This window comes from Blastococcus sp. TML/C7B, assembly GCF_016612845.1.
Classification (GTDB): Bacteria; Actinomycetota; Actinomycetes; order Mycobacteriales; family Geodermatophilaceae; genus Blastococcus.
In genome coordinates this window covers 795,936-851,675 of sequence record NZ_JAEOAA010000002.1, presented here as the reverse complement: position 1 = coordinate 851,675, position 55,740 = coordinate 795,936, and the positions used below count along the sequence as shown (strand labels likewise).

The window sequence follows — 55,740 nt, the reverse complement described above, 5'->3', positions numbered from 1 at the left end:
CGCGCAGCGAGAACGCGGCCAGCGCCGCCTTCTCCCGCAGCGAGCCGATCGGGGCGGTCGCCGTCGCCGGCAGGGCCGCGGGCCGGCTACGCGGGTCGACGACGGCGTGCGCCCGGCCGTCGACCCACACCCGCGCGCCGGTGAGGAACCAGCCGAGGTCCAGCGACGGCAGGTCGAGGTCGGCCACCCGCGGGTAGCCGGTGTTGAGCACCTGGAAGCCGCGGTCGACGACGAACCCGTCGATCCGCTCGGTCGTCAGCCGGCCGCCGGCGTGCTCCGCGGCCTCGACGACGTGCACGTCGCACCCGGCCGCGGCCAGCCGGGTGGCCGCGGCGAGCCCGGCCAACCCGGCACCGACGACCACGACCTCCGCACGCGCCGGCACCGTCACCGCCCCAACCTAGCCAGCGGAGCGCCCGTCCACCTGTGGACGACGGGAACGGCGAGGGCGCCGGAACGCCTACGGTCCCTGGGCATGCCCGCACCCGTCCCCGCGCCACCCGTGGTCCCCGGCTACACCTGCGAGGAGCTGCTGGGCCGCGGCAGCACCGGCGAGGTGTGGCGCGCCGCGCCCCGCCGCGGCGGACCGTCGGTGGCGGTCAAGGTGCTGGTCGAGGGCGATCCGCAGCGGCAGGCGCGCGAGGCCGCGCTGCTGGGCGAGCTGGACCACCCGCACCTGGTGCGGCTGGTCGAGGTGGTGCACCAGCCGCGGCGAGGGGGCGCGCCCCGGGTCGCCCTGGTCCTCGACCTGCTCGAGGGGGGCAGCCTCGCCGACCTGCTGGCCGCGCGCGGCCGGCTCGACGCGGGGGAGGTGGTGACGGTGTGCGCGCCGGTCGCCGCCGCGCTGGCGCACGTGCACTCCCACGGCGTCGTCCACGGCGACCTGTCGCCGGGCAACGTCGTCTTCACCGCGGAGGGCCGGCCGGTCCTCACCGACCTGGGTGTCGCGCGCATCCTCGGCGAGACGGCGGCCGCGGCGGTCACCCCCGCCTACGTCGACCCGGCGGTGGCCCGCGGCGCGGCACCCGGCCCGGCGTCGGACGTGTTCGGCGTGGCGGCCGCCGCGTTCCACGCCCTCACCGGCATCGCGCCGTGGAACGCGGCCACCCCCGGCGACACGCTGGCCGTCGCCGCGCACGGGCAGCTGCCCGACCTCGCCGAGCTGGCACCCGAGGCCCCGCCCGCGCTCCTGGAGGTGGTCCGCCGGGGGCTGGCGGCCGATCCCCACGAGCGGGGCTCGGCCGCCGCGTTCGCCCTCGACCTCCGGCACGCCTGCCGGCCGCAACCGGTGGCGCTCACGGCGGCCGCTGCGGCGCGGCGCGATGCGGCGCCGCAGGCCGAGCTCACGCACGTCGTGCCGGGCCGGACGCCCCGCCCGGCGCCGGTCGTCGTCCCGCCGGCCGGCCGGTTCGCGCGGTGGCGCGCACTGCTCGGTGACCTCTGGCCGGCCCGGCCGCGGCGGGCTGCTGCCGGTGCCGCGGTGCTCGTCCTCGCCGTCGCGCTCACCGGCTGGCTGGTCGTCCGCTGGGGGAGCGGGGAAGCCGGGCCGGGGACGGCGGTGGCGGCCGCCACCGCACCGGCCGGGCCGGCACCTGAGGCGTCGGTCCCTGCCCAGTCGCCGCCGGCCGAGCCCGAGCCCGCGCCCGAGCCCGCGCCCGCCGAGCCGCTTCCCGCCGACCCGGTCACCGCCGCGGACTGGGCGGCGCTGGTCGAGCGCCTGTACGCGGTGCGGGCGGAGGCGTTCACCTCGGCCGAGGTGGAGCCGCTGGCCGGCGTCTGGGTCGACGGCAGCCCGCAGGCCGCCGCCGACGCCGAGCACGCCCGGGCGCTGGACGCGGCGGGGGAGCGGCTGCGCGGCTTCGCGCCGACGGTCGCCGACGTCGTGGTCGGGACGCTGACGCCCGACCGGGCGGAGCTGCGGCTCACCGACGGCTGGCCCGGCTACGAGGTGGTCGCGGCGGAGCGCCCCGACGGGCCGGCGTTGCGCACCGCACCGGCGCGGCCGCCGGCACCGGCACGCGTCGTGCTGGTCCGGACCGCTGACGGCTGGCGGATCGAGCGCGCCGAGCGGCTGGGCTGAGCGATGCGGCTCAGCCCTTCCCGAGCGCCGTGCGGAGGGTCTTGTCCAGGTCGGTGTCGGCGAACACGTAGCCGGACTCGAGCAGCCTCGCGGGCACCGCCCGCTGCCCGCCGATGACGCTGGCGCGGCCGAATTCCCCGAGCCCCGTGGACACGGCGAAGGCGGGCACCGGCAGCGGGGTGGGCCGGGAGAGCACCCGGCCCATCACCTCGGTGAACTCGGCGTTGGTCACCGGCGCGGGCGCGGCGAGGTTGACCGGCCCGGAGACGTCGGCGGTGAGCAGGTGCCGGATCGCGCCGATCTCGTCGTCCAGGCTGATCCACGGCCAGTACTGCTTCCCGGAGCCCATCCGGCCGCCCAGCCCGAGCCGGAACACCAGCCCGAGGACCTTGATGAGCATGGCGTCGGGACCGAGCACCAGACCGGTCCGCAGCAGCACGACCCGCACGCCGGCGTCGGCGGCCGCGGCGGTGGCGGCCTCCCACCGGACGCACAGCTGGGCGAGGAAGTCCGACCCGGGCGGCGCGTCCTCGCGGATCTCCGCCGGCCCGGTGTCGCCGTAGTAGCCGATGCCCGAGGCGTTGAGCAGCACCCGCGGGCGGGAGGGGTCCTCGGCCACGGCGTCGGCCAGCGCCTGGCTGATGGTGGCCGTGGCGTCCAGCCGGCTGTTCACCAGCTCGTGCCGGTAGCCACGGGTCCAGGGACGCGGCCGGATCGGGGCCCCGGCGAGGTTGATCACCGCGTTCACGTCGCGCAGCAACGCGGGGTCGATGCGCCGGTGCTGGGGGTCCCAGCGGTGCTCCTCGGCCGTGCGCGGGGTGCGGCGGACCAGCTGCACCACCTCGTGACCGTCGGCGCGCAGGGCGGGCACCAGGGCGCCACCGATCAGGCCGGAGGCCCCGGCCACGGCGATCTTCACGAGCTACCTCCTTCGGTCCCCCCGGACGCGATCAGGGCCCCGGCTGCTGCCGGGACCCTGATCGAGGTGCTGTCAGGCGAGACCGAGCTCGCCCTGGAACTGCCCGGATTCCAGCCGTTCCTTCACCGTGGTGAGGAAGCGGGCGGCGTCGGCGCCGTCGACGATGCGGTGGTCGTAGGTCAGGGCCAGGTAGACCATCGACCGGACGGCGATGACCTCCCCGAGCTCCGGGTCCTCCAGGACGACCGGCCGCTTGACCACCGAGCCGACGCCGAGGATGGCGACCTGGGGCTGGTTGATGATCGGGGTGTCGAACAGGGCCCCGCGGCTGCCGGTGTTGGTCAGCGTGAAGGTGCCGCCGCCCAGCTCGTCGGGGGTGACCTTGTTCGACCGGGTGCGCTCGGCCAGGTCGGCGATCTTGCGCGCGATCCCGCCCAGGCTCAGGTCGCCGGCGTCGTGGATGACCGGCACCAGCAGCCCGCGCTCGGTGTCCACCGCGATGCCGAGGTTCTCGGCGTCGTGGTAGGTGACCGTGCCGGCCTCCTGGTCGATCGAGGAGTTCACCGACGGGTGCGCCTTGAGCGCCTCGACGGCGGCCTTGGCGAAGAACGGCAGGAACGACAGCTTGACCCCCTCGCGGGCCTCGAAGTCGGCCTTGGCCTGCTGGCGCAGGTGGGCGATCCGGGTGACGTCGGCCTCGAGGACCGTCGTCAGCTGGGCGCTGACTTGCAGCGACTCGACCATCCGCTTGGCGATGACCGTGCGCAGGCGGGACATCTTCTCCGTGCGTCCGCGCAGCGAGGTGTCGGGCGTGGCGGCCGGCGACGGGGTCCGCGTGCCACCGGCGGCCGGAGCGGCGGGAGCCGGCGCGGACGCCTTCTCCGCCGCGGCGAGGACGTCCTGCTTGCGGATCCGCCCGCCGACACCGCTGCCGGTGACCGAGCCGAGGTCGACGCCGCGCTCGGCGGCGAGCCGGCGCACCAGCGGGGTCACGTAGCTGCCGCCGTCCCCGCCCGCGGACTGCCCGGCCGGCGCCTGCGGCGCGACCTGCGGGGCGGGCTGCGAGGTGGGGGAGGCGGCCGGCTGGGCGCCGCTGGCGCCGTAGTCGCCACCGGGCTGGGTGGTTGTGGTCGCCGCGGGCTTGGCCTCGGGGGCGGCCTGCGGCTTCTCCTCGGCGGGCGCCTGCTGCGGCGCCTCCTGGGCCGGCGCTTCCTGCTGGGGGGCCTCCTGCTGCTGGGGGGCTTCCTGCGCGGGCGCGGCCGGGGCCGGCGCGGACCCGCCGGCCGAGCCGGTGCCGATGACGGCCAGCTGCGCGCCGACGTCGACGGTCTCGTCCTCGTTCACCGTGATCTCGAGCAGCGTGCCGCTGACCGGCGCCGGGATCTCGGTGTCGACCTTGTCGGTGGACACCTCGAGCAGCGGCTCGTCGGCGGTGATCTCGTCGCCCACGGCCTTGAGCCAGCGGGTGACGGTGCCCTCGGTGACGCTCTCGCCGAGCGCCGGCATGGTCACCGGGGTGCCCTCGCCGCCACCGCCACCGCCGGCCGGGGATGCCGGGGGCTCCTCCTGCTGCTGCTGCGGGGCGGGCTGCTCGGCGGCCGGCTCGGGAGCGGCGTCCTCGACCTGCTGGTCGGGGGTCTGCGGCGTCTCGGCGTCCTCGGCCGACGCGGAGGCGGCGTCGCCACCCCCGGCCTGCCCGCCGCCGTCGCCGTCCCCACCGATGACGGCGAGCTCCGCGCCGACGTCGACGGTCTCGTCCTCGGCGACGAGGATCTTGGTCAGGATGCCCGCTGCGGGCGAGGGGATCTCGGTGTCGACCTTGTCGGTCGACACCTCGAGGAGGGGCTCGTCGACCTCGACCTGGTCACCCTCCTGCTTGAGCCATCGGGTGACCGTGCCCTCGGTGACGCTCTCGCCCAGGGCGGGCATGGTGACGGACGTCGGCATCGGGGCAGGACTCCTTCGTGGCGCGGGGCAGGTGGGGTGTGCGGGTCAGCCGTGGACGTGCAGCGGCTTGCCGGCGAGGGCCAGGTGGGCCTCGCCCAGCGCCTCGCTCTGGGTCGGGTGCGGGTGGATGAGGCTGGCGACGTCGTCGGCCTCGGCCTCCCAGTTGTAGATGAGCTGGGCCTCGGCGATGAGCTCGCCGACCCGGCTGCCGACCATGTGGATGCCGACGACGGGGCCGTCCGGCGCCTGGATGAGCTTCACGGCCCCGGTGGTCTTGAGGATCTGGCTGCGGCCGTTGCCGGCGAGGTCGTAGGTGAGGGTCTTCACCTCGCCGTAGCGCTCCTTGGCCTGCGCCTCGGTGAGCCCGACGGAGGCGACCTCGGGGTCGGAGTAGGTGATCCGCGGGACGCCGGCGTAGTCGATGGGGGCGGGGTTCAGCCCGGCGACCTTCTCGGCGACGAGGATGCCCTCGCCGAAGCCGACGTGGGCCAGCTGCAGCGTCGGGATGAGGTCGCCGACGGCGGAGACGGTCGGCACGTTGGTCGAGCAGTACTCGTCGACGAGGACGTAGCCGCGGTCCATCTGGACGCCGGCCTCCTCGTAGCCGAGGCCCTGGCTGACCGGCCCGCGACCGACGGCGACGAGCAGCAGCTCGGCCTCGATCTCCTTGCCGTTCTCCAGGGAGACCTTGACGCCGTTCTCGGTGTGCTGGACGCCGGAGAAGCGGCTGCCGAGCTCGTAGCCGATCTTGCGACGGCGGAACGCGCGCTCGAGCAGCTTCGAGGAGGACTCGTCCTCGAGCGGGACCAGGTGGGGGAGCGCCTCGACGATGGTGACGTCGACGCCGAAGGACTTCCAGGCGCTGGCGAACTCGCAGCCGATGACGCCGCCGCCGAGGATGATCGCCGAGGCCGGGACCCGGTCCAGGTTGAGGGCGTGGTCGCTGGTGATGACCTTGGTGCCGTCGATCTCCAGGCCGGGCAGGCTGCGGGCGTAGGAGCCGGTGGCCAGCAGGATGTGCTTGCCCTCGTAGCTCTGGCCGTTCACCTCGACGGTGGTCGGGGAGGTGAGCCGCCCCTCGCCCTCGACGTAGGTGATCTTGCGGGCCTTCACCAGGCCCTGCAGCCCCTTGTAGAGCTTGGCGATGACGCCGTCCTTGTAGCTGTTGACGCCGTCCATGTCGATGCCGGCCAGCGACGTCTTGACGCCGAACTGCTCGCCCTCGCGGGCCAGGTCGGCGACCTCGCCGGCGTGCAGCAGGGCCTTGGTCGGGATGCAGCCGCGGTGCAGGCAGGTGCCGCCGACCTTGTCCTTCTCGATGAGGACGACGTTCAGGCCGAGCTCGGAGGCCCGGAACGCCGCGGCGTAACCACCCGAGCCACCGCCGAGGATGACCAGGTCGGCGGGGGACGTCGGTGCGCTCACGTGTTCTGCTCCTCAAGTGCGGTGTCTGGTCCCGCTCGAGCGGGCGGGGCCTCGTGCCCATCCTGCCACTCCGGGAACGACCCGGCCGGGAGCGCCGTTGCCCTGCCGAGCGTGCCGGTGATCACCGGGGTCGACGAGCGCGCCTCCGACGACGGGAGAAGTGCCATGGGGCTGTTCGACCGGCTGCGCGGCCGGGGGCGTCGCGGCCCCTCCCGGCCCGGCGGCGACGGGCGGCGGAGCACCCTCGACCGCGGCTCGCACCGCACCGACCTGGCCCACCTGGAGCAGTTCGTCGCCTCGCGTCGCGGCGTCGAGGGCTACGTCGAGCCGCGGACGGCGGTCACCGAGACGACGATCGTGCTGGTGGCGGCCGACGGCGAGTGGACGCGCCGGCGCATCGACGGCCCCGACGTCGCCCGCAAGCTCTCCCGCGACCTCGCGATCCCGGTCTACGACGCCCAGGTCACCGGGTACCCCCAGCGCATGCGCGACTGGAGCGCCCGCCAGAAGGGGCTGTGACCGCCGTCCTCCCTCACCGTGGAGCGTCCTCCCTCGTGGTGCACGGTGAGGGAGGACGCTCGACGATCAGGTCACCTGATCCCAGCGCGGGGATCAGTCGGCGATGAGGGCCTCGATCGTCGCCAGCAGGGTGCGGACCGGGACGCCGGTGCCGCCCTTGGGCGTGTAGCCCCACGGGCCGCCGGTGTTGTAGCTGGGGCCGGCGATGTCGATGTGCGCCCAGGGCAGGTCGGCGGGCACGAACTCCTTGAGGAAGTGGCCGCCCACCAGCATCCCGCCGAGGCGGTCGGTGTTGGCGTTGGTGAAGTCGGCCACCGGGGAGTCCAGCCCGCGGCGCAGCTCGGCCGGCAGCGGCATCGGCCACATCGACTCGCCGGCGCGGCGCGAGGCCTCGACGACGGTGTCGCGCAGGTCGTCGCTGCCCATGACGCCGGAGGTCCGCGAGCCGAGCGCGACCATCTGGGCGCCGGTGAGCGTGGAGGTCTCCAGCAGTGCGTCGGGCCGGTCCTCGGCCGCGCGGGCGATCGCGTCGGCGAGGACCACGCGGCCCTCGGCGTCGGTGTTGGTGATCTCCGCCTTCTTGCCGTTGCGGAAGGTCACGACGTCGGCCGGGCGGTAGGCGGTGCCGCTGGGCAGGTTCTCGGCCATCGGCACGGTCGCGGTGACCTCGACGGGCAGCCCGAGCTCGGCGACCAGGCAGACGGTGGCGATCACGGCCGCGGCGCCGGCCATGTCGCTCTTCATGTCCTCCATCTTGGCGGCGGGCTTGATCGAGATGCCGCCGCTGTCGAAGGTGATGCCCTTGCCGACCAGCGCGATCTTCGTGCGCGCGCCCTTGCCCCGGTAGGTCAGCCGGAGCAGCCGCGGCTTGCGGGTGGAGCCCGAGCCGACGGCGAGGATGCCGCCGTAGCCGCCCGCGGCCAGCTCGTCCTCGTCCAGGATCTCCGAGCTCAGCCCGTGCTTCTTCCCGGCGGCGGCGCCGCGGGCGGCCAGCTCGGCGGGGTAGAGGTCGTTGGGCGGGGTGTTCACCAGGTCGCGGACGAGCGCGACGGCGTCGGCGACGGCGCGGGACCGGCGCAGCGCCTTCTCGGCGTCGGAGGCGCCCGGGACGACGACGGTGATCTCCTGCGGCGGCAGCGGCCGGTTCGCGGGCAGGTCGGACTTGTAGGCGGTGAACTCGTAGGCACCCAGCAGCGACCCCTCGCCGACGGCGTGCAGCCGCTCGGCGTCGGGTGCACCGCCCACGGCGGCCAGCAGGCTGACGACCGACCGGCGCCCGGCGAGCGCTCGGCTGGCCGCACCCGCGGCGCGGCGCACCGACTCGGCGGAGTAGCTGCCGGACGCGTCGGGCGCGCCGAGGCCGGTGACGGCGACCACGGGGAAGGGGCCCTGGCCGAACGAGGGCAGGCGGGTGACCTCGTCCTCGCCACCGCGGGCGCCGAGGTCGGCCAGCGCGGCGAACAGCCGGCCGCCGAGCAGCCGGTCCACCGCCTCCGCGCCGGGCGTGGGCAGCGGCCCGTCGGGGCCCTTGCCGACCGCGACGACGACCGCGTCGGCGGAGAGCTTCTCGAGGGGCTGGTCGGTGGCGGAGATCGTCGGCGGCACGTCCGCATCCTAGGAGCGCGCACTACGTTGGGCCGCGTGAGCCCGCTGACCTCGCCCCTGCACGACCGCCACGTCGCCGCCGGCGCCAAGCTCGCCGACTTCGGCGGCTGGTCGATGCCGATCGAGTACGCCGGCGGGGGAGTCCTCGCCGAGCACGCCGCGGTGCGGGAGGGCGTCGGGCTCTTCGACGTCTCCCACCTGGGCACCGGGACGGTGCGCGGCCCGGGCGCGGCGGCGTTCGTCGACTCCTGCCTGACCAACGACCTGGGCCGCATCGGGCCGGGGCAGGCGCAGTACACGCTGTGCTGCCTGCCCGACGGCGATCCGCGCGCCGGCGGCGTCGTCGACGACCTGATCGTCTACCTGCACGGCCCCGACGACGTGCTGCTGGTGCCCAACGCCGCGAACGCCGCCGACGTCCTGGCCCGGCTGGCCGCGGAGGCCCCCGCCGGCGTGGTGGTCGAGAACCGGCACGAGCAGGTCGCCGTCCTCGCCGTCCAGGGCCCGCGCTCGCTGCAGGTGCTCGAGCTGCTCGGTCTCCCGGGCGAGCTCTCCTACATGTCGTTCGTGACCGGGACCGGCGCCGGCGGGGCCGAGGTGACCGTCTGCCGCACCGGGTACACCGGCGAGCACGGCTACGAGGTGCTGGTCGAGGCGGACCGGGCCGGTGAGCTGTGGGACGCGCTGCTGGAGGCCGGCCAGGACCTCGGCATCCGGCCCTGCGGCCTCGGCGCCCGCGACACGCTGCGCACAGAGATGGGCTACCCCCTGCACGGGCACGAGCTCTCGCCCGACATCACCCCGGTGCAGGCGCGGGCCGGCTGGGCCGTGGGCTGGAAGAAGCCCGCGTTCTGGGGCCGGGAGGCGCTGCTCGCCGAGCGGGAGGCCGGGCCCGCCCGGCAGCTGTGGGGGCTGCGGGCCACCGGTCGCGGCATCCCGCGGGCCGGGATGGCGGTGCTCGACACCGCCGGCGCGCGGGTCGGCGAGACCACCAGCGGCACCTTCTCGCCGACGCTGAAGACCGGCATCGCCCTGGCGCTCCTCGACACCGCGGCCGGGATCGCCGAGGGCGCCGAGCTCGCCGTCGACGTCCGCGGCCGGCCGCAGCCGGTGCAGGTCGTCAAGCCGCCGTTCGTGCCCTCGCACGTGCGCTGAGCACGGGCGCCGCCGATCAGGGGGCGGCGTTCTTGCGGGTCGGGTCGCTGTCGCCCTTCTCCGGCTCCGGCTTGTCGGGCAGCGTGTCGGCGACGACGGCGCCCCGGACACCCATGGGTTCCGGGTCGCCGCCGGTGGTGTCGACGGCGGTCTGGTGCTCGGTCTCGGCGTTGATCTCCGCGCCGAGCAGGACCAGGTAGCAGGTCAGGTACAGCCACAGCATCAGGACGATGACGCCGGCGATCGCGCCGTAGGTCTTGTCGTAGGACCCGAAGTTGTTCACGTACAGGGTGAACCCGAGGCTCACCAGCGCCCAGACGACGGTGACCACGATCGAGCCGAGGCTCACCCAGCGGAAGCGCGGCGCGTCCCGGTCCGGTGCGACCCGGTAGAGGATGGCGAGCGAGCCCGCGACGACGGCGAGCAGCCCCACCCAGCGGGCGACCTCGGCGAGGACGGTGCCCAGCCCGCCGAGGGGGAGCGCGTCGAGCACGATCGGCACGACGGCGACCAGGCCGATGGTGAGGACGACGAAGACGACGGCGCCGAGGGTGAGCGCGACCGACAGCGCCCGCAGCTTCACGAAGTTGCGGGTCTCCACCTCGTCGTAGGCGATGTTGACCGCCTTGACCAGGTTGTTCACCCCGCCCGAGGCGCTCCAGAGCGCGGCGACGATGGAGATGATCAGGCTGAGCGTGAGCGCTCCGCCGGCGTTCTCCGTCACCGCCGTCACCTGGTCGCTGATCAGGCTCTGCGCCTCGGTCGGCAGCCCCGCGGTGAGCTCCTCCACCTGTTCCGCGGCCTGCTCGGGGGAGGCGACCAGCCCGTAGATGGAGATCAGCGCGATGAGCGCCGGGAAGATCGCCAGGAATCCGAAGAACGCCACGCCACCGGCGATGATCGGCATGTTGTCGGCATTGTTCTCCGCCCAGGCGCGCTTGACGATCTGCTTCCACCCGCGCAGCGGGATCCCGGTCGGCGACGCCGCGTCGATTCCGGGCATGCGGTCCGGCGCCGGCGTGTCGGGGGGCAGCCGGTCCGGCTCATCCGCTGGCGGCGCCGCCGCCGCCGCCTTCGCCGCCGCGGCCCGGCGGGCGGCCTTCTCCTCGACCCGCTGACGGATCCGGTCGACGGAGCTCTCGCGCGCCCCTGTGCCGGTCATCTGCCGCCCCTCAGTCGCCGGGCCAGCTGCCGGTCAGCTTCGTGAAGCCCTGGGCGCCGGCGCGGTCGATGGCGGCCTTCGTCGCGGCGAAGATCGCGCCCTGGATGGCCGCGGCGATCACGACCTCCTTCATCGGGTACTCGCTCTGCAGCGCGCTGGGGGCGTCGTCCTCGTTCGCGATCGCCTTCCACAGCTGCTTGAAGACGATCCCGCTCAGGGTTCCGGCCAGGATGCCGCCGATCAGGCCGATGGGCCGGTAGGCGAGCTTCGCTCCCTTGCTCAACGCTTCCTCCTCGCTCCGCTGCGCCGGCGGCGCAGGACGATCAGTCCGACCACGAGCCCGACCAGGGCGACGCCGGCGCCGATGACGGCCGGCGGGCTCTCCCGGTAGGTCTCGACGGCAGTGTCCCTGGTGCGGGCGGCCCGCTCGCGGGCGCGTGCCGGGACGTCCAGCCGGTTGCTGAGCGCGTCGACCGTGCGGCCCAGCTCCGCTCGGGTCGCGTCGATCTCGGCCCGCAGCGCGGCGACGTCGCCGGTCCCGTTCGGCGAGCTCACCGCGACAGCCCCTGCTTGACCGCGGCGATGTCGGCCTGGACGCCGGCGATGGCCTGCGTCGGCACCGGCGGGCCGGCCTTCTCGACGTCCTTCTTGCCGATCAGCGCGAGCACGCCGGCGACGGCGAGCAGCACGACGGCGACGACGAGCGCGGCCAGCCAGGCCGGGAGCACCAGGTCCAGCGCCAGGACGGCGGTGGCCACGAGCACCGCCAGGCCCAGGACGGCGAACAGCCCCGCCCCGCCGAACAGCCCGGCGCCGACGCCGAGCCGCTTGGCCTTCTGGGTGACCTCGGCCTGCGCCAGCCGGGCCTCGTCGCGGACGAGCCGGCTCACCTGCTCGGTGAGCTGGCTGATCAGCTGACCGGTCGAGGCCGTGGCCGGATCGGCCGGTGGGGGAGCTGCGGTCATGGGTCCTCCGCTCGGGTGCAGTCGGTGGACTGCCATGCCCGGGCGGCGACCCCGGTAACCCGGGGGAAGATCACGTTCCCGCGTCGGCGCACTAGCCTGCGGGGATGAGCTGGCACTGGCGCCTGGAGGACCCCTCGGGGGCGACCGTCGACCCGTCGTCCCTCGGCGTGGAGGTCCCCGCTTCCGAGAACCAGGGCGACGCCGAGTCCTGGCTGGGCGAGACCTGGCGGGACCTCCTCGACCGGGGGGTGGCCACGGTGACCCTCTTCGAGGACGACCGGAAGGTCTACGGCCCGATGGGCCTGGCGGCCCCGTAGGCCGCCAGGCCCGTCCGCGTGCGAGGCGTCAGCCGCGCGAGACCTTGCCCGGGTCGCGCTCGACGACGTCGCCGAGCGCGGCGTCGATGCGGGCCAGGACGTCGGCGTCCAGCGTCACGCCGGCGGCCTTGACGTTGTCCCGCACCTGCTCCGGGCGGCTCGCGCCGATGATCGCCGCGGCCACGTTGGGGTTCTGCAGCACCCAGGCCACGGCCAGCTGGGCCATCGACAGGCCGAGGTCGGCCGCGATCGGCACGAGGTCCTGCACGCGGGTGAGCAGCTCCTCGTTGCGGAGGAAGCGCCGCATCGACCCGCCGGCCTCCGCGTGGCCGCCCCGGGAGTCCGGCGGCGGCTGCTGACCGGGCAGGTACTTGCCGGTGAGGATGCCCTGGGCCAGCGGCGACCAGACGATCTGGGAGAGGCCGTGCTTCTCCGACGTCGGCACGACCTCGTCCTCGATGACCCGCCACAGCATCGAGTACTGCGGCTGGTTGGAGATCAGCTGGATGCCCAGCTCCCGGGCGAGCTCGGCGCCCGCGGCGATCTCATCGGCGTTCCACTCGGAGACGCCGATGTAGAGGACCTTGCCCTGCCGCACCAGGTCGGCGAAGGCGGTCATCGTCTCCTCGAGCGGGACCGAGGAGTCGTAGCGGTGCGCCTGGTACAGGTCGACGTAGTCGGTCTGCAGCCGCCGCAGCGAGGCGGTGCAGCTCTCCATGATGTGCTTGCGGGACAGCCCGCGGTCGTTCTGCCCGGGACCGGTCGGCCAGTAGACCTTGGTGAAGATCTCCAGGCCCTCGCGGCGCTGACCGGACAGCGCCCGGCCGAGCACGGACTCGGCCTTGGTGCCGGCGTAGACGTCCGCGGTGTCGAAGGTCGTGATGCCTTCCTCGAGGGCGGCCTGCACGCAGGCGTGCGCGGCGTCCTCCTCGACCTGGCTGCCGTGGGTGAGCCAGTTGCCGTAGGCGATCTCGGAGATGGTCAGGCCGGAGCGGCCGAGGCGTCGGAATTCCATGATCGCCGACGGTAGGCCTCCGCCCGCAGTTCCGCGCCGTCGGGCAGCAGGCGGGCTCCGTGCCGGGCCAGCCGGGCGGCCAGCTCCGGGGCGGGCGGGTTGTGGTGCCCCAGGTGGACGGCGACGACGTCGGTGCCCGCGGTGACCGCCCCGACGGCGCGCAGCCGGTCCAGCTGCGCCGGGAACGAGGCGAGGTCCAGGTGCCGGGTGCCGTGGTCGAGCCGGTCGCCGAAGGTCTGCTCGAGCAGGACGACGTCGAACGCGGCGTCGGTGAGGTCGGTGACGGCGGCGTCGGGCAGGGGGCCGGTGTCGGTGGCGTAGAGCAGCCGCCCGCCGTCCGGTGCGGTGACGTCGTAGAGCACCGTCGGCACCTCGTGGTCGGCCGGCAGCACGCGGACGGCGTACCCGCGGCGGCGCAGCGTCGCGCCGGGGGCGACCTCGACCAGCTCCACCGGCGCGTCCGGCGCGAGCCACGGGCGGCAGGTCTCGAGGACCTCCGGGGGGCCGACGACGGCGAGCGGCTCGTCGGGAAGCGCCCAGTGCCGCCACAGCAGGGCGAAGGGCGCGCAGTGGTCGGGGTGCGCGTGGGTCACCAGGACGGTGTGCACGCCGGCCAGCGAGACGCCGTCGGGCGGTAGCGCGGGGGAGAGGTCGAGCAGCACACCGCCGTCCACGAGGACCGAGGTCTGCCGACGGGACTCACCGCGCGAGCGGGCGTCCGCGCACGAGGCGCAGGAGCACCAGGGGTTCGGCCAGCCGTCGGCCGCGCCGGTGCCCAGCAGCCGGACGTGCACGGAGCCCGGCGGTCAGACGTCGGCGCCGAGCGGGACCTCGGGCTTGGGGAACCGCCAGCGGCGGATCATCGTCGCGCGGCTGATGCCGTACCAGGAGGCGCCGCGGGTCTTGGTCCCCGCCGGGAAGCGCTCGGCCAGCGCGCGCTTGATCTTCCGGTTCAGCACGACCGAGTCGACGATCAGCAGCAGGAAGAAGCCGAACAGCAGGAAGCTGGCGTAGCCGCGCACCGCGGCGCTGGGCACGAAGGTGCCGATCAGGGCGACGCCGGCGATGGCGAGGAACCAGCTGCCGACGTTGCGCCGGGAGTCGACGAGGTCGCGCACCAGCTTGCGGACCGGGCCGCGGTCGCGGGCGGGCAGGTAGGCGTCGTCACCGCGGGCGGCGGCCTGGCGGACGTCCGCGCGCTTGGCGGCCTGCTGCTCGCGCATCCGGCGGTAGGCCTCCTTGCGCGTGGTCGGCGGAGGCGGCGGCGGGCCGGGACGGCGGCCCTGCGCCTCGCTGCGGCGCGGGGTGGGGCGGCCCTTGCCCGCGGCCTTCACCAGGTGCGCGGTGTGCTCGCTCGAGTCGGCCGAGGTGGCGGTGGCGGTCGTCTCGGCGGCGGTGCGGCGGCCGGGCAGGCGGAGCTTCACGGGTCAGGAGTCTACGTGGACCCCTGCGACGGCTCGGGAAACGTCGGCGAGCGCCGTACAGTGGAAGAAGCTCCGCCACGGCGGCGTTGGTCCGCCGCAGATGGTGCGCAGCGGACACCTCGGATGGAGGAGGACACGGATATGACGGTGCAGGACACCACGACCCTCGACGGTGGTGCGGCCGGATCCACGGGCGTGCTGCTCAGCGACCCGGCGGCCGCCAAGGTCAAGGCACTGCTGGACCAGGAGGGCCGCGACGACCTGCGTCTGCGCATCGCCGTCCAGCCCGGTGGGTGCTCGGGCCTGCGGTACCAGCTGTTCTTCGACGAGCGGTACCTCGACGGCGACCAGACCTACGAGTTCGGTGGCGTCGAGGTCATCGTCGACCGCATGAGCGGCCCCTACCTCGGTGGCGCCACGATCGACTTCGTCGACTCGATCGAGAAGCAGGGCTTCACGATCGACAACCCCAACGCCGGCAGCTCCTGCGCCTGCGGGGACAGCTTCAGCTGATCCACCAGCGTTGAACCAGTGAGGCCCGGAACCGATGCGGTTCCGGGCCTCACTGGTTCATGCGGTCACAGCCGGACGGGGTAGACCGTCTGCGGGATCTCGGGGCGGATGCGGGCCCTCGACGAAGATGCCGTGCCAGATCATGAAGACCAGCAGCGTCCAGAGCTTGCGGGAGTGGTCGACGGCCGAGCCGTTGCGCTGGTTCACCCGGTGCGCGGCCAGCATCGCCAGGACCTGCTTCTTGTCCAGCCACTCGTCGGTGTGGCTCGCCTCGATCACCGAGCGCGCCCAGTCGTGCAGGTCCTCGGCCAGCCAGTGCCGGGTGGGCACGGGGAAGCCGAGCTTGCGGCGGTTCAGCACGTGCGCGGGGACGATCTGCTCCAGCGCCCGGCGCAGCGCGTACTTCGTCGTCTCCTTGGTCACCCGCTGGTCGACCGGGAGGGTGCTGGCGACCCTGAAGACCTCGGGGTCGAGGAACGGGACGCGCAGCTCCAGCGAGTTGGCCATCGTCATCTTGTCGGCCTTGACCAGGATGTCGCCGCGCAGCCAGGTGAACAGGTCGACGTACTGCATGGCGGTGACGTCGTCGTAGCCGGCCGCGCGGGTGCGCTGGTACAGCTCGCGGGTCACGGTGACGTGCGACTGGTCCCGGTCGTGGGTGCGCAGGAAGCCCAGCTCGTCGTCCCGGAAGAGCCGGGCGTTGCCGTAGTAGCGCTCCTCGAGCGGGATCGACCCACGGCGCAGCAGGTCCTTGCCGCGCATGCCGTCGGGCAGGCGGGTCGACAGCGCACCGAGCGCGCGGAGGATGCCGCGGGGCAGCTTCTCGAACGCCGCCAGAGACAGTGGCTCGCGGTAGATGTTGTAGCCGCCGAACAGCTCGTCGGCGCCCTCGCCGGAGAGCACCACCTTCACGTGCTTCCGCGCCTCGCGGGCGATGAAGTACAGCGGGACGAGCGCCGGGTCGGCGACCGGGTCGTCGAGGTACCAGACCACCAGCGGGATGGCGTCGGCGAACTCCTCGGGGGTGACCACCTTGGTGATGTGCTCGACGCCGATCGCGGCCGCCGACTCGGCGGCGACGTCGATCTCGGAGAACCCCTGCCGCTCGAACCCGGTGGTGAAGGTGAGCAGCTTGGGGTTGTAGCGCTTCGCGAGCGCGGCGATGGCGGTGGAGTCGATGCCCCCGGAGAGGAACGACCCCACCGTGACGTCGGCGCGCATGTGCACCCGCACGGAGTCGTCGAGGACGTCGGCGATGCGGTCGTACAGGGCCTGCTGCTCGTCCCTCGCGACCGGCCGGATCGGGAAGGTCGGGTGGAAGTAGCGCGCCGTCGTCAGCTCGCCGTCGGCGACGGTGAAGCGGGTGCCGCTCTCGATCCGCCGGATCCCGCGGTGCAGGGTCGCGGGCTCGGGGACGTACTGCAGGGTCAGGTAGTGCTGGAGGGAGGCGGGGTCGACGCCGCCGGACGCCTCGCTGCCCCCGAGCAGCTCCAGCAGCGCCTTCTTCTCGGAGGAGAAGGCGACGGCGCCGTCGGCGAGGCGGGTCACGAACAGCGGCTTGATGCCGAAGGGGTCCCGGGCGCCGAACACCGTCTTCTCCTGGGTGTCCCAGATGAGGAAGGCGAACATGCCGCGCAGCCGGTGGACGACGTCCTCGCCCCACACGTGGTAGCCGGCGACGATCGCCTCGGTGTCGCCCTCGGTGGCGAACGTGGCCCCGGCCGCCGCGAGCTCCTCGCGGAGCTCGACGTAGTTGTAGATCTCGCCGTTGAAGACGATCCGGTAGCGGCCGTCGGCGTAGGCCATCGGCTGGTGGCTGTGCTCGATGTCGATGAACGACAGCCGGTTGAAGCCGAACACCGCCGAGCCGTCCCACCACTGCTCGGTCTCGTCGGGGCCCCGGTGGCGCAGGCAGTGCTGGGCCGAGCGCACCGCCGCGACCGTGCCGTCGTCGACGCGGTCGGCGTCGGTGGAGAAGTAGGCGAGCAGGCCGCACATCAGGCGCAGGTCTCCCGGGGGATCGCAGGGGGAAGGGCGGGCCGGTGGGTCAGACCTGCTGGCCGGCGCGCATCCTCGCCGTCGCGCGGCGCTCGGCGACGAAGGAGAGGACCGGAACCGTGCCGGCGATGACTGTGAGCAGGAAACCCTTGAGGGTCCACTTCGCGCGCAGCGCGAGGTCGACCGCCGACAGGAAGAACAGGCCGTAGAGCCAGCCGTGGGCGGTGCCCAGGACGGTGGACGGCCCGGGGACGTCGGCCAGGTGGTTGAGCGGCACCGCGACGAAGATCAGCGCGATGAGCAGGACGCCGACCACGGTGGCCATGACCCGGTAGCGCAGCAGGGCTTGGGCGATGGCCTCGGCCGAGGTGCGGGAGGAGGCTGTGCGCTCACTGGCCATGACTGGCCCGCTGCCCGAGGGCCTTCTCGTTGAGCTCGGCGAGGTGGGCGTTGTAGGCGGCCAGCTCCGGGTCGCCGGTGGTGTCGATCCGCGGCCGCTGGTAGAGGACCACGGCGTTGCCGGGGACGTCGTCGTCCGGGTCGCGGTGCAGCTCCTCGCGCGCCATGCGGACGTAGAACCACAGCCCCATCACGCCGTAGAGCGGCCATTGCAGCGCGTAGCTCCAGTTGACCGCGCCACCGCCGTCCTCGGCCTTGGAGAGCTGCCAGTACCCGAGGAACCAGGTGGCGACGAAGAGCGCGGCCACCAACAGGTGGAGGAGCACCCACTTGGGGGTCAGCAGGCGGTACCACACGCCACGACTCTAACCACCCGCCCGATCCGGCGGCCGCGGCGCGGGCGCGTGATGGGCCACAGCAGTCGCGACCCGCCGGGCCGGGGTCTCCGGTGGCCGGCCGCCGAGCGCCGTCGGCTAGTCTCGGCACACACTGAGATCGGCGTGGACGCCGCCTGCCGAGACCGGCCGGCGGACCCGCTGGGAGGACCGTCCGGGCGCTCCGGACGGAGGACGAGGAGGCAACGAGCAGTGGCTCGAGGCAGCAGGCTCGCGCGGCTGGCCGCGCTCGGTCTCCTGGGGGTGTTGACCCTCACCGGGTGCGACATGCCCAACAACGAGTTCTGGCGGTTCGGCTGGCCCGAGGGCGTCACCGACGAAGCCGAGTCGATGCGCGAGCTGTGGACCGGCTCGGTCATCGCGGCGCTGATCGTCGGCTTCCTGGTCTGGGGGCTGATCCTCTACTCGGTCGTCGCCCACCGGAAGCGCAGTGACGAGCTCCCGCGGCAGACGGCCTACAACCTGCCGCTGGAGATCGCCTACACGATCGCGCCGTTCTTGATCATCGCGGCGCTGTTCTTCTTCACCGTGGTGACGCAGAACGAGGTGAAGGAGCGCAGCGACAACCCGGACGAGACGATCGCGGTCAACGCCTTCAAGTGGAACTGGCAGTTCGTCTATCCGGAGACCACGGGCACCGACGGCGAACCGGTCAACACCATCGGCACCAGCGAGGAGATCCCGATCCTGGTCCTGCCGACCGATCGGACGATCCGCTTCGAGGTCGCCTCCGCCGACGTCATCCACTCGTTCTGGGTGCCGGAGTTCCTGTTCAAGCTCGACGTCATCCCGGGCAACGAGAACGGCCGGGACAACGTCTTCGAGGTGACCGTCCGAGAGGAGGGCGCCTACGTGGGCCGCTGTGCCGAGCTGTGCGGGACCTACCACGCATACATGAACTTCGAGGTGCGCGCCGTCTCCGGTGACGACTACGACGCCTACCTCGCCGCGCGCGAGGAGGGCCTGGACACCTTCGAGGCCCTCGAGGAGATCGGCCAGCCGGGGTCCTCGTCGACCACCACGCCCCTGGAGCTCTTCCAGGCCAAGAACGACAACCAGCAGCAGTCGAGCAATGGCTGACCGCTGCACGGCCGGCACCGGCACGACGCCTGAGGAGGCACGACCGTGAAGGTCGAGGCGCTGATCTTCAACATCATCGCGATCTTCTGCATCGGTGCAGGAATCGTCTACGGGGTGTGGGCGAGGGAGCCGATCGGCACTACCGCGCTGATCCTCTCCGCCGGCCTGACCGGCATGGTCGGCATGTTCTTCTGGTTCGTGTCGCGGCGCATCGACGCCCGCCCCGAGGACCGCAAGGACGCCGAGATGGCCGACGGCGCCGGCGAGCTGGGCTTCTTCAGCCCGGCCAGCTACTGGCCGCTCGCCGTCGCCCTGTCGGTCGGTCTGGCCGCCCTGGGCCTGGCGTTCTGGTACTACTGGCTGATGGCGATGGGTGCCGCCGCGATCCTCATCGCGGTCGGCGGCCTGCTCTTCGAGTACTACGTGGGGCAGAACGCCACGCAGAGCTGAGCACCACCCGAGCCCGAGGGCCCCTTCCGCTGCGGCGGGAGGGGCCCTCGGCCGTTGGAGGCCCGACCCTGTGCCCGCGCGGGGCGCACGCTGTCCCTGAGGCGGCCATCCGGCGGGGTGATCTGGCCGCCGGGGGGACGACGTACCGGCGGTCGCGAACGGGCCTGCGCTGAGGGACGCCCACTCTGCGCGCGGGATGCCGACGACGCGCCCTCGATCGCGCCCGCACCGTCCGGGAGTCACGCGCAACGTGACCGCGGTGCAGAGCACGATCGGGTGGATGGCAGGCAGCGTCAGCCGGCCGACACAGCTCCCAGCCCCCTCCTGCGCCGACGTGACTCCTGCCCCTGGTCGCCCTCTCGCGTGGCGCTGGTCGGCTCCGGAGCCGGAGCGTGGGCCTGGACCAGGCCGCGCGCTGGGCCCATGCACCGCGGGTCTCCTCAGCCAGGATCGCCAGCAGGTTGGCGTTCGCCTCGGAGTAGCGGACCGCGCGGTGTACACCTGGCTTCGGCTGCCTCGCGCTCATCGGTGAGCTCGTGGTGCTTCTCGGATGGTGGCGGAGCACTCGCGGGTCGAACCGACCCTGGGGTGGCCAGCCGCCCGTGGTGCGCCCGTGAGGGTCAGCGCGCACTCGGATCCGACAGCGGCCTGCGGACGCCAGGACGGTCGCCGGGCCACGCCCACCGAGGCGGAGCGGCTGATGCGGGTGCGGTGGAGGGGCGCCCACTCCGCGCGCCGGGTACCGACGATGCGGGCGCGATCGCGTCGGCAACGTCCGGACGTCGCCCGCACTCCGGTCCCCGGAGCAGCTGCAACGGCGAGGTCCCATGGGCGTGGCAGGTGCCTCCACGAGCCGTCGGGGGGCGAGCCCACTCTGCGCGCGGGCGATCGAGGCAGCTGGCGACGCCGTCCCTGAGACGGCCATTCGGCAAGCGGTTCTGGCCGCCTGAGGGACGACGTACGCGTGGCGGGGGAGGGGCCCACCCGCCCCCGACATGCAGCAGGGCCCCGGTGGAGATCCACCGGGGCCCTGCTGGACGGGCTGTGCGAGGTCAGTCGCGCGGCTCCTGCGGGCGGCCACCCTCGGAGGGCCGTCCGGAGGACGTCAGCTCGCGGGCCTCGTCGGCAGCGGCGAGACCGCGGCCCTCGCGACCCTGCTCGAGCTCCACCTGCGACGGCTCCTCGATCGGCTTGAAGAAGCCCCGGACCGCGCGGCGGGCGCCACCGATCTGGTTCATCTTCTTCGGCACCGGAGCACCGCCGTAGGCGAGCACGCCGTGGCCGTGGTCGTCGACCGGGCCGAGCGGCTGGTGCACCTCGATGAACTCACCGTGGGGCAGCCGGCGGATGACACCGGTCTCGATGCCGTGCTCGAGCACCTCGCGGTCGTGCATCTGGAGACCCAGGCAGATCCGGTAGGTGATCGCGTAGACGATCGGCGGGAGGACGACGACGCCCAGCCGGCCGAACCACGTCATGGCGTTCAGGCTCACGTCGAACTTGTCCGCGAAGACGTCGTTGCCACCGGAGAGCATGAGCACGCCGTAGAACGTCAGCCCCATCATGCCGAGCGAGGTGCGCACGGGAACGTCGCGCGGACGCTGCAGCAGGTGGTGCGACGCCGTGTCGCCGGACAGCTTCCGCTCGATCACCGGGTACAGCGCCAGCACGGTGAACATCGCACCGGCCACCACGACCGTCGGCCAGAACAGCGCCGGGATCGTGTAGTCGCCCGGCAGGTTGATGTCCCATGCCGGGAAGATCCGGGTCGAGCCGTCCAGGAAGAGGATGTACCAGTCCGGCTGCGACGCGGCCGAGACCTGGGCCGGGTTGTACGGGCCCCACAGCCAGAACGGGTTGATCTGCACCAGCCCACCGAGCGCGGCGACCACGCCGAACACGATGAACAGCAGGCCGGTCGCCTTCGCCGCGAACGTCGGGAAGAGCCGGTTGCCGACCACGTTGTGCTCGGTGCGGCCCGGTCCGGGGAACTGCGCGTGCTTCTGCTTGACGAGCAGCAGCAGGTGCACCGCGATCAGGGCCAGCAAGATCGCCGGGATGATCAGGACGTGCGCGATGTAGAAGCGCCCGATGATCAGCTCGCCGACGAAGTCACCGCCGAACACCGCCCAGTGCGCCCACGTCCCGATGACCGGGACGGACAGGATGATCGCGCTGATGATGCGGAGCCCGGTGCCCGAGAGCAGGTCGTCGGGGAGGGTGTAGCCGGTGACGCCCATGAGCAGCGCGAGCACCAGCATGACCACGCCGATGATCCAGTTCGTCTCCCGGGGACGGCGGAAGGCGCCGGTGAAGAAGACGCGGAGCAGGTGCACGACGATCGACGCCACGAACAGCAGCGCGGCCCAGTGGTGGACCTGGCGCATGAACAGGCCGCCGCGGACGTCGAAGGACAGGTTCAGCGCCGAGTCGTACGCCGCCGACATCTCCACGCCGCGCAGGGGCGCGTAGGACCCGTCGTAGACGACCTCACGCATGGATGCGTCGAAGAAGAACGTCAGATACGTGCCCGAGATCAGCGCGATGATGAACGAGTAGAGCGCGATCTCGCCCAGCAGGAACGACCAGTGGTCGGGGAACACCTTGTTCAGGGTGCGACGGAGCGGGCCGGCGACGATCAGCCGGTCGTCGATCTCCGTCGCGGTCTTGCCCAGCCGGGTGGTCGGAGCCCCCGGGGCCGTGGCCGTAGCTGCCATCAGATGCGCTCCCGATTCCAGTACGTGGGGCCGACTGCCTCAGGGTAGTCGCCGCGGGCGACGAAGTAGCCCTCCTCGTCGACCGTGATGGGCAGCTGCGGCAGGGATCGCGTGGCCGGCCCGAAGATGGGCTTGGCCCCCTGGGTGACGTCGAACTGCGACTGGTGGCACGGGCAGAGGATCCGGCTGGTCTCCTGCTCGTACAGCGACACCGGGCAGCCGGCGTGCGTGCAGATCTTGGAGTACGCGACGTAGTCGCCGTAGCCGAAGTCGTCCTGTCCCTCGCGCGGCGCGTTCTGCTCGAGCTGGGCCGGGCGCAGGCGGATGAGCATGGTGGCCGCGTCGGACTGCCGGTTGCCGCCGGGGACGGCCGGGAAGACCGTCTCCAGGGAGCCGGGCTCCTGGTCGCCGGGACGGATCGGGCTGCCGTCGTCGCGGACGAGGCGGACGCCCTCGGCCCACGAGGTGCGGCCGAGCGGGTTGCCGGTGTTCGGGTTCTTGATCAGCCCGCCCAGCGGCATCAGCAGCATGAGACCCAGACCGCCGCCCATGAAGCCCAGCGACCGGGTGATCAGCTTGCGGCGGGCGAGGCCGCTGTTGTGCAGGCCGCCGACCAGCGTGGCGCCGGTGGTGACGCGGTCGAAGTGCGAGCCGTCGTGCTTGTCCTGCACGGCGGTCTCGTGCGGGAGCAGCTTCTTGCTGAACAGCACCAGGCCGACGCCGACCAGCGAGAACGCCAGGCCCATCGTGGCGCCGAGCAGCGGGGTGAACAGCGCGCTCCAGCCCGTGTCGCCGCTGACCCACTGCCAGTCGGGGAAGAACCAGCCCGAACCCACGTAGACCACGACGAAGGCGAAAGCGGCCACGCCGGCCAGCGCGAAGGTCAGGCCGACCTGGCGGACGGCGCGACGCTCCATCGGGGACCCGGGCTCGGGGCCGGGGTCGACGTGCAGGACCTGCACGCCGTCGTAGCGGGCGCCCAGGCGGTCCAGCTCCTCCCGCGGCATCGCCGCGAGCTGCTCCGGGGTGTACTCGTCGTCCGGGCCGCCGTGCAGCGGGCCGGGCGTGTCCGCGCCACCGGTCGAACCGGGGCGGGTGTCGTGCGTGGTCACGCCTTGCTCCCCATCCAGAAGATGCCGAACATCAGGACGCCGATCCCGACGACCCAGATGACCAGGCCTTCGGCGACGGGGCCGACGCGACCGATGCCGGCGCCGCCCGGGTCGGCCTGCTCGCCGATCGTCTGCACGTAGTTGACGATGGCGCGCTTCTCCTCGGGCGTCAGCTGGTTGTCGCCGAAGACCGGCATGTTCTCCGGTCCGGTCAGCATCGCCGTGTAGATCTCGAGGTCGTTCGAGTCGGTGAGGCTCGGCGCCGCCTTGCCGGAGGAGAGCGCACCGCCCTCGCCGACGAAGTTGTGGCAGGAGGCGCAGTTCAGCCGGAACAGCTCGCCGCCCTCGGCGACGTCGCCGTCGCGGAGGTCGCCCGAGGGGAGGGTCGGGCCGCCGCCGTTGGCCTGGACGTAGGCCATCAGCTGGTCGATCTCCTCGTCGGAGAAGACCGCGGGCTTGTCGGCGGCGTCGGCCTCCTGGCGCACGAGCGGCATGCGCCCGGTGTGCACCTGGAAGTAGACGGACGCCTCGCCGACGCCGATGAGCGAGGGCCCGCGGTTGGGCACGCCCTCCAGGTTGGCGCCGTGGCAGCTGATGCAGCTGCGGTCGTACAGCTCGCGGCCGGCCGCCTCGGCGGCGCTCTCGGTGCCCTCGGCCGGCGCCGCCTGGGCGGGGCTGAAGACCGAGTACAGCGCGCCGGTGAGAACCAGGCCGGCCATCAGGCCGGCGACGTTGGCGACGCGACGGCGGTGCTTGCTGCGCCGCCGCGCGCGGGCGCGGGCGACGGGCGTGGTCGCGGTGTCGACGACGGCCGAGGCGGCGTCGGACTGCGGGTTCGTGGTGGACACCGTTCCCCTAGCGGATCAGGTAGATCGTGGCGAAGAGCCCGACCCACACGACGTCGACGAAGTGCCAGTAGTAGGAGACCACGATGGCCGCGGTCGCCTGCGCCGGCGTGAAGCGGCCCATGGTGGACCGGATGAGGAGGTAGACGAACGCGACGAGACCACCGATGACGTGCAGCGCGTGGAACCCGGTGGTGATGTAGAACACCGAGCCGTACGTGGACGACGAGATGGACGTGCCGTGCTCGGTCACCAGGACGCGGTACTCGTTCATCTGGGCCACGACGAAGATCAGGCCCATCACGAAGGTGATCGTGAACCAGCGCCGGAGTCCGTAGACGTTGCCGCTCTCGGCCGCGAAGACGCCGAACTGGCAGGTGAACGAGGACGCGACGAGGATCAGGGTGAAGAACGTCGCGTACGGCAGGTTCAGCTCTGTCGGCTCGGGCGGCCAGCCTTCGGCGCCGGCCCGGGAACGGGCGGTGAAGTACATGGCGAACAGGCCGGCGAAGAACATCAGCTCGCTGGAGAGCCAGATGATCGTGCCGACGCTGACCATGTTCGGTCGGGTCAGGGAGTGCACCCGCGAGGTGTCGAAGGTGCTGCTCGCCACGGGGGCCGTTGTCACCCGGCCATCATGGCATCGGCCCCCTCCGGTGACGACCTCGGGTCGTCCCGGCGTGGCGCACCGGCTGCTCGCCCCGCGTCGGGCGGGCGCCGTCCTTCCCTGCGGACGACGGCCGAACCACTAGGCTCGCCCGCGTGAGCCCAGCCGGAACCCCCGACGCACCGGCCACCGTGCTGGTCTACAGCTCCCGCCCCGAGATCCGCGAGGCCGTGCGCACCGCGGTCGGGCGGCGTCCCGCCCCGGACGTCGGCCCGCTCTCCTGGGTCGAGTGCGCCACCGGCGACGAGGTCGTCGCCGCCGTGGACGGCGGGGGCGTCTCGCTGTGCATCCTCGACGGCGAGGCGCAGCCGACCGGTGGCCTGGCCCTGGCCCGCCAGCTGGAGCAGGAGGTGCCCGACCGCCCGGCCGTGTGCGTCCTGATCGCCCGTCAACCCGACCGCTGGCTCGCGCACTGGTCCCGGGCCGAGGGCACGCTCCCGCTGCAGGTCGACCCGCTCACCGCTCCGGGGCTCGTCGCGGACCTGCTGCGCAGCGCCGCACGCCGTCCCGCGGTCCGGTGACCGGGCGGTGACCGCCGCTCCCGCGGCCCGGCCGTCCTGGCCGGGCCTGCTCAACCGCCTGCTCGCGCACCAGGACCTCACGGCCGACGACACGGCCTGGGCCATGCGCGAGGTGATGACCGGTGAGGCGACGCCGGCGCAGGTCGCAGGCTTCGCCGTGGCGCTGCGCGCCAAGGGCGCCTCGGCGCAGGAGGTCTCCGGCCTCGCCGCGGAGATGCTCGCCCAGGCGACGCCGGTCGCGCTGCCGCTGGACTGCGTCGACATCGTCGGCACCGGCGGCGACGGCGCGCACACGGTGAACATCTCGTCGATGGCCTCGGTGGTCGTCGCCGCGGCAGGGGCGCCGGTCGCGAAGCACGGCGGGCGCGCCGCGTCGTCGTCGTCCGGGGCGGCCGACGTGCTCGAGGAGCTCGGTGTCGTCATCGACCTGACCGGCAGCCGGGGTCGCCCGCTGCGTGCAGGAGGCCGGCATCGGGTTCTTCTTCGCGCCGGTCTTCCACCCCGGGATGCGGCACGCGGGGGCGCCACGGCGCGAGCTCGGCATCGCCACCGTCTTCAACTTCCTCGGCCCGCTCACCAACCCCGCCCGCCCGGTCGCGGCCGCCATCGGCTGCGCCGACCGGGCCATGGCGCCCGTGCTCGCCGAGGTGCTGGCCGCCCGGGGGGCCCGGGCGGTGGTGTTCCGCGGGGACGACGGGCTCGACGAGCTGACGACGGCGACGACGTCCTCGGCCTGGGTGGTGCGGGACGGCGCCGTCGTCCCCGACCGGGTCGATCCCACGGCGCTGGGGATCCCGGCCTCCGGGCCCGATGCGCTGCGTGGTGGGTCGCCGGCCTTCAACGCCGACGTGTTCCGCCGGGTCATGGAGGGCGAGCGCGGGCCGGTGCGCGACGCGGTGCTGCTCAACGCCGCGGCGGCGCTGGCTGCCTTCGACGAGCACGCGACCGGGCTGCAGGAGTCGCTGGCCGCAGGGCTGGAGCGCGCCGCCGCGGCAGTCGACGACGGCCGGGCGGCCGACCAGCTGGCGCGCTGGGTCGCGGTCAGCCGGTCGGTGCGGGACGGCCGCTGACGCGGTGCGGCGGGGTCAGTCCGCGGACTCGAACCCGATCGCGAAGGCGGCCTCGAGGTCGTGCCGCGAGTAGGCGCGGAAGGCGATGTGCGTCTCGGTCTCGAGCACGCCGGGCACCTTGTTGATCCGCCCGGCGATCACCTCGGCGACCTGCTCGAACTCCCGGACGCGGACGAGGGCGATGAGGTCGACCTCGCCGGCGGTCGAGTAGACCTCGCTGACCCCGTCGAGGTCGGCGATCGCGGCGGCCACCTCGGGGATCGAGTCGGTGGCGGCGTCGATCATCACGATGGCGGTGATCACGCCGGCGATGCTAGCCGGGGCCGGCCGGCTGCGCCCACGCCCGCGGTGATCCGGTCCGGGCGCGCCCGCGTGCCGAGCGAGCGGCCGTCGGCGAACGGGTCGCGCCCGGCGCTGCTGCCGTCGGCCAGCGCGAGGAACCGGCTGAACGCGCCCGTGCCCGGGGCCGGGCAGGCGAGGGTGCCGTCGAGCTCGACCAGCCGCGTGCCGGGCTTCTCCATCCAGCGGAGCACCAGCTCGGTCTCGTCGACCGACGCCGCGATCTCCCCGTCGGGACCCAGCAGCGTCTCGGCGGTGCTCAGCAGGCCGGCCAGCGTGCCGCGGACCGAGCTGCCCCGCGGCGCCACCCCGGCCGAGACCAGCCGGCCGCGGCGGACGACGGACAGCTCCCAGCCACCCGCGCCGTCCGGGCGGGCCAGCACCAGCTCCGGGACGGCGGCGAGGGACTCCAGCCGCTGGCGCCGCCGCACCGCGCGCAGCAGCACGGCGACGCGGTCGCGCAGGACGGCGGCGTCCTCGTAGCGCTCCTCGGCGGCGAGCCGCTCGACGCGGTCGAGCAGCGGCGCGACGAGCGCACCGGGGTCGCAGGCCACCGCGGCCCGCAGGACCGCGGCGATGTCGGCGTAGGCGGCGACGGACTGCGCGCCGGTGCACGGGGCGCCGCAGCGGCCCATGTCGAACAGCGCGCAGGCCGACCCCGCCGGGGCCCGCGCGGAGATGCGGGGGGTGCACTGCCGCAGCGGCAGCGACTCGTGCACCGCCGTGACCGCGGCGTCGGCGGCCCGCCGGTCGGGGAAGGGGCCGAGGAACACCCCGGCGCCGGGGCGCACCCGGCGCACCACCGAGAGCCGGGGGAAGGGCTCGTCGGTCAGCCGCACCCACAGCGCGCGCTCCGGGAACCGCGAGCGCCGGTTGTAGCGCGGTTTGTGCTCGGCGATCAGCCGCAGCTCCCGGACCGCGGCCTCCAGGGCGTGCGCGCAGGGGATGGCATCCACCCGCGTGGCCAGGGCGACCATCTCGGTGATCCGGCTGCGTTGCTCGCCGGAGGTGAAGTAGCTGCGGACCCGCGTGCGCAGGTCGGTGGAGGTGCCCACGTAGAGCGGCTCGTCGCGCGGCCCGCGGAACAGGTAGACCCCCGGGCCGTGCGGGACGGAATCGGCCAGGTGCCGCTTCCGCCGGCGCTCCGGGTCGATCTGGCGGGTGAGCCCGGTGAGCTCCTCCAGCGACGAGACGCCCAGCGGGCCGAGGCGCTCGAAGAGGCCGTGCAGCACGTCCACGGTGGCGCGGGCGTCGTCCAGCGCGCGGTGCGTCGGCGAGGTCGTGGCCGAGAAGAACGGCGCGAGGGTGGCCAGCTTGCAGTTGGGCACCTCGTCGCGGGTCAGCAGCCGGCGGGCGAGCACCGCGGTGTCGACCGAGGCCGCCGCCGGCCAGTGGATGCCGGTCTCGGCGCAGGCCGCCTTGAGGAACCCCAGGTCGAACGGGGCGTTGTGCGCGACCAGCACCGCCCCGCGGGCGAACTCGAGGAAGGCCGGCAGCACCGTCGCGATGCGGGGTGCGGCCATGACCATCGACGTCGTGATCCCGGTGAGGACGCTGATGTAGGGCGGGATCTCGCGGCCCGGGTCGACCAGGGTCTGGAACTCGCCCAGCACCACGCCGCCGCGGACCTTGACCGCGCCGATCTCGGTGATCGCGCTGTCCTTCGGGGAGCCGCCGGTCGTCTCCAGGTCGACCACGACGAAGGTGACCTCGGCCAGGGGCGTGCCCAGTTCCTCGATCGTGCCCTGCACGTAGCGCGGGAGGGTGGGGGAGGAGCTCACGAGGCGGACGGTAGGTCGGGGTGCTGACAGTCCCGGGGTGCCGCGCCGACCCTGCGGGTCGCGGGTAGTCACCGGCGCGGTCGCCCGGCCGGGCGAACCTGCCCCCTCACCTGGCGGTTCTCCGGGAGGCGGGACACCATTCCAGCGGTGGGCGACGCCGCCCCGATCCGCAGAGGTGGTCCGATGTCCCCGCGCTCCCCGTGGCGCCCCGGTGCGCCCACGGCGCGTCGCGGCGCCCGTCGGGCGTCCCTGCTGCTGGCCCCGCTCGCCGTCCTCGCCCTCCAGGGCACCGCGGCGCCCGCGGCGGCCGCGCCCAGCGACCAGCCGGGCGGTACGTCCGGCGTGCTCGACAGCCGCGCGCTGGACGCCCTCCAGCAGCGCGCCGCCGAGGTGCAGGGCGGGCTGCAGGAGCAGCAGAGCGCGGTGGACGCCGCCCGCGACGCCCTGGCCGAGGCCGAGCGCGCCGTCGCCGACGCCGAGGCCGTCCTCGGCGGTGCGGAGGGCGAGCTGGCCGGCTACCGGCAGGAGGTCGCGCGGTACGCCGCCGCGGTGTACCGGGACGGCGGGTCCCTGACGCCCCTCACGCTGCTGCTCAGCGGCAGCGACCCCGGCGAGGTGGTCGCGGCGATGAGCTTCCTCGACGTGGTCGACCGGCACGCGGCCTCGGTCATCGGCACCGCGGAGGCCCAGCGCCGGGCGGCCGACGAACGGCAGCAGGCCGCGGAGGAGGCCCTCGCGCGGGCGCGGGCGCGCGCGGAGGAGGTCGGTGCCCGGGCCGCCGAGCTCGAGGCCGCGGCGTCGGCGGTGACCGACGAGCTGGACGCCGCGCTCGGCGCGGTGGACCGCCAGCTGGCCCAGCTGCAGCGGGAGCAGGTCGAGGTCAACCAGCGGACGGCGGCGAGCTGGCGGGCGTACACCGATCAGCTGGCCGCAGCCGGGATCGCGCCTCCGCCGGCCGCCGCGCTGCGCGACCCGGCGGCGGGGCTGCCCGAGCGGCTCGTGCCGGTCGGCGCCGCGGGAGGGGGTGCGCAGCCGGTCGCGGCACAGCTCCCCGGCCAGCCCACCTCGCTCCTGGTGCTGCCGGCGGAGACGGTGAGCGCGGTGAGCGCCGCGATGGAGGCGCTGGGTCTGCCCTACGCGCCGGGGACGTCCGGCCCTGAGTCCTGGAGCTGCGGCTCGCTGGTCCAGTCGGTCTACGGGCGGTCGGGGATCGCCCTGCCCGCGGACCAGGCGGGGCTGTCTCGCCGTCACCACGCCGGTCGCGCCGGCCGACGTGCTGCCCGGCGACCTGGTCTTCCTCGGGACGGCGGAGTCGGGGCTGGGCCACGTCGGGCTCGCGCTGGACGCGCGGACCATGCTGGCGGCCGACGCCCGTGCCGGCGCCGTCGTCGTGCGCACGCTGCCTGCCGACCAGGTGATCGGGGTGGGGCGGCCCAGCCTGGCCCAGCGCGCACCGGTGGCGGCACCGGGGCCGGTCGGGGGTGCGCTGCGCACGGAGTGCGGCAACCCCGTCTACCCCCCGAGCTTCGACGGTGCGCGGCAGTGGGGCGGCTACCCGAACGGCCTGATCCCACCGAGCGCGATGTGCCCGCTGGGGGTCGGTGGCCACTCGCTGCGCTGCGACGCGGCGGCCGCCTACCGGGCGATGTCGGCGGCCTACGCCGCCGCGTTCGGCGGGCCGATCTGCATCACCGACTCCTACCGCACGTACGCGAGCCAGGTGACGCTGTACGGCGAGAAGCCCGCGCTGGCCGCCGTCCCCGGCACGAGCAACCACGGGTGGGGGCTGGCCGTAGACCTCTGCGGCGGCATCCAGACGTTCGGCACGCCGCAGTACGCGTGGATGGTGGCCAACGCCGGCCGGTTCGGCTTCCTGCACCCGACGTGGGCCGACCCGGGCAACGGCCGCGAGGAGCCCTGGCACTGGGAGTACGCGGGCAGCTGAGCGCCGGGCGGAATTGTCGGTGGCCGCTCCTACGGTGCGCGTGACTCACGGAGGAGAGACATGCTCATCGACTGCGACACCTGCACGCTCCGCGGCACCGGCTGCGCCGACTGCGTCGTCACTGTGCTGCTCGGCGCCCCGCCCGGCTGGCAGGGGGTGGACCCGGTGGTGGTGCCCATGGCGGCGCGCCCCCGCGTGGCCGAGCCCGAGCCCGCCGCGGAGGACGTCGTGCTGCCGCCGCCCGGTGTCGTCGTCGAGTTCGACGACGTCGAGCGACGCGCCGTGCGGGCACTGGCGGAGTACGGCCTCGTGCCACCGCTGCGGCACCGAGGCGCCCCGGGGGCCGGGCGGGACGGTGCGCGCCCCGGCCGGCGGACCGGCTGAGGGACATCTCACCCCTTGCTCTCGCAGCGGAGCGTGCTTGTACCCCTACGGAACGGGGTTGCCGGGAAGGCGCGCGGGCGCGATCGCGATGTTCGTCACATCTGCGGCGCCCAGCTGCATTTGTCACGGCAACATCACGACCGTAGGGTCGTCGCGTCCGACCGGGTGGTCGTCATCCGCACAAGGGGTGGCCTCGGCCGGGCACCGCCGAATCGCCGTACGACGTCCCGCGTGGTCGTCCGAGGTGAACCGGGGACCCACCGCAGTCCTGGGGTGAGTTCCCCTGCAGGGCCGGTCCGCCGGTGAGCAGGGGATAGGGCCAGTCTTCCCCGCCCGAACCCGTCAGCTAACTCGGTAGGCGGATCGAGGAAGAAACGGAGAGCCGCCTCTCGTGGCGACCCCTCACGCCCTGCCGACGCACGTCCTCGCACCGTTCCGCCCCGATCCGGCCGGGCCCGCCCGCCGGGTGGGCCGCCTCCGCGCCGGCCTGCTGATCGGGGCCGCGACCGCCCTCGCCGTCACCGTCCTGCCCGGCTCCGCGACGGCTGCCCCGAGCAGCCCCGCCGAGGCCGCGCAGCTGGTCGCCGACGCCAGCCACGAGCTGGAGGTCGTCTCCGAGCAGCTCAACGAGGCCCGGGTCGACCTCGAGCGCCAGCGCGCGGCGGTCGACACCGCTGAGCTGGCCGCCTTCGACGCCCAGCAGCAGCGCGCCGCCCTCGACGGGCGGATCCGCCAGCTCGCCCGCTCCGCCTACACCGCCGGCGGCGCGACGCGCAGCCAGCTGGGCGCGATGCTGACCAGCGATTCCGCCGGCGACCTGGTCTCCCAGCTCGGCACGCTGGACGCGCTCGCCGCCCGCACCAACGCCGCCGTGAGCGAGGTGGCCGAGGCCTCCGAGCGCGCGGAGGAGACCCGCGCCGAGGCGCGGGAGGCCCGCGAGAAGGCGGAGCGGAGCGTCGCCGACATCGAAGCCCAGCAGAAGGACCTCGAGGCCCGCGTCGCGGAGCACCGGCGGCAGTACGCCGCCCTCGACGCCGCGCAGCGCGCCGTCGTCGAGCGCGCCCACGGGGACTCCCAGCCCGTGCGCGCCTCCCGCGGCACCGAGCGCACCGCACCGGCGCCGACGGCGACCGTCGCCGCGCCGAGCGGGGCGGCGCAGGTCGCGGTCAACACGGCGCTGGCGCAGGTCGGGGACCGGTACGTCTACGGCGCCGGTGGTCCCGACGCCTTCGACTGCTCGGGCCTGACCTCCTTCGCCTACCGTGCCGCCGGCGTCTCGCTGCCGCACTCCAGCCGCAGCCAGTCGCAGATGGGGACCCCGGTCTCGCGCGGCGAGCTGCAGCCCGGTGACCTGATCTTCTTCTACAGCCCGGTCAGCCACGTCGGCATGTACATCGGCAACGGCCAGATGGTGCACGCCTCCACCGAGAGCCAGCCGGTCAAGGTCGCCAGCGTCGACTCGATGGGCAGCTACAACAGCGCCCGCCGCATCGTCGGCTGACCCCTGCCGCACCCCGAGGGCCGGTGCCTCCCGCGAGGGAGGCGCCGGCCCTCGTCGTCGGTGGTCCCGGTGCCGTCCGGGGCCGCGCCTAGGATCGGCGCCGTGGTGGACCGGTGAGCGCACGTCGCGCCCCGCTGGTGTCCGCCGCCGTCCTGCTGGCCGCCTTCGCCCTGGTCGTCGCCCTCGGTACGCCGTGGGAGGTGCTCCCGGAGCCCGCGGGCGGGGGCGTGCCGCTCGACCCGACCGCCGGCCTGCCGGCCGACCAGGTCGCGCGCGCGGACGCCTTCGCGGCGGCGATCCGGCCGGCGTCGCTGGCCGCCCTGCTGCTGGGGCTCGCCGTCTCCGCGCTGCTCGGGCTCACCCCGCTGGGCGCCCGGCTGGTCCGCGCCCTGCCCGCCCCCCGGCGCGGGCGCTGGGCGGTGCAGGTGCTGCTCGGGGTCCTCGCCCTCGCCGTCCTCGGGCGGCTGGCCACCCTGCCGATCGCCGCCTACGGCGAGGTGGTGCGCCACCGGTACGGGCTGTCCACGCGCAGCTGGGGGCTGTGGGCCCGGGACGTCGCGGTGTCGACGGCGATCGACGCGGCCCTGACCGCCCTCGGCCTGCTGGCCCTGGTCTGGCTCGCCCGCCGGGCGTCGCGGGCGTGGTGGGCGCTCGCCGCCGCGGGCGCCGCGGTGCTCGTGGTCGTGGGCTCGTTCCTGTGGCCGGTGGTCATCGAGCCCGCGTTCAACAGCTTCGCGTCGATGCCGGGGGGGCAGCTGCGCAGCGACCTGCTGGCCCTCGCCGAGGAGAACGGCACCCCGGTGCAGGACGTGCTGGTCTCCGACGCCTCCCGGCGGACCACCGCGCTGAACGCCTACGTCTCCGGCTTCGGCTCCACCCGGCGCATCGTCGTGTACGACACGGTCCTGGAGCGGCTGCCCGACGAGCAGATCGAGTCGATCGCCGCGCACGAGCTGGGCCACGTCGCCGCCGACGACGTCCTCACCGGCACGCTGCTGGGCGCCCTGGGCGGCGCGGGCGGCGTCGCCCTGCTCGGCTGGCTGCTGACCTCGCCCGCTCTGCTCCGCCGTGCCGGTGCGGCCGGACCGGCCGACCCGGCGGTGGTGCCCCTGGTGCTGCTGCTGGTCACCGTCGGGACGCTGGTCGTGACGCCGGTGCAGAACCTGGTCTCGCGGCAGGTCGAGGCGCGGGCCGACGTCGCCGCGCTGGACCTCACCCGCGATCCGGAGGCCTTCATCGCCATGCAGCGCGGCCTGGCCACGACCAACCTCTCCGATCCGAGCCCCCCGGCCGCGTGGCGCTGGTACTTCGGGTCGCATCCCACCGTGGCGGAGCGGATCGCGCTCGCCGAGGACTGGACCCAGCTGGAGCGGGAGCCGTGAGCCGGACGCTGGTCGTCACCAACGACTTCCCCGCCGCGGCAGGGCGGCATCCAGACCTTCGTCGCCGCGCTGCTGGACCGCCGCCCGCCCGACTCGCTCGTCGTGCTCGCCTCGGACCACCCCGGCGCGGCCGAGCACGACGCCGGTCTGCCCTACCCGGTGGTCCGCCGGCCCACCGGCATGCTGCTGCCCACCCGGGCGACCGCCGGCGCGGCGGTCGAGCTGGTCGAGCGGTACGGCTGCGACCGCGCGTTCTTCGGCGCCGCGGCCCCCCTGGGGCTGCTCGCGCCGACGCTGCGCGCGGCCGGGGTGCGGCACCTGGTGGGCGCCACCCACGGCCACGAGACCGGCTGGGTGGCGCTGCCGGGCAGCCGGCAGCTCATGCAGCGCATCGCGTCGGGCCTGGACGTGCTGACCTACATCACCGAGTTCACCCGGGCCCGGCTCGCCCCGGCGCTGGACGGGCGCACGCGGCTGGCGCAGCTCTCCCCGGGGGTGGACGTCGACCGGTTCACCCCGCAGGTGGACGGCGCCGCCGTCCGCCGCCGGCACGGCCTGGGGGAGGCCCCGGTGGTGGTCTGCGTGTCCCGGCTGGTCGCCCGCAAGGGGCAGGACGTCCTCGTCGAGGCGTGGCCCCAGGTGCTGGCGCGGCACCCCGACGCGCGGCTGCTGCTGGTCGGCGGCGGTCCGGACGAGGCCGCGCTCCGGCGCGCGGTCGTCGCGCGCGGGCTGGAGGGCTCCGTCGTCCTCACCGGGGCGGTGGACGCCGCCGAGCTCCCGGCCCACTACGCGGCCGGCGACGTGTTCGCCATGCCCTGCCGCACCCGCCGGGCCGGGCTGGACGTCGAGGGCCTGGGCATGGTCTTCCTCGAGGCGGCCGCGGTCGGCCTGCCGGTCGTGGCCGGCACCTCGGGCGGTGCCCCGGAGGCCGTGCAGGAGGGCGTCACCGGGCACGTGGTCGACCCGCGGTCACCGGCCGCCGTGGCCGCGGCGCTGACCGGCCTGCTCGACGACCCGGCCCGCGCCCGGGCGATGGGTGCCGCCGGCCGGTCCTGGGTGGAGCAGCGCTGGTCCTGGACGACGATCGCCGCGACCTTCACCGAGCTGCTCGAGAAGCACTGAGGCCCGCCCCGCGGTGCGGGACGGGCCTCGGTGCGGCGGGGGTCAGCGCGTGTAGAGCGCCTCGACCTCGTCGCCGAACTCCTTCATGACCACCGAGCGCTTGAGCTTCAGGCTCGGGGTGAGCATCCCGTTGTCCTCGGTGAAGTCGGTGCCGAGGATGTGGAACTTCTTGATCGCCTCCGCCTGGGAGACGGCCTTGTTCGCGTCCTTCACGGCGGCGTCGATCTCGGCCTTGAGGTCGGCGTCCTCGCGGACCTGCTCGACGGTCTGACCGGCCGGCTTGCCCTTGGACTCCAGCCACTGCGGCAGCGCCTCGTCGTCGAGGGTGATCAGCGCGGCGATGAACGGCCGCTGGTCGCCGACGACGATGCACTGGCTGATCAGCCGGTGCGAGCGGAGCCGGTCCTCGAGGACGGCGGGGGCGACGTTCTTGCCGCCCGCGGTCACCAGGATCTCCTTCTTGCGGCCGGTGATGGTGAGGAAGCCGTCGGCGTCGAGCTCGCCGATGTCGCCGGTGTGGAAGAAGCCCTCGGCGTCGATGGCCTCCTTCGTGGCCTCCTCGTTCTTCCAGTAGCCGGCCATGACGATGCCGCCCTTGATGAGCACCTCGCCGTCGTCGGCGATCCGGAAGGTGACCCCGGGCAGCGGCTGGCCGACGGTGCCGATGCGGATCCCGTCGTCGTGGTTCACCGAGGCGGCGGCGGTGGTCTCGGTGAGGCCGTAGCCCTCGTAGACGGTGACGCCGATGCCCCGGAAGAAGTGGCCCAGCCGCTCACCCAGCGGCGCGCCGCCGGAGATGGCGCCGAGGCAGCGGCCACCGAGGGCCGCGCGCAGCTTCGCGTAGACGAGCTTGTCGAACAGCGCGTGCTGGGCGCGCAGGAGGAGACCGGCGCCGCCGGTGTCCTGGGCGCGGGACCAGTCGATGGCGACCTGGGCGGCCTTGTCGAAGATCTTGCCCTTGCCGTCGCCCTCCGCCTTCGCCTTGGCCGAGTTGAAGACCTTCTCGAAGACGCGGGGCACGGCCAGCACGAAGGTCGGCTTGAACTCGCCGAGGTCGTCGAGCAGGTTCTTCACGTCGGGGGTGTGCCCGATGACCGTGCGGTTCTTGACCGCGCCGACCTGCAGGACGCGGGCCAGCACGTGCGCGAGCGGCAGGAACAGCAGCAGCGAGCCCTCGACGCTCATGAAGCGGTCGAGCAGCGTGATGCCGTTGTCGATCTCGAACAGGAAGTTGCCGTGGGTCAGCTCGCAGCCCTTGGGCCGGCCGGTCGTGCCGCTCGTGTAGATCAGCGTGGCGAGGCTGTCGGCCGTGAGGGTGGCCCGGCGGGCGTCCAGCTCGGCGTCCGGGACGTCGGCACCGGCGGCGATGAGGGCGTCGACGGCGCCGTCGTCGATGACGTGGACCGAGGTGAGGTCGGGGGCCTGGTCGCGGATCGTCTCGACGGCCGCGGCGTGCTCGCCGCTCTCCACGACGATGGCGGTGGCGCCGGAGTCGGAGAGGATCCAGGCGACCTGGTCGGGGCTGGAGGTCTCGTAGACGGGGACGACGACGCCGCCGGCGGTCCAGATCGCGAAGTCGAGGACGGTCCACTCGTACCGCGTCTTGGCCTGCAGGGCCACGCGGTCGCCCGCGGCCACGCCCGAGGCGATGAGCCCCTTGGCGACGCCGCGGACCTCCTCGCCGAACTGCTGCCACGTCACGTCGCGCCACTGGCCGTCGAGCCGTCGGCGCAGGCCCACCTCGGCGCCGTGCTCGGCGACGTTCAGGGCGAGCATGTCGGTCAGCGCCGCGTCGGGCGCCACCTCGGTGGTCACGGGAACGCTGAACTCGCGCACGCCTGGTCCTCTCCTCCCTGGCCGCCGCGGGCACCGTCGCCCACCGGTCCCTGACCAGGATCGTCGAGATCAATCTAGCGGGCACGTCCTACCCGCGAGTAGCGCAACGGGTGAGCGGCGCTCTCCAGGACCCCGCGCACCCGTTAGCCTGCTGCCCATGGCCGACCAGTCCACCCAGTCGATCGTCGTCGATGCCCCCGCTGCCGACGTGATGGCGGTCATCGCCGATTTCCCGGCCTACCCCCAGTGGGTCGCCGCGGCCAAGACGGTCGAGGTCGTCGAGGACGGCCCCGAGGGCCGCGCCCGCCGGGTGCACTTCGTGCTCGACGCCGGGGCGATCAAGGACGAGTACGTCCTCGACTACACCTGGGACGGCGACCGCAAGGTCTCCTGGAACCTGGTCTCCGGGCAGATGCAGAAGCGCAACGACGGCTCCTACACGCTGAGGGAGACCGGCGGCCGGACCGAGGTCACCTACTCGATCACCATCGACCTCTCGATCCCGATGCTCGGGATGATCAAGCGCAAGGCCGAGAAGGTCATCCTGGACACGGCTCTCAAGGAGCTCAAGAAGCGCGTCGAGGGCTGACGCGCGTGCGGACCCTCGTCCTCACCGGCCCCGGCGGCGCCGGGGTCAGCACCCTGGCCGCGGCGGCCGCGGTGCGCGCGGCCGGCGCCGGCCGGAGCACGCTCCTGTTGAGCCGGCAGCCCGTCCCGGTCGCGGGGCTCGCGGACGTGCCCGGCCTTCAGGTGCGCACCGTCGACGCCGGCACCGCGGTCGAGCGGTTCTGGGCCGGCACCGTCGCGCCCGCCGCGGGCGCGCTGCCGCAGCTGGCGCTGCCCCCGGCGTCGTCGGTGACGCCGCTGCCCGGTGCCGCCGAGCTGGCCCTGTTCGCCGAGCTGGGCCGCGCCTCGGCCGACCTCGTCGTCGTGGACGCCGGGTCGCCGGCCGACGCGGCCGCCCTGCTGGCGCTCCCCGCCACGCTGCGCTGGTGGCTGGACCGGTTGCTGCCGCCCGGGGCCCGGGCCCTCGGGGCGATCCGCTCCGCCGCGGTGACCTCCGGTGCGGCCCGCCGCGGTCCGGTGGACGCCGCGCTCGCGCTGCTCCCGCAGCTGGAGGAGCTGCTGGCCGTCGACCGGCTGGCCGACGTCGCGGGCACCGCCGTCGCCCTCGCCGCGGTGCCGCGCCCCGGGACGGCGGCCGCGCTGCGCGGCACCGCGACCGCGCTGGGCCTGCACGGCCTGCGCCCCGGGATCGTGCTCGCCCGCGTGCTCCCCGACGACGGCACGGGGGAGTGGTGGCGCGCGCGCCGGGCCGAGCAGGACGCCGAGCTGGACGCGCTGGCGGAGCTGGCCCCGGTGCACCGGGTGCCCGAGACCGCGTCGTCCCCGGCCGACGCCGCCGCGGCGACCGCGCTGCTCGGGGACCTCCCGCTGCCCGGCGGCGGGCTCCCGGGCGCCGGGCTGCCGGCGCCCGCGACCGAGAGGCTCGACGGCGGCTGGGAGCTGGGCGTCCCGCTCCCGTTCGCCGAGCGCGGCGCCGTCGGCCTGACCCGCTGGGAGGACGACCTGGTCGTCACCGCCGCGGGCGCCCGCCGGTCGCTGAGGCTGGACCCGCTGCTGCGCCGCTGCGAGGTGACCGGCGGCCGGATCACCGACGCCGGCAGCGCGGACGCCCGGCTCGTGGTCTCCTTCCGACCCGACCCCCAGCTCTGGCCGGCCGATCTGCTGGCCGCGGTGAGGAGAACGCCATGACCGCCGGTGCCGACTGGGCCGACTCCGCCCGCAGGCTGCTCGACGCCTTCCGGCTCCCCGAGGCGGCCCCCGCCGAAGGCGGCGCCCACGGCGTCGACTGCCGCTGGTGCCCCGTGTGCCAGGCGGCGGCCGTGCTGCGCGGCGAGCGCCCCGAGGTGACCGCCGCCCTGGCCGACGTGCTGGCCACCACCGCCTCGGTGCTGCGCGACCTGGCCGGCGAGCCCCGGCCGGCGGCCGGGCAGGAGAGCGGGTCGGCAGGCGCCGCGCCGGACGACGAGGACGGGCCGGGCCCGGCCGTCCAGCGGATCGACATCGCGTGAGCACCCCGGCTCCCGCGTCGGCGCTGGCGGCGCTCGGCATCGACATCGGCGGTACCAAAGTCGCCGGCGGCGTCGTCGCCCCCGACGGGACCGTCCTGGCGACCGCGCGCCGGGCGACGCCCGGCAGCTCGGTCTCCGACACCGAGGACGCCATCGCCGCCGTCGTCGAGGAGCTCGCGGCCGGGCACGACGGCGAGCTGGTCGGCGTCGGCATCGGCGCGGCGGGCTGGTTCGACCGCGCCGGTGACACGGTGCTGTTCAGCCCGCACCTGGCCTGGCGGCACGCGTCGCTGCGCAAGGACCTCTCGGCCCGCCTGCAGCGGCCGCTGTGGGTCGGCAACGACGCCGACGCGGCCGCCTGGGCGGAGTACCGCTACGGCGCCGCCCGGGGCGCGGACCTCGCGCTGATGGTCACCCTCGGCACCGGCATCGGCGGCGGCATCGTCCTGGACGGCCGGCTGCGGCGCGGCTCGCACGGCGTCGCGGGGGAGTGGGGGCACATGCGCGTCGTCCCCGACGGCCGGTTGTGCGCCTGCGGGAACCGGGGGTGCTGGGAGCGGTACGCCAGCGGCACGGCGCTGGGGCAGACCGCCCGCGAGGTGGCGGGCACGTCGCCCGCGGCCGCCGCGCTGCTGCTCGAGCGGGTCGACGGCGACGCGTCCCGGCTGACCGGCGAGGACGTCGCCCGGGCCGCCTCCGACGGCGATCCGCTGGCGCTGGAGCTGGTCACCGAGGTCGGCGTCTGGCTGGGCCAGGGCATCGCCGACCTCGCCGCCGTGCTGGACCCCGAGGTCGTCGTCATCGGCGGCGGGGTGAGCGTGCTCGGTGAGATGGTGCTCGGTCCCGCGCGCGAGCGGTTGGAGCGGGCGCTGCCCGGTCGCGGTTTCCGGCCCGGCCCGCGGATCGTCGCCGCCGAGCTGGGCGCCCAGGCGGGCCTGGTGGGGGCCGCCGACCTGGTGCGGAGGGCCGTCGCCGAGGGCGACGGCTAGCACTCAGACGACCGCGCCGTCGTCCCCGTCCTGGTCGGAGCGCTCGCGCATGCGGGAGACCAGCATCGCGGCGCCGCCGGCGATCGCGGCCACGCCGAGCACCAGCCCCACGTCCGCCGACAGCCGCAGCGCGCCCGGGACGGCGATGAGCACCAGCCCCGCCAGGACCAGCAGCCCGGCGTAGAGCGCGTGCGGCGCCGGCAAGGGGACCGGCGGTGGGGCCGGTGGCTCGTAGTGCTCCTCGGGCAGGTCGAGGAAGGCCACCTCGTGCGGGGGCGGGGGCGGTGCGTCGGAGGGGCGCTCGTCGACGACCGACGCGCCGTGCTCGGCCTCGAAGGCGGCGACGATCCGCGACCACTCGGCGTCCTCGTCGAGGTCGGCGCGCACCGGGGCGGGCTCCGAGGCGGGCTGCGAGGCGGGTTGGGGGTGCTCGTCGGCGTGCTGCGCGACCAGCGCGCGGGCCTCGGCCTGCCGGCCGCGGTCGACGAACAGCCGGTCCGCCGGCGGGGCTCGGCAGCGAGACCTCGCGGGTGTAGGGGCCGACGTCGGCCGAGGGGTCGAGGTAGGCGGCGATGCCGGCGGCCTCGAGGACGTCGAGCAGGTGCTCGCCGACCCGGGGGTCGACGTCGCGCAGCGGGCTCCACGAGGTCGCCGGCAGCCCGTTGTCCCGCCGTCCCCGGCCGCTCACGACGCGGTCGTCCCGGGCTCGACGGCGGGCGTGCGCTCGCGGATCCAGGCCGCCGACCGCGCGAAGATCTCCGGGGCGTCGTTGTCCAGGGTCGCCACGTGGTAGCTGTCGCGCAGGACGACCTCGGTGGTGTCGGCGCTGGAGACCGAGGTCAGCAGCGCCTCGCTGTTGGCCGGCTCGACGACGTGGTCCTCGGCGCTGTGGAAGACGATGACCGGCGCCGTCACCCGGGCCAGGTCGGCGCGGGTGAGCGCCCACAGCCGGCGCAGCTGCAGCATCGCCCGGGTGGGCAGCTTGTCGTAGGCGAGCTCGGTGACGCCGGGCTTCTTGATGTCGCTGGCGATCGGCGCCCAGCTCCCGGTGAGCCGGGCGATCAGCGGCAGCAGCCTGGCGTCCAGCCGCCGGGTGAACAGCGCCGGGTTGACCAGCAGCAGCCCTGCGACGTCGGCGGCGCGCGTCTGCGCCAGCCGGGTGGCCAGCGTGCCGCCCATCGACAGGCCCGCGACGAAGACGCGGTCGCAGCCGGCGGCCAGCTCGTCGAACGCGCCCTCGACCGCCGCGGTCCACTGCTCGGCGGTGCTGGCGTTGCAGTCCTGCCAGCTGGTGCCGTGGCCGGGCAGGAGCGGGCACCGGACGGCGAAGCCCTCGGCGGCGAGGTGCTCGCCCCACGGCCGCATGCTCATCGGGGTGCCGGTGAAGCCGTGCACCAGCAGCACGCCGGTGCGCCCCTCGACGCCGGAGCCGGCCATCGCGAAGGGCTCGGCACCCGGGAGCACCGCGGGCGGCGGCGGGGTGGTCGAGGGCACGGGCTGCTCCTGCGGTGCGGCGGCGGGCGAGTGATCCCTCGCACGTGGACGGCCGATTGTCCTACGGCCCCCTGGATCCCTAGTCTGGCAGTCCCAGAGGGAGGCGTGTTGTTCTACTGGTTCCTGAAGTTCGTCGGCATCGGCCCCGTCGTGACGGTGCTGTTCCGTCCCCGCGCCGAAGGCACCGAGCACGTCCCGGCCCGCGGCGCGGCCATCATCGCCAGCAACCACCTGTCGGCGGCCGACTGGGTGTTCATGCCCCTGTCGATCAGGCGCCGGGTCACCTTCCTGGCCAAGGCCGAGTACTTCACCGGCTCGGGGGTGAAGGGCTTCTTCCAGCGTGCCTTCTTCTCCGGCGCCGGCCAGGTGCCGATCGACCGGACCAGCGCGTCGGCGGCCGAGGACGCGATCCAGACCGGGCTGCGCATCCTCCGGGGCGGCCAGATCCTGGGCATCTACCCCGAGGGGACGCGCTCGCCGGACGGCCGGCTCTACCGCGGCAAGATCGGTGTCGCGCCGCATGGCGCTGCAGACCGGCGTCCCGGTCATCCCGGTGGCCATGACGTACTCGCACAAGAGGCTGCCGTTCGGCCGGAGGATCATGCGGGTGCACGTGCGCTTCGGGGAGCCGCTGGACTTCTCCCGCTACGAGGGCCTGGCCGGTGACCGCTTCGTCGAGCGCTCGATCACCGACGAGATCATGTACGAGATCATGACGCTCTCCGGGCAGGAGTACGTCGACGTCTACGGGGCATCGGTGAAGAAGTCGATGACGGCGGGCAGCAGCGCCGCGGACGCCGTCGCCACCCTCCAGCCGCCGGTGCGCGAGGCCGGCGACCGCGCGCCCACCTCCCTGGCGGGCTGACCCGCGCAGCAGGCGCTCACCGACCGGTGGTTCGACACCTGCTCCTGACGCTCAGCGGGCGGTGAGCCGGTCCAGGACCTCGCGCAGCAGCGCGATCAGCTCGGGCCGGCTCATCGCCGGCGCGTCGGCCCAGGAGCCGACGAGGTCCTCGGTGAAGGCGAACCAGGCCAGGACCAGCTGCCGGCGCAGCGCGTCGTCGGGCAGGTCGAGCGCGGTGAGCGCCACCTCGACCAGCCGCTGCCGGGTGTCGGCGTAGACCTCGGCCACCCACGGGTCGCCGCCGCCGGCGCCGCGCACGAACGCCAGGTGGCTCTCGCGGAAGGTCTCCACCCAGCCGACGTACCGGTCCAGCATGCCGGTGACCTGCTCGTCGGCCGGTGCACCGGGCTCGGGGAGCAGGTGCTCGAGCATGAGGTCGGCCGCCGCGCGGGTGACTGCCGTGTAGTACTCGCGCTTGGTCGCGAAGTAGTGGAACAGCAGGCTGCGGCTGATCCCGGCCCGGCGGGCCACCTCGTCGATGGTCAGCTCCTGGACCGGGGTGGTCGGCAGCAGCTCCAGGCCGATCTGCACCAGCTGCGCCCGGCGGTCGTCCGCCGAGCGGCGCGACCGGGACGCCGTCATCGCGCGGCGACGAGCAACCGCTCGAGCGCGTCGGCGACCAGGTGCGGGCGTTCCTGGATCAGCATGTGCCCGGTGCGCTCGGCGACGTGCAGCCGCGCGTCGGGCAGCGCCCCGGCCATCGTCCGACTGTGCCGCAGCGGCGTCAGCTTGTCGCTGTCGCCGACCAGGATCTCGACGGGGACGCCGGTGAGCGCGGCCAGCTCGGTGCGCTTGTCGTGCGCGCCGAGCGCCGGGTAGAACGCGGCGAAGGCGCGCACCGTCGAGGCGTGCATGATCTCGGCTCCGGCGACGACCATCTCGTCGGTCGCGTCCGCGCCGTAGAGCAGCTCGCGGACGATCTTCCGGTGCCGCGGACTGGCCGGGGGCACCAGCTGCCGGAGCCGCTCGATCGCCCGGGCGCCGGCGATCGCGGTGGTGACCAGGCCCGGGGCGAGCCGCACCTGCAGCCGCTCGGCCAGGGTCTCCCCGGGCGGGGCGAGCTCGCCGGCGGACGTCGAGACGAGGGCGACGCCACCGACCCGGTCGCCGAACAGCTCCGGGCGGGCCGCGGCCAGGCACATGATCGTCATGCCGCCCATCGAGTGCCCGCCGAGGACGACCGGCCCGGTCGGGACGAGCTGGTCGAGCAGGTCGCCGAGGTCGGCGCCGAGCTGGTCGATGGAGAGCTCGGCGACGTCGTCGGCGTAGCGGCCCCACGTCGAGCGGCCGTGCCCGCGCTGGTCGTAGCGGATGAGGCGCAGCTCGCCGTCGGCCACCCGCGGGGCGAGCAGCGCGGCGACGTCGTCCCAGGCGGCCTGGGCGAGCGTCCAGCCGTGCGCGAGGACCACGGTGGCGGGCGCGTCGTCGGCACCGTCGACGACGGCGTGGACCAGCGCGCCGTCCCCGGTGCGGACGGCGGCGACGCGGCGCAGGACGGTCGGGGTGCTCACGCCGCCACCTCCGGGGTGCCCGCCGGTGCGCCGGCGGGGGTGCCGACGTAGTTCTCGCGGTCCAGCGTCCTCGTCAGCCTGCGGAACCGGAAGGTGAAGTCCGGCCACAGCGTGGTGTTGTGGCCGTGCTGGTCCAGGTACCAGCTGGCGCACCCGCCGCCGAGCCAGACGGTGCCCTTCGACTTCTCCGCGATCAGCGCGCGGTAGGCCTCCTGCGCCTCGCGCGTGGTCTCCAGGACCTCGAGGGCCTCGGCGTCCATGGTCTTCAGGGCGTCGTCGACGTAGTGCACCTGCGACTCGATCATGTAGACCATCGAGGTGTGGCCGACGCCCACGTTCGGGCCGACCAGCAGGAAGAGGTTGGGGAAGCCGGCGACGGTGGCGCTGCGGTTGCTGACCATGCCATCGGCCCACACCTCGGCGAGGCTGCGGCCGTCGCGCCCGCGGATCCGCTCCGCGATCGGCAGGTCGGTCACGTGGAAACCGGTCGCCAGCACGATCGTGTCGGTGGGCCGCTCGACGCCGTCGCGGGTGACGATCGAGTGCGGGCGCACCTCGGCGATGCCGGCGGTGACCAGCTCGGCGTTGGGCGCGGCGACGGCGGGGAAGTAGTCGTTGCTGATCAGGATGCGCTTGCAGCCGATCGTGTAGTCCGGGGTGAGCGCCGCGCGCAGCTTCGGGTCGCGCACCTGGCGCTCGAGGTGGGCCTTGGCCAGCGTGGCGACCGGCCGCAGGAAGCGGCGGTTCTTGGCCATCCCGATGACCAGGAACTCGCGGAAGAGGTAGAGCCCGCCGCGGATCGCCTTCTGCAGGCCGGGGACCGAGCGGTAGAGCCGGCGCATCCAGGGCTTCACCGGGTGGTCGGTGCGCGGCACCACCCAGGCGGGCGTGCGCTGGTAGACCGCGATGCTCTCGACCTGCGGCTGGATGGCCGGCACGACCTGGATGGCCGAGGCGCCGGTGCCGATGACGGCGACCTTCTCGCCGGTGAGGTCGTGGGCGGCGTCCCAGCGGGCGGAGTGCATGACCGTGCCGGCGAAGGAGTCCAGGCCGGCGATGTCGGGATAGGTGGGGTCGGCCAGCGCGCCGGCGGCCGAGACCCAGGATGCGGGCGCGGAACTCGCCGGCGGTCGTGGTGACCCGCCAGCGGCGCGCGGCGTCGTCCCAGCGCGCGGCGGTCACCTCGGCGCCGAACACGCAGTGCCGTCGGACGTCGAACCGGTCCGCCGTCCGCTGCAGGTAGGCCTGGATCTCCGGCTGCTCGGAGTAGGAGCGGCCCCAGTCCGGGTTCAGCGCGAAGGAGAACGAGTAGAGGTTGGACTGCACGTCGCAGGCCGCGCCCGGATAGGTGTTGTCCCGCCACGTGCCGCCGACGTCGTGGGCGCGCTCCAGGAGGACGAAGTCCGTCTCGCCCCGGCGGCGCAGCGCGATCGCCATGCAGAGGCCGGCGAAGCCCGATCCGATGATCGCCACGCCGACGTCCCGCACGGCGCCGTGGGGCTCCGGGGTGGGGGTGGGCTGGCTCTCGAGCGTGCTGGTCACCGATCGGCTCCTCGGGGTCGCGACTCCGGTTGCTGAGCAACGCTCAACAAGCTACAACGGCTTTCCAGCAGGCGCTCGGTCCGAGCGCCCGGGACCCGAGGAGCCGGCATGGCCTTCCGCACGAAGCGAACCCCCCTCGCCGGGAAGTCGGTGCTGATCACCGGCGCGGCCCGCGGCATCGGCGCGGCCCTGGCCCGCAAGGCCGCCGCCCGCGGCGCCCGGGTGGCGCTGGTCGGCCTGGAGCCCGACGAGCTGGCCCGCGTGGCCGACCAGCTCGGCCCCGAGCACCTCTGGGTGGAGGCCGACGTCACCGACCCCGACGCGCTCCGCTCGGCGGTCCAGCGGACCGTCGACACCTTCGGCGGGCTGGACGTCGTCGTCGCCAACGCCGGCATCGCGCCGCTGACCACGGTGATGACCTCCTCGGCGCACGCCCTGGCGCGGACCATCGAGGTCAACCTGACCGGCACGATGCTCACCGCGCACGCCGCGCTGCCCGAGATCGCGAAGCGGAAGGGGCACGTGCTGCTGGTCGCCTCCGCCGCCTCCTTCACCGTGCTGCCCGGGATGAGCGCCTACTGCGCGTCCAAGGCCGGGGTCGAGCGGTTCGGCGACGTGCTGCGGCTGGAGGTCGCGCACCGCGGGGTCACCGTGGCCAGCGCGCACCCGGTGTGGATCGACACCGACATGGTGCGCGACACCGAGGACGCGCTGCCCACCTTCAAGGCGGTGCGCGCGCAGCTGCCCGGCCCGCTGGGTTCGTTCACCTCGGTCGACGCCTGCGCCGAGGCGCTGGTCGACAACCTGGAGACGCGCCGCCGCCGCGTCTTCGTGCCCCGCTCGGTCGGCACGGTCGCCGCGCTGCGCCAGGTGGTCACCGGCGCGCTCTCGGAGAAGCTGGTCATGCGGGCCGCGGCCACCCAGGTGCCGCAGCTGGAGCGCGACATCGCCGCGCTCGACGGGCGCGAGTTCGGCGCCAACTCCGTCGGCAACCGCACCCCGGGCGCCTGACCGGGCGTCAGCCGGTCCAGCGGCCGGCGCGGCCGACGGCGTCCTTCCACCGGTCGTGCCGGCCGTCGTCCCGGCGGCCGGGCTCGGGGTCGAACCGGCGGTCCAGCGCCCAGGTGCGCGCCAGCTCGTCGGTCGACCCCCACACGCCGGTGCCCAGCCCGGCCAGGAACGCCGCGCCGAGCGCCGTCGTCTCGGTGACCACCGGACGGCGCACGGGGACGCCGAGCTGGTCGGCCTGCAGCTGCATCAGCAGGTCGTTGGCGCTCGCGCCGCCGTCGGCCGAGAGCTCCGGCACCGACAACCCGGCCTCGTCGACCATGACGTCGACGACGTCGCGCACCTCGAAGGCCAGCGCCTCGAGCGTGGCGCGGGCGATGTGCGCGCGGGTCGTGCCGCGGGTGAGGCCGAGGATCGCGCCGCGGGCGTGCGGGTCCCAGTGCGGGGCGCCCATGCCGGTGAGCGCCGGGACGAAGACGACGTCACCGGAGTCGGGGACGGTGCGGGCCAGCCCCTCGATCTCGGCCGCGGAGTCGATGAGGCCCAGCCCGTCGCGCAGCCACTGCACCGCGGCGCCGGTGACGAAGATGGCGCCCTCGAGGGCGTAGACCAGCCCGTCGCCGAGGTCCCAGGCGACGGTGGTGAGCAGCCCGGCGTCCGACCGGACCGGTGTCGAGCCGGTGTTGGTGAGCACGAACGAGCCGGTGCCGTAGGTGCACTTGCTGTCGCCGGGGGAGAAGCACGCCTGCCCGAAGAGCGCGGCCTGCTGGTCGCCGGCCATGCCGGCGATGGGCAGCGACAGCCCGAGGAAGGCGTCGGGGTCGGTGGTGCCGACGACGCCGGAGTTCGGCACCAGCTCGGGCAGCGCGGCGCGGGGGACGTCGAACAGGTCGCACAGCTCGTCGGACCACTCGCCCTTCGCCAGGTCGAACAGCAGCGTGCGGCTGGCGTTGCTCGGGTCGGTGACGTGCACCGCGCCGCCGGTGAGCCGGGCGATCAGGTACGAGTCGACGGTGCCCAGCGCCAGCGCGCCGTCCCGGACGCCGGCCCACGTGCGCGGCTCGTGCTCGGCCAGCCAGGCGAACTTCGTGCCGGTGAAGTACGGGTCCAGGCGCAGGCCGGTGAGCTCGGCGACGCGCGGCTCGACGCCGTGGGCGCGCAGCCGGTCGCAGATGCCGGTGGTGCGGCGGTCCTGCCAGACGATGGCCGGGCGGGGGGAGTGCAGGGTGCGCCGGTCCCACAGGACGGCGGTCTCGCGCTGGTCGGTGATCCCGATGCAGGTGGGCCGGTCGGGGGCGGCGGCCAGGGCCTCGCGGCAGGCGGCGACGGTCGCCGTCCAGATGTCGTCGGGCTCGTGCTCCACCCAGCCGGGGCGGGGGAAGAGCTGGGCGAACTCTCGGTAGCCGCGGGCCTGGACGTCGCCGTCCTCACCCACGACGAGCGCCGTCACCCCGGTGGTACCTGCGTCGATGGCCAAGACCGGCATGCCCGCGAACCTAGCGCTCTCGACCGGCGACCGGCTGCCGTGGCGGGGATGATCGCCGGGTGACCAGCAGGCATCGAGCTCGTCCGCCCGCCGACGCTGAGCGCGCCCGCCCCCTGCGCCTACGCCGCCGTCACCGACCCCGGCCGGATGGTCTACACCGCCGGCGCGTGCCCGCTGGACGCCGACGGTGCCACGGTGGCCGTCGGCGACGTCACCGGCCAGGCGCGCCAGGTGATGACGAACCTGCGGACGGCGCTGGAGGCGGCCGGCGCCGGGCTCCGCGACGTCCTGAAGACGACGGTCTACGTGGCGACCGCCGACCGCGCCGACCTGCTCGCCGCGTGGGCCGTCGTCCGCGAGGAGCTGGGCGACCACGACGCCCCGAGCACCCTGGTGGGGGTCACCCTGCTCGGCTACCCGGACCAGCTCGTCGAGGTCGAAGCGGTGGCGGTGCGGGACAGCTGGCAGGAGCCCGGGCCCCCGCACGCCGGCTGATCGGCTCACGGGTCGAGCGGTGCCCGATCACCGTCGGTAGCGATCGAGGGTGAGATCGGGGTGAGGCGGCGTTCCGAACGGGTGAATCCCCTTCTGCCGGTGACTGCGCGTAGCTGACGCTCCCCTTGCTCGACGGGAGCGACTCGGAACTGCCCCGTCGTGGTTCACGGGGGAACACCGGGCACGGGGGAGCGGTCACGGCCGCGATCGTCGCTCTGGGTGCGCCCAGGGAACTGCCCGCCGGTGCCGAACGCGCGCCGGCCGGGAGCGTCCTCCTCACGGAAGCGATCCCTCCATGAAGCGCACCACCGCATCGCTGCTCACCGGCGCTCTCGCCGCCGGCACCTTCGCCACGCTCGCCACCCTGGCGCCGGGCCTCGCCTCGGCCAGCGCCTGTGGTTCCCAGGAGGTCGAGGCCCTCGGTGCCGGCAGCGGCTTCGTCGTCACCACCCGCGACGGTGACACCCAGGGCCTGCTCGGCTCCGCCGAGCTGCGCGACCAGCCGGACAACCTCTGGCTGACCGCGGCCCAGGGCAACGGCAAGGTCACCGTCACCTACCCGATCTCGGTCGCAAGGTGTGCCGCTGGCCGGCCAGACCGCGCAGTCGAACTACGGATACGAGTTCCAGCGCGGCGACGCGCTGCCGGTCGGCTCGGCCGGCGGCGGCGACGTCACCTACGAGATGGTGCTCGACTACAACGGCCCGGCCGTCGCGGGCGGCTTCACCACGCTGGTCTTCGAGCCGTACTACCAGTCGCAGGCCGGCAAGCAGAACACCTGGTGGAGCACCCGGGACCTGCCCGGGCTGCCGGACCGGACCGGCCACGGCTCGCCCAACTGGGGCACGCTCGACGAGATCAGCCTGGCCCAGCCGGACGCGGTCATCCAGTCCTTCGGCATCAACCTGAACGGCACCTCGGCCACCGGCTTCCAGGCCTCGGTCGACTCGGTGACGTTCGGCTGCAACACGTTCGTCTTCGACCTGGCCAACCGGGCGCCCAGCGCCTCGGTCGCGGTGAACGACGCGGGCGACGCCGACTACCGGACCTTCATCCTGTCCGGCCGCGGCTCCATCTGACCCGGACGCCGGCGACGCGCTCTCCTACGCCTGGACGGTGACCAACAAGGCGACCAACGCGGTCGTGAGCACCAGCACGGCCAGCCAGTACCAGGTCTCGGTCCCGAACGGACCCGGCACCTACACGGCCAGCCTGACCGTCACCGACCGGGACGGGCTCACCTCGACCGCGGCCGCGGACTTCACCGCGACGCCGCCGTCGAACACCGTCAACACCGGCACCAAGCTGCCCAACACCGGCGCCTCGGTGATCGGTCTGGCGGTCCTCACCGGGACGGCCGTGGCCGCCGGTGGCGCGGGCACGGTGCTGTCCCGCCGTCGCCGCAACGGCAGCGCCCTCTGATCAGGACGTCGTAGGGGAGAGGAGGTCCACCGTGCTCCGCAGGATCGTCAGCGGCGTCTCGCAGCTGGTGCTCACCGCCGGCCTGGTGGGCCTCCTCTTCCTCGTCCACCAGGTCTACGTGACCGACTGGCTCTCCGACCGCCAGCAGGAGCAGGTTGCTGACGACCTGCGGGAGGAGTGGGCGGCCCCCGCGGTGCCCGCCCCCGCCGGTCCGGAGTTCGGTGACGCCTTCGCCTTCCTGCACGTGCCGGAGTTCGGCGCCGGCTGGGCGCCGCGGGCGGTGGTCGAGGGCGTCGACCCGGATGAACTGGCCGAGGGGCCGGGGCACTACCCGGGCACCGCACTGCCCGGCGAGATCGGCAACTTCGCCCTCGCCGGCCACCGCATCGGCCAGGGGAGCCCGTTCGGCGCGCTCGACCGGCTCGAGCCCGGCGACCAGCTCGTCGTCGAGACGGTGGACACCTGGTTCACCTACCGCGTCACCGAGCAGCTGGTCGTCGACCCCGCGGACGTCAGCGTCGTGGCAGCAGTCCCCGGGAAGCCCTCGGCCTGGGCCGACGACGCCTACATCACGCTGACCACCTGCCACCCGAAGTTCTCCAACCGGGAGCGCCTGGTGGTGCACGGGGTCCTCGAGTCGGCGGCGTCGAAGGCCGAGCTGCCCGAGGGGCCGGCCGTCCTGGCGTCCCGTTCCTAGCTCCCGCCTACCGTGGTCGCCGTGCGCCGCTTCTTCTACGACACCGAGTTCATCGAGGACGGCACCACGATCGACCTGGTCTCGATCGGCGTCGTGGACGAGACCGGGCGCGAGTTCTACGCCGTCAGCACCCAGTTCGACGAGCGCAAGGCCATCCCGTGGGTGCGGCGCAACGTGCTCGACCAGCTGCCGCCGCCGGCCGACAAGGCCTGGCGCACCCGCGACCGCATCCGCGACGACCTGCTCGCCTTCCTCACCGGCCCGGGCGAGGAGGTCGAGCTGTGGGCCTGGTTCGCCGCCTACGACCACGTCGCCCTGGCCCAGCTGTGGGGCGCGATGACCGCGCTGCCCCGGCCGATCCCGCGGTTCACCCGCGAGCTGCGGCAGCGCTGGGACGACCGCGGCCGGCCGCCGCTGCCGCCCAAGCCCGACGGCGTGCACGACGCGCTGGTCGACGCCCGCTACAACCTCGCCCGCTGGAAGGCCATGGAAGCCGGGCGCTGATCTCTGCCAGAGTGCACCGCGTGGCAGAGATCAGCGCCGTCCGCGCGCGCACCGTCCTGGCCCGCGCGTTCACCGACGACCCGCTCATGGTCTGGTTCTTCCCCGACCCCGACGTGCGGCCGCACGCGTGCGCGGCGCTGTTCGGCCTGTTCGCCGAGCACTACCTGACCGAGGGCCGGGTCGACGTGCTGCACCGCCCGGATCCCGTCGGCGTGGCCATGTGGCGGTGGCCGGCCCCCGCGCCGGACGACGCCGCGGACGCCGGGCCCGACGAGCTGCCCTCGATGGGCGGGCTGATGACCGCGCTCATGGGCCCCGAGCGCGCCCTCGAGGTGGGCACGGCCATGGGCTCGCTCACCGCGCACCGCCCGGCCGAGCCGCACGCCTACCTCCACCTGCTCGGCGTCGACCCCGGCAGCTGGCACCGCGGCGGCGGCGGGGAGCTGCTCGAGCGCGGCCTGACGGCTACCCGGGAGGCCGGCCTGGTCGCCTGCCTGGACACGATGAACCCGGCCAACGTGCCGTTCTACGAGGGCCACGGCTTCGCCGTCCGCGCCGAGACGCAGCTCGCGCCCGACGGACCCACGACCTGGTCGATGGCGACCGGCTGAACCGGCCGCACGAGGGCACCACCTGCGGCATCATGTGCTCTGCCCACCTGGCAGCGGCACGGCCCTTCGCGGAGGAACGCATGCGCATCGGCATCCTGACCGGCGGCGGCGACTGCCCCGGCCTCAACGCGGTCATCCGCGCGGTGGTCCGCAAGGGGATCGGGGTGCACGGCGACGAGATCGTCGGCTTCCGCGACGGCTGGCGGGGCGCGATCGAGGGCGACACCGTCCCGCTGGACCTCGCCGCCGTCCGCGGCATCCTGCCCCGCGGCGGCACCGTGCTGGGCACCTCGCGCACCAACCCCTACGCCGTGGCCGACGGCGGGGAGCGCGTGCTGGCCACCCTCGAGCGGCTCGGCATCGACGCGCTGATCCCCATCGGCGGCGAGGACACCCTCGGCGTCGCGACCCGGCTGGCCGAGGCCGGCGTCGCCGTCGTCGGCGTGCCGAAGACGATCGACAACGACCTCGACGCCACCGACTACACCTTCGGCTTCGACACCGCCGTGGGCGTGGCGACCGAGGCGATCGACCGGCTGCACACCACCGGCGACAGCCACCACCGCACGCTCGTGGTCGAGGTGATGGGGCGGCACGCCGGCTGGATCGCGCTGCACGCGGGCATGGCCGGGGGCGCCAACGTCGTCCTCATCCCGGAGAAGCCGTTCGACGTCGACGCCGTCGTCGGGCACTGCCTGTCCCGCTTCGAGTCGGGCTTCTCGCCGATCGTCGTCGTCTCGGAGGGGGCCGCACCCGTCGACGGTGCCCTGCAGCTGGCGACGGGGGAGAAGGACGCCTTCGGCCACGTCCGCCTCGGCGGGATCGGCGCGGCGCTGGCCGCGGTCATCGAGGAGCGCACCAACCGCGAGGCGCGGGCCGTCGTCCTCGGGCACGTCCAGCGCGGGGGGACGCCGTCGCCGTTCGATCGGGTGCTGGCCACCCGCTTCGGGCTGGCCGCGATCGACGCCGTGCACGACGGCGCGTCCGGGATCATGGTCGCCCTGCGCGGCACCGACATCGTCCGGGTGCGGCTCAGCGAGGCCACCGCGCAGCTGAAGCTGGTGCCCCCGGAGCGCTACGCGGAGGCCGAGGTCTTCTTCGGGTGAGGCGTCTCTCCCGGAGCCCGGGAGCGCGCGCCGTACCCTCGGGTACGTGACTCTCACCGATCCTGCCGAGCTCGTCCCCGGTCTGGACCGGTGGCGGGAGCTGCCCGCCGCCCAGCAACCGGCCTGGCCCGACCGCGCCGCGCTCGACGCCGTGCTCGGCACGCTGTCCACCGTGCCGCCGATCGTCGCGCCCAGCGAGGTCGACGCGCTGCGCGCCCAGCTCGCCGACGTGGCCCAGGGCAGGGCCTTCCTGCTCCAGGGCGGCGACTGCGCCGAGACCTTCGACCTCAACACCGAGCCGCACCTGCAGGCGACCACGCGGACGCTGTTGCAGATGGCCGTCGTCCTCACCTACGGGGCGAGCGTGCCGGTGGTGAAGGTCGGCCGGGTCGCCGGCCAGTACGCCAAGCCCCGCTCGTCGGACACCGACGCCCTGGGCCTGCCCTCCTACCGCGGCGACATGGTCAACGACCTGGAGCCGGTGCTGGAGAAGCGCATCCCCGACCCGTACCGCCTGGTGCGCGCCTACGCGAACTCCGCCGCGGCGATGAACATGATCCGCGCCTACGCCAAGGGCGGCCTGGCCGACCTGCACGCGGTGCACAACTGGAACCAGGACTTCGTCGCCAGCTCGCCGGCCGGCGTGCGGTACGAGGTCATCGCCCGCGAGATCGACCGGGCCCTGGCGTTCATGAAGGCCTGCGGCGTCGACTCCGAGGCGCTGCGCGCCGTGGAGCTCTACAACTCGCACGAGGCGCTGATCCTGGACTACGAGCGAGCCCTGCTGCGCATGCACGAGGGCCGCCCCTACGCGCTGAGCGCCCACTTCGTGTGGGTGGGGGAGCGCACCCGGCAGATGGACGGCGCGCACATCGAGTTCGTCTCCAAGCTGGCCAACCCGATCGGGGTCAAGATCGGCCCGACGACGACGCCGGAGCAGGCCACCGAGCTCGTCGAGCGGCTGGACCCCGAGGGTCTCCCGGGCAAGCTGACGCTGATCAGCCGGATGGGCAACGGCAAGATCCGCGACGTCCTGCCGGCGATCGTCGAGAAGGTCACCGCCAGCGGCCACCAGGTCGTGTGGCAGTGCGACCCGATGCACGGCAACACCCACGAGTCGCCCAGCGGCTACAAGACCCGCCACTTCGACCGCGTCGTCGACGAGGTGCTCGGCTTCTTCGACGTGCACCGCGGGCTGGGCACCTGGCCCGGCGGCATCCACGTCGAGCTCACCGGCGAGGACGTCACCGAGTGCCTCGGTGGCGCGATGGAGATCAGCGACGAGGACCTCAACAGCCGCTACGAGACCGCCTGCGACCCGCGGCTGAACACCGGGCAGTCCCTGGAGCTGGCGTTCCTCGTCGCCGAGATGCTGCGCGGGTGACGGCGCTCGTCGACCTCCGCTCGGACACCGTCACCCGGCCCACCGCCGGGATGCGGGCGGCGATGGCCGACGCCGAGGTCGGGGACGACGTCTACGGCGAGGACGTCACCGTCCGCGCGCTGGAGGAGCGGACGGCGGCGCTGTTCGGTCACGAGGCGGCGCTGTTCGTGCCGTCGGGGACCATGGGCAACCAGATCGGGATGCGCCTGGTCTGCGAGCCGGGCCAGGAGGTGCTCTGCGACGCCGACGCGCACGTGGTCACCTACGAGATGGGTGCCGCGGCCGCGGTCTTCGGCATCTCCACGCGCACCGTCGTCTCCGACCGCGGCCGGCTGGACGCCGACGCGCTGATCGCCCAGGTCCGCCCCCGGGGTGACTGGCACCTCACCGCGACCGCGGCGATCGCCGTGGAGAACACGCACAACCGCGGCTTCGGCCGGGTCCAGCCGCTGGGCGAGCTGGAGGCGCTGTGGGCGTGGTCGCGGGGCGCCGGGGTCGCGGTGCATCTCGACGGCGCCCGCATCTGGAACGCGCACGTCGCCTCCGGGGTCGCGCTGGACACCTACGGCCGGCTGGCCGACACGGCCTCGGTCTGCTTCTCCAAGGGCCTGGGGGCGCCGGTCGGCTCGGTGCTGGTCGGCTCGGCCGAGCGCATCGCGACCGCCCGGCTCTGGCGCAAGCGGCTCGGCGGCGGCATGCGCCAGGTCGGCGTGCTGGCCGCCGCCTGCCTGTACGCGCTGGAGCACCACCTGCCGCGGCTCGGCGAGGACCACGCGCGGGCGCAGGCGCTGGCCACGCGGCTCGGCGTCGACCCGGCGTCGGTGGAGACGAACATGGTCGTCCTCGACGACGTGAACGCGCCGGTGCTCGCCGAGGCGGCCAAGGCGCAGGGCGTGCTCGTCTCGCAGGTGAGCCCGACCCGTGTCCGCCTGGTGACGCACCTCGACGTCGACGACGCCGCGGTCGACCGCGCCGGCGCCGTGCTCACGGAGCTGCTCGCCCGCTGACCCATGATCAGCACGCGCTCGTGGTGGTCGGGCGACGGTCGTGGGCAGCCATGAGCGCGTGCTGATCACGCGAGCAGCGCTGCGGCGATCCGGTCGAGGAGCGCCCCGGGGTCCCGCATGTCCGCGGCCGTGACGAACAGGACCCGCCAGCCGGCGGCCAGCAGGCGGTTCATGCGGGCCCGGTCCTCGCCGAGCTGCGACGGCCCACCGTGCCAGGCGCCGTCGTACTCCACGGCCAGCTTCTGGTCCGGGAACGCGAAGTCGACCCGCGCCACGAAGCGCCGGTCGTGCCGGATCTCCAGCTGCGCGACCGGTGCCGGCAGCGAGCTCCGGTGGAGCAGCAGCCGAAGACGGGTCTCCGGCGGCGATTGGGCCAGGCCGTCGGCGAGACCGGCGACCCGACGCGCCTGAGCGCTGCCACGGCAGCGCGGCAGCCGGGCGGCCGCCTCGCGCACGTCGTCGAGGAACGCGACCCGGGAGTGCACGAGGCGATCGAGGAGCACGACGGCGTCGTCCAGCGGGCCGCGTCGGATGAGGTCGAGGGCCGTCCGGGTCCGGCCGGTGTACCGCAGCCGGCCGTCGGTGACGACGTCGTCGGACGGCGCCGCCTGGCGGACGACGACGCCGGGCCCAGGGTTCCAGCGGACCCCGGGCGGGAGAACCAGCTCGACGGGATCCTCCGGGCCGGCGAAGGGGTCGCGCATGCTCCACCACGAGGCCGCGGTCAGTCCGGCGAACACGGTCTGCGGTGGTGCGACGAGGGCGACGGCCCGCGCCGCGAGGTCGTGCGTGATCGGCAGCTGTGCGCTGCAGTAGACGTCCTGGCGGAGCCGGCGCCACCGTGGTCCGCGCAGCTGCGCCCGGGTCACGAGGCCCTCGCGCAGGGCGTCGCTGCCGCGGAAGACGTCGTCCTGG

At 74.3% G+C, this 55,740-nt stretch carries 59 protein-coding genes, 2 pseudogenes and 1 riboswitch (2 of these 62 running past the window's edge); of the genes and pseudogenes, 31 read left to right on the top strand and 30 right to left on the bottom strand.

The annotated features are described in order from the left end of the window. On the bottom strand, positions 1–391 hold the start of the coding sequence (locus JKP76_RS16995; RefSeq protein WP_309233029.1) for an FAD-dependent oxidoreductase. Its footprint begins 752 nt before the window's first position; 391 of the gene's 1,143 nt are visible here — the first part of the coding sequence; the start codon lies at positions 389–391; the stop codon falls past the left edge of the window. An 84-nt stretch (positions 392–475) separates the two neighbouring features. Here JKP76_RS16995 and JKP76_RS16990 point away from each other — a divergent pair, with 84 nt between their 5' ends. Then, positions 476–2,080 (top strand): serine/threonine-protein kinase, encoded by a 1,605-nt coding sequence (locus tag JKP76_RS16990; protein WP_200492033.1) that lies wholly within the window; start codon positions 476–478, stop codon positions 2,078–2,080. Between the two features lie 10 nt (positions 2,081–2,090). On the opposite strand, the gene JKP76_RS16985 is transcribed toward JKP76_RS16990, so the two are convergent. From JKP76_RS16985 to lpdA, 3 genes are all read right to left on the bottom strand, one after another. After that, the gene (locus JKP76_RS16985) at positions 2,091–2,999 is read right to left on the bottom strand and encodes a TIGR01777 family oxidoreductase (RefSeq protein WP_200492032.1); all 909 of its coding nucleotides are present in this window, start codon (positions 2,997–2,999) and stop codon (positions 2,091–2,093) included. Positions 3,000–3,071: 72 nt separating this feature from the next. Next, positions 3,072–4,946: a 2-oxoglutarate dehydrogenase, E2 component, dihydrolipoamide succinyltransferase gene (gene sucB, locus JKP76_RS16980; RefSeq protein ID WP_200492031.1), complete on the bottom strand. Its 1,875-nt coding sequence runs from the start codon at positions 4,944–4,946 to the stop codon at positions 3,072–3,074. 45 nt (positions 4,947–4,991) lie between these two features. Continuing rightward, positions 4,992–6,371 (bottom strand): dihydrolipoyl dehydrogenase, encoded by a 1,380-nt coding sequence (gene lpdA, locus JKP76_RS16975; RefSeq protein ID WP_200492030.1) that lies wholly within the window; start codon positions 6,369–6,371, stop codon positions 4,992–4,994. A 111-nt stretch (positions 6,372–6,482) separates the two neighbouring features. Between lpdA and JKP76_RS16970 the strand changes: the two genes are divergently transcribed. Continuing rightward, a complete protein-coding gene (locus JKP76_RS16970; RefSeq protein WP_309229595.1) occupies positions 6,483–6,890 on the top strand; it encodes an oxidoreductase in 408 nt (135 codons plus the stop codon). Between the two features lie 93 nt (positions 6,891–6,983). Here JKP76_RS16970 and JKP76_RS16965 read toward each other — a convergent pair whose 3' ends face one another. After that, positions 6,984–8,495: a leucyl aminopeptidase gene (locus tag JKP76_RS16965; protein WP_200492029.1), complete on the bottom strand. Its 1,512-nt coding sequence runs from the start codon at positions 8,493–8,495 to the stop codon at positions 6,984–6,986. Positions 8,496–8,531: 36 nt separating this feature from the next. Between JKP76_RS16965 and gcvT the strand changes: the two genes are divergently transcribed. After that, positions 8,532–9,650, top strand: a complete 1,119-nt coding sequence (gene gcvT / locus JKP76_RS16960; RefSeq protein WP_200492028.1) for a glycine cleavage system aminomethyltransferase GcvT — start codon at positions 8,532–8,534, stop codon at positions 9,648–9,650. 16 nt (positions 9,651–9,666) lie between these two features. On the opposite strand, the gene JKP76_RS16955 is transcribed toward gcvT, so the two are convergent. From JKP76_RS16955 to JKP76_RS16940, 4 genes are read right to left on the bottom strand one after another with little or no spacing between them, the layout of a single operon-like run. Then, a complete protein-coding gene (locus JKP76_RS16955) occupies positions 9,667–10,812 on the bottom strand; it encodes a YihY/virulence factor BrkB family protein (RefSeq protein WP_200492027.1) in 1,146 nt (381 codons plus the stop codon). 10 nt (positions 10,813–10,822) lie between these two features. Beyond that, on the bottom strand, positions 10,823–11,095 hold the full coding sequence (locus tag JKP76_RS16950; RefSeq protein ID WP_200492026.1) for a DUF4235 domain-containing protein: 273 nt from the start codon (positions 11,093–11,095) through the stop codon (positions 10,823–10,825). Then, the gene (locus JKP76_RS16945; protein ID WP_200492025.1) at positions 11,092–11,367 is read right to left on the bottom strand and encodes a DUF3618 domain-containing protein; all 276 of its coding nucleotides are present in this window, start codon (positions 11,365–11,367) and stop codon (positions 11,092–11,094) included. Before JKP76_RS16945 ends, JKP76_RS16950 begins: the two co-directional genes overlap by 4 nt. Beyond that, the gene (locus JKP76_RS16940) at positions 11,364–11,777 is read right to left on the bottom strand and encodes a phage holin family protein (protein WP_200492024.1); all 414 of its coding nucleotides are present in this window, start codon (positions 11,775–11,777) and stop codon (positions 11,364–11,366) included. The genes JKP76_RS16945 and JKP76_RS16940 overlap by 4 nt, the downstream gene beginning before the upstream one ends. 104 nt (positions 11,778–11,881) lie before the next feature. Here JKP76_RS16940 and JKP76_RS16935 point away from each other — a divergent pair, with 104 nt between their 5' ends. Continuing rightward, a complete protein-coding gene (locus tag JKP76_RS16935; RefSeq protein ID WP_200492023.1) occupies positions 11,882–12,094 on the top strand; it encodes a hypothetical protein in 213 nt (70 codons plus the stop codon). A gap of 28 nt (positions 12,095–12,122) precedes the next feature. Here JKP76_RS16935 and JKP76_RS16930 read toward each other — a convergent pair whose 3' ends face one another. Genes JKP76_RS16930 through JKP76_RS16920 form a run of 3 tightly spaced genes read right to left on the bottom strand, consistent with a single transcriptional unit; the run spans position 12,123 to position 14,533 of the window. Further along, positions 12,123–13,109: an aldo/keto reductase family protein gene (locus tag JKP76_RS16930; RefSeq protein ID WP_200492022.1), complete on the bottom strand. Its 987-nt coding sequence runs from the start codon at positions 13,107–13,109 to the stop codon at positions 12,123–12,125. After that, positions 13,076–13,903, bottom strand: a complete 828-nt coding sequence (locus JKP76_RS16925) for an MBL fold metallo-hydrolase (protein ID WP_200492021.1) — start codon at positions 13,901–13,903, stop codon at positions 13,076–13,078. The genes JKP76_RS16930 and JKP76_RS16925 overlap by 34 nt, the downstream gene beginning before the upstream one ends. 12 nt (positions 13,904–13,915) lie before the next feature. Further along, a complete protein-coding gene (locus JKP76_RS16920; protein WP_200492020.1) occupies positions 13,916–14,533 on the bottom strand; it encodes a DUF3043 domain-containing protein in 618 nt (205 codons plus the stop codon). 141 nt (positions 14,534–14,674) lie between these two features. Here JKP76_RS16920 and JKP76_RS16915 point away from each other — a divergent pair, with 141 nt between their 5' ends. Beyond that, positions 14,675–15,046, top strand: coding sequence for an iron-sulfur cluster assembly accessory protein (locus JKP76_RS16915; protein ID WP_200492019.1), 372 nt, complete (start codon positions 14,675–14,677; stop codon positions 15,044–15,046). 57 nt (positions 15,047–15,103) lie between these two features. On the opposite strand, the gene asnB is transcribed toward JKP76_RS16915, so the two are convergent. Genes asnB through JKP76_RS16900 form a run of 3 tightly spaced genes read right to left on the bottom strand, consistent with a single transcriptional unit; the run spans position 15,104 to position 17,799 of the window. Further along, on the bottom strand, positions 15,104–17,044 hold the full coding sequence (asnB, locus tag JKP76_RS16910) for an asparagine synthase (glutamine-hydrolyzing) (protein WP_242471988.1): 1,941 nt from the start codon (positions 17,042–17,044) through the stop codon (positions 15,104–15,106). A gap of 49 nt (positions 17,045–17,093) precedes the next feature. Continuing rightward, a complete protein-coding gene (locus tag JKP76_RS16905; protein WP_200492018.1) occupies positions 17,094–17,444 on the bottom strand; it encodes a DUF3817 domain-containing protein in 351 nt (116 codons plus the stop codon). Continuing rightward, the gene (locus JKP76_RS16900; RefSeq protein ID WP_200492017.1) at positions 17,434–17,799 is read right to left on the bottom strand and encodes a metalloprotease; all 366 of its coding nucleotides are present in this window, start codon (positions 17,797–17,799) and stop codon (positions 17,434–17,436) included. Before JKP76_RS16900 ends, JKP76_RS16905 begins: the two co-directional genes overlap by 11 nt. Positions 17,800–18,030: 231 nt before the next feature. Here JKP76_RS16900 and coxB point away from each other — a divergent pair, with 231 nt between their 5' ends. Further along, a complete protein-coding gene (gene coxB / locus JKP76_RS16895; protein ID WP_200492016.1) occupies positions 18,031–18,918 on the top strand; it encodes a cytochrome c oxidase subunit II in 888 nt (295 codons plus the stop codon). A 45-nt stretch (positions 18,919–18,963) separates the two neighbouring features. Further along, positions 18,964–19,368: a cytochrome c oxidase subunit 4 gene (locus JKP76_RS16890; protein ID WP_200492015.1), complete on the top strand. Its 405-nt coding sequence runs from the start codon at positions 18,964–18,966 to the stop codon at positions 19,366–19,368. 1,052 nt (positions 19,369–20,420) lie between these two features. On the opposite strand, the gene JKP76_RS16885 is transcribed toward JKP76_RS16890, so the two are convergent. The 4 genes from JKP76_RS16885 to JKP76_RS16870 are packed head-to-tail and all read right to left on the bottom strand — an operon-like array spanning position 20,421 to position 24,670. Next, positions 20,421–22,085: a cytochrome bc complex cytochrome b subunit gene (locus JKP76_RS16885; protein WP_200492014.1), complete on the bottom strand. Its 1,665-nt coding sequence runs from the start codon at positions 22,083–22,085 to the stop codon at positions 20,421–20,423. Continuing rightward, complete coding sequence (locus JKP76_RS16880; protein ID WP_200492013.1) at positions 22,085–23,197, bottom strand: ubiquinol-cytochrome c reductase iron-sulfur subunit; 1,113 nt, start codon at positions 23,195–23,197, stop codon at positions 22,085–22,087. The genes JKP76_RS16885 and JKP76_RS16880 overlap by 1 nt, the downstream gene beginning before the upstream one ends. Continuing rightward, positions 23,194–24,045: a cytochrome c gene (locus tag JKP76_RS23030; protein ID WP_309229596.1), complete on the bottom strand. Its 852-nt coding sequence runs from the start codon at positions 24,043–24,045 to the stop codon at positions 23,194–23,196. Before JKP76_RS23030 ends, JKP76_RS16880 begins: the two co-directional genes overlap by 4 nt. 7 nt (positions 24,046–24,052) lie before the next feature. Further along, a complete protein-coding gene (locus tag JKP76_RS16870) occupies positions 24,053–24,670 on the bottom strand; it encodes a heme-copper oxidase subunit III (protein WP_200492012.1) in 618 nt (205 codons plus the stop codon). A gap of 134 nt (positions 24,671–24,804) precedes the next feature. Here JKP76_RS16870 and JKP76_RS16865 point away from each other — a divergent pair, with 134 nt between their 5' ends. The 3 genes and pseudogenes from JKP76_RS16865 to JKP76_RS22710 all read left to right on the top strand — a co-directional run bounded on the left by JKP76_RS16865 (position 24,805) and on the right by JKP76_RS22710 (position 26,300). Then, positions 24,805–25,230, top strand: a complete 426-nt coding sequence (locus tag JKP76_RS16865) for a hypothetical protein (RefSeq protein WP_200492011.1) — start codon at positions 24,805–24,807, stop codon at positions 25,228–25,230. Between the two features lie 103 nt (positions 25,231–25,333). Continuing rightward, positions 25,334–25,609, top strand: a pseudogene (locus JKP76_RS22715) (anthranilate phosphoribosyltransferase); the annotation flags it as partial. Positions 25,610–25,685: 76 nt separating this feature from the next. Further along, positions 25,686–26,300 carry a hypothetical protein gene (locus JKP76_RS22710; protein ID WP_309233028.1) on the top strand — a complete coding sequence of 205 codons (615 nt, stop codon included), beginning with the start codon at positions 25,686–25,688 and terminating at the stop codon, positions 26,298–26,300. Positions 26,301–26,315: 15 nt separating this feature from the next. On the opposite strand, the gene JKP76_RS16855 is transcribed toward JKP76_RS22710, so the two are convergent. Together JKP76_RS16855 and JKP76_RS23610 are read right to left on the bottom strand one after the other, a co-directional pair. Beyond that, positions 26,316–26,603: an Lrp/AsnC family transcriptional regulator gene (locus JKP76_RS16855; protein ID WP_091985632.1), complete on the bottom strand. Its 288-nt coding sequence runs from the start codon at positions 26,601–26,603 to the stop codon at positions 26,316–26,318. Then, positions 26,600–28,420 (bottom strand): DEDD exonuclease domain-containing protein, encoded by a 1,821-nt coding sequence (locus JKP76_RS23610; protein WP_309233027.1) that lies wholly within the window; start codon positions 28,418–28,420, stop codon positions 26,600–26,602. Before JKP76_RS23610 ends, JKP76_RS16855 begins: the two co-directional genes overlap by 4 nt. A 1,273-nt stretch (positions 28,421–29,693) precedes the next feature. Between JKP76_RS23610 and JKP76_RS16845 the strand changes: the two genes are divergently transcribed. The 5 genes from JKP76_RS16845 to JKP76_RS21520 all read left to right on the top strand — a co-directional run bounded on the left by JKP76_RS16845 (position 29,694) and on the right by JKP76_RS21520 (position 34,754). After that, positions 29,694–30,365 (top strand): M15 family metallopeptidase, encoded by a 672-nt coding sequence (locus JKP76_RS16845; RefSeq protein WP_200492010.1) that lies wholly within the window; start codon positions 29,694–29,696, stop codon positions 30,363–30,365. A gap of 60 nt (positions 30,366–30,425) precedes the next feature. Further along, positions 30,426–30,749, top strand: a complete 324-nt coding sequence (locus JKP76_RS16840; RefSeq protein WP_200492009.1) for a hypothetical protein — start codon at positions 30,426–30,428, stop codon at positions 30,747–30,749. A gap of 195 nt (positions 30,750–30,944) precedes the next feature. Beyond that, positions 30,945–31,125: riboswitch (cyclic di-AMP (ydaO/yuaA leader) on the top strand. 15 nt (positions 31,126–31,140) lie between these two features. After that, positions 31,141–32,250 (top strand): C40 family peptidase, encoded by a 1,110-nt coding sequence (locus JKP76_RS16835; protein WP_200492008.1) that lies wholly within the window; start codon positions 31,141–31,143, stop codon positions 32,248–32,250. 113 nt (positions 32,251–32,363) lie between these two features. Then, a complete protein-coding gene (locus JKP76_RS16830; protein WP_200492007.1) occupies positions 32,364–33,632 on the top strand; it encodes a M48 family metalloprotease in 1,269 nt (422 codons plus the stop codon). Positions 33,633–33,734: 102 nt separating this feature from the next. Continuing rightward, on the top strand, positions 33,735–34,754 hold the full coding sequence (locus tag JKP76_RS21520) for a glycosyltransferase family 4 protein (RefSeq protein WP_309233026.1): 1,020 nt from the start codon (positions 33,735–33,737) through the stop codon (positions 34,752–34,754). Positions 34,755–34,796: 42 nt separating this feature from the next. Here the strand turns inward: JKP76_RS21520 and JKP76_RS16820 are convergent, their stop codons facing one another. Further along, positions 34,797–36,590, bottom strand: coding sequence for a long-chain fatty acid--CoA ligase (locus JKP76_RS16820; protein WP_200492006.1), 1,794 nt, complete (start codon positions 36,588–36,590; stop codon positions 34,797–34,799). Positions 36,591–36,747: 157 nt separating this feature from the next. Here JKP76_RS16820 and JKP76_RS16815 point away from each other — a divergent pair, with 157 nt between their 5' ends. From JKP76_RS16815 to JKP76_RS16800, 4 genes are read left to right on the top strand one after another with little or no spacing between them, the layout of a single operon-like run. Then, positions 36,748–37,179, top strand: a complete 432-nt coding sequence (locus JKP76_RS16815) for an SRPBCC family protein (RefSeq protein ID WP_200492005.1) — start codon at positions 36,748–36,750, stop codon at positions 37,177–37,179. Positions 37,180–37,184: 5 nt separating this feature from the next. Further along, positions 37,185–38,345 carry an ArsA-related P-loop ATPase gene (locus JKP76_RS16810; protein ID WP_200492004.1) on the top strand — a complete coding sequence of 387 codons (1,161 nt, stop codon included), beginning with the start codon at positions 37,185–37,187 and terminating at the stop codon, positions 38,343–38,345. Beyond that, complete coding sequence (locus JKP76_RS16805; RefSeq protein ID WP_200492003.1) at positions 38,342–38,665, top strand: hypothetical protein; 324 nt, start codon at positions 38,342–38,344, stop codon at positions 38,663–38,665. The genes JKP76_RS16810 and JKP76_RS16805 overlap by 4 nt, the downstream gene beginning before the upstream one ends. Further along, a complete protein-coding gene (locus JKP76_RS16800; protein WP_309233025.1) occupies positions 38,662–39,654 on the top strand; it encodes an ROK family glucokinase in 993 nt (330 codons plus the stop codon). The genes JKP76_RS16805 and JKP76_RS16800 overlap by 4 nt, the downstream gene beginning before the upstream one ends. Before the next feature lie 3 nt (positions 39,655–39,657). Here the strand turns inward: JKP76_RS16800 and JKP76_RS21515 are convergent, their stop codons facing one another. Next, the gene (locus JKP76_RS21515; protein ID WP_242471987.1) at positions 39,658–40,041 is read right to left on the bottom strand and encodes a hypothetical protein; all 384 of its coding nucleotides are present in this window, start codon (positions 40,039–40,041) and stop codon (positions 39,658–39,660) included. A gap of 297 nt (positions 40,042–40,338) precedes the next feature. Next, positions 40,339–41,148, bottom strand: a complete 810-nt coding sequence (locus JKP76_RS16790) for an alpha/beta fold hydrolase (RefSeq protein ID WP_309229601.1) — start codon at positions 41,146–41,148, stop codon at positions 40,339–40,341. 105 nt (positions 41,149–41,253) lie between these two features. On the opposite strand from JKP76_RS16790, the gene JKP76_RS16785 reads away from it, so the two are divergent. Beyond that, entirely contained in the window at positions 41,254–41,814 is a 561-nt protein-coding gene (locus tag JKP76_RS16785; RefSeq protein ID WP_309233024.1) for a lysophospholipid acyltransferase family protein, read from the top strand. Next, positions 41,756–42,013, top strand: coding sequence for a hypothetical protein (locus tag JKP76_RS21510; RefSeq protein WP_242471986.1), 258 nt, complete (start codon positions 41,756–41,758; stop codon positions 42,011–42,013). The genes JKP76_RS16785 and JKP76_RS21510 overlap by 59 nt, the downstream gene beginning before the upstream one ends. Positions 42,014–42,064: 51 nt before the next feature. Here the strand turns inward: JKP76_RS21510 and JKP76_RS16780 are convergent, their stop codons facing one another. The 4 genes and pseudogenes from JKP76_RS16780 to JKP76_RS21505 form a co-directional block, all read right to left on the bottom strand. Then, positions 42,065–42,634 carry a TetR/AcrR family transcriptional regulator gene (locus JKP76_RS16780; RefSeq protein WP_200492002.1) on the bottom strand — a complete coding sequence of 190 codons (570 nt, stop codon included), beginning with the start codon at positions 42,632–42,634 and terminating at the stop codon, positions 42,065–42,067. After that, positions 42,631–43,563 carry an alpha/beta fold hydrolase gene (locus JKP76_RS16775; protein WP_200492001.1) on the bottom strand — a complete coding sequence of 311 codons (933 nt, stop codon included), beginning with the start codon at positions 43,561–43,563 and terminating at the stop codon, positions 42,631–42,633. Before JKP76_RS16775 ends, JKP76_RS16780 begins: the two co-directional genes overlap by 4 nt. Then, positions 43,560–44,588 carry an NAD(P)/FAD-dependent oxidoreductase gene (locus JKP76_RS16770; protein WP_242471985.1) on the bottom strand — a complete coding sequence of 343 codons (1,029 nt, stop codon included), beginning with the start codon at positions 44,586–44,588 and terminating at the stop codon, positions 43,560–43,562. Before JKP76_RS16770 ends, JKP76_RS16775 begins: the two co-directional genes overlap by 4 nt. Positions 44,589–44,919: 331 nt before the next feature. Continuing rightward, a pseudogene (locus JKP76_RS21505) lies at positions 44,920–45,000 on the bottom strand (hypothetical protein); the annotation flags it as partial. Positions 45,001–45,213: 213 nt separating this feature from the next. Between JKP76_RS21505 and JKP76_RS16765 the strand changes: the two are divergent. After that, entirely contained in the window at positions 45,214–46,116 is a 903-nt protein-coding gene (locus JKP76_RS16765; RefSeq protein ID WP_200492000.1) for an SDR family oxidoreductase, read from the top strand. Between the two features lie 7 nt (positions 46,117–46,123). Here the strand turns inward: JKP76_RS16765 and glpK are convergent, their stop codons facing one another. Continuing rightward, the gene (gene glpK, locus JKP76_RS16760; RefSeq protein ID WP_200491999.1) at positions 46,124–47,599 is read right to left on the bottom strand and encodes a glycerol kinase GlpK; all 1,476 of its coding nucleotides are present in this window, start codon (positions 47,597–47,599) and stop codon (positions 46,124–46,126) included. A gap of 72 nt (positions 47,600–47,671) precedes the next feature. Here glpK and JKP76_RS16755 point away from each other — a divergent pair, with 72 nt between their 5' ends. The 9 genes from JKP76_RS16755 to JKP76_RS16715 all read left to right on the top strand — a co-directional run bounded on the left by JKP76_RS16755 (position 47,672) and on the right by JKP76_RS16715 (position 54,825). Continuing rightward, a complete protein-coding gene (locus tag JKP76_RS16755; RefSeq protein WP_309233074.1) occupies positions 47,672–48,094 on the top strand; it encodes a RidA family protein in 423 nt (140 codons plus the stop codon). Between the two features lie 578 nt (positions 48,095–48,672). Further along, positions 48,673–49,173 carry a hypothetical protein gene (locus JKP76_RS16750; RefSeq protein ID WP_200491998.1) on the top strand — a complete coding sequence of 167 codons (501 nt, stop codon included), beginning with the start codon at positions 48,673–48,675 and terminating at the stop codon, positions 49,171–49,173. Positions 49,174–49,210: 37 nt separating this feature from the next. Next, a complete protein-coding gene (locus JKP76_RS22700; protein ID WP_200491997.1) occupies positions 49,211–49,516 on the top strand; it encodes an LPXTG cell wall anchor domain-containing protein in 306 nt (101 codons plus the stop codon). A gap of 31 nt (positions 49,517–49,547) precedes the next feature. Next, positions 49,548–50,213: a class E sortase gene (locus JKP76_RS16740; protein WP_200491996.1), complete on the top strand. Its 666-nt coding sequence runs from the start codon at positions 49,548–49,550 to the stop codon at positions 50,211–50,213. Between the two features lie 21 nt (positions 50,214–50,234). Next, a complete protein-coding gene (locus JKP76_RS16735; RefSeq protein WP_200491995.1) occupies positions 50,235–50,717 on the top strand; it encodes a polyadenylate-specific 3'-exoribonuclease AS in 483 nt (160 codons plus the stop codon). Positions 50,718–50,737: 20 nt separating this feature from the next. Next, on the top strand, positions 50,738–51,328 hold the full coding sequence (locus JKP76_RS23605) for a GNAT family N-acetyltransferase (RefSeq protein WP_200491994.1): 591 nt from the start codon (positions 50,738–50,740) through the stop codon (positions 51,326–51,328). Between the two features lie 80 nt (positions 51,329–51,408). Next, positions 51,409–52,434: a 6-phosphofructokinase gene (locus JKP76_RS16725; protein ID WP_200491993.1), complete on the top strand. Its 1,026-nt coding sequence runs from the start codon at positions 51,409–51,411 to the stop codon at positions 52,432–52,434. A 46-nt stretch (positions 52,435–52,480) separates the two neighbouring features. After that, positions 52,481–53,818 (top strand): class II 3-deoxy-7-phosphoheptulonate synthase, encoded by a 1,338-nt coding sequence (locus tag JKP76_RS16720; RefSeq protein ID WP_200491992.1) that lies wholly within the window; start codon positions 52,481–52,483, stop codon positions 53,816–53,818. After that, positions 53,815–54,825, top strand: a complete 1,011-nt coding sequence (locus JKP76_RS16715; protein WP_309229605.1) for a GntG family PLP-dependent aldolase — start codon at positions 53,815–53,817, stop codon at positions 54,823–54,825. Before JKP76_RS16720 ends, JKP76_RS16715 begins: the two co-directional genes overlap by 4 nt. Before the next feature lie 65 nt (positions 54,826–54,890). Here the strand turns inward: JKP76_RS16715 and JKP76_RS16710 are convergent, their stop codons facing one another. After that, a protein-coding gene (locus tag JKP76_RS16710; RefSeq protein WP_309229606.1) for a DUF559 domain-containing protein crosses the window boundary here: on the bottom strand, positions 54,891–55,740 show its 3' portion. 11 nt of this gene lie beyond the right edge of the window; only the last 850 of its 861 coding nucleotides appear in the window; the start codon falls outside the window, past its right edge; it ends in the stop codon at positions 54,891–54,893.

Excerpts from the sequence above, each read along its gene's own strand:
- JKP76_RS16725 (WP_200491993.1), top strand. The coding sequence starts at position 51,409 with ATGCGCATCGGCATCCTGACCGGCGGCGGCGACTGCCCCGGCCTCAAC.
- sucB (WP_200492031.1), bottom strand. The coding sequence starts at position 4,946 with ATGCCGACGTCCGTCACCATGCCCGCCCTGGGCGAGAGCGTCACCGAG.
- JKP76_RS16955 (WP_200492027.1), bottom strand. The coding sequence starts at position 10,812 with ATGACCGGCACAGGGGCGCGCGAGAGCTCCGTCGACCGGATCCGTCAG.
- JKP76_RS16915 (WP_200492019.1), top strand. The coding sequence starts at position 14,675 with ATGACGGTGCAGGACACCACGACCCTCGACGGTGGTGCGGCCGGATCC.
- JKP76_RS16805 (WP_200492003.1), top strand. The coding sequence starts at position 38,342 with ATGACCGCCGGTGCCGACTGGGCCGACTCCGCCCGCAGGCTGCTCGAC.
- JKP76_RS16935 (WP_200492023.1), top strand. The coding sequence starts at position 11,882 with ATGAGCTGGCACTGGCGCCTGGAGGACCCCTCGGGGGCGACCGTCGAC.
- JKP76_RS16765 (WP_200492000.1), top strand. The coding sequence starts at position 45,214 with ATGGCCTTCCGCACGAAGCGAACCCCCCTCGCCGGGAAGTCGGTGCTG.
- JKP76_RS16840 (WP_200492009.1), top strand. The coding sequence starts at position 30,426 with ATGCTCATCGACTGCGACACCTGCACGCTCCGCGGCACCGGCTGCGCC.
- JKP76_RS16930 (WP_200492022.1), bottom strand. The coding sequence starts at position 13,109 with ATGGAATTCCGACGCCTCGGCCGCTCCGGCCTGACCATCTCCGAGATC.
- JKP76_RS16940 (WP_200492024.1), bottom strand. The coding sequence starts at position 11,777 with ATGACCGCAGCTCCCCCACCGGCCGATCCGGCCACGGCCTCGACCGGT.
- glpK (WP_200491999.1), bottom strand. The coding sequence starts at position 47,599 with ATGCCGGTCTTGGCCATCGACGCAGGTACCACCGGGGTGACGGCGCTC.
- JKP76_RS16885 (WP_200492014.1), bottom strand. The coding sequence starts at position 22,085 with ATGGCAGCTACGGCCACGGCCCCGGGGGCTCCGACCACCCGGCTGGGC.
- JKP76_RS16815 (WP_200492005.1), top strand. The coding sequence starts at position 36,748 with ATGGCCGACCAGTCCACCCAGTCGATCGTCGTCGATGCCCCCGCTGCC.
- JKP76_RS16770 (WP_242471985.1), bottom strand. The coding sequence starts at position 44,588 with ATGCACTCCGCCCGCTGGGACGCCGCCCACGACCTCACCGGCGAGAAG.
- JKP76_RS16780 (WP_200492002.1), bottom strand. The coding sequence starts at position 42,634 with ATGACGGCGTCCCGGTCGCGCCGCTCGGCGGACGACCGCCGGGCGCAG.
- JKP76_RS16905 (WP_200492018.1), bottom strand. The coding sequence starts at position 17,444 with ATGGCCAGTGAGCGCACAGCCTCCTCCCGCACCTCGGCCGAGGCCATC.
- asnB (WP_242471988.1), bottom strand. The coding sequence starts at position 17,044 with ATGTGCGGCCTGCTCGCCTACTTCTCCACCGACGCCGACCGCGTCGAC.
- JKP76_RS16990 (WP_200492033.1), top strand. The coding sequence starts at position 476 with ATGCCCGCACCCGTCCCCGCGCCACCCGTGGTCCCCGGCTACACCTGC.